48 protein-coding genes and 3 pseudogenes (1 of these 51 running past the window's edge) are annotated in these 51,473 nt (G+C 72.6%); 27 read left to right on the plus strand and 24 right to left on the minus strand.

Features of this window, described 5'->3' with window-relative positions:
- Positions 1-206 carry the beginning of a hydrolase gene (locus ACGFZQ_RS31875; RefSeq protein WP_393843221.1) on the minus strand. The gene continues 1,243 nt to the left of window position 1, outside the view, so the window shows 206 of its 1,449 coding nt (coding positions 1-206); its start codon is at positions 204-206; its stop codon lies off the left edge, out of view.
- A gap of 115 nt (positions 207-321) precedes the next feature.
- A complete protein-coding gene (locus tag ACGFZQ_RS31880) occupies positions 322-2,418 on the minus strand; it encodes a DUF4157 domain-containing protein (RefSeq protein ID WP_393843222.1) in 2,097 nt (698 codons plus the stop codon).
- A gap of 255 nt (positions 2,419-2,673) precedes the next feature.
- On the opposite strand from ACGFZQ_RS31880, the gene ACGFZQ_RS31885 reads away from it, so the two are divergent.
- The 4 genes from ACGFZQ_RS31885 to ACGFZQ_RS31900 all read left to right on the plus strand — a co-directional run bounded on the left by ACGFZQ_RS31885 (position 2,674) and on the right by ACGFZQ_RS31900 (position 5,397).
- A complete protein-coding gene (locus ACGFZQ_RS31885; protein ID WP_351738436.1) occupies positions 2,674-4,257 on the plus strand; it encodes a phage tail sheath subtilisin-like domain-containing protein in 1,584 nt (527 codons plus the stop codon).
- 62 nt (positions 4,258-4,319) lie between these two features.
- Positions 4,320-4,763, plus strand: coding sequence for a phage tail protein (locus ACGFZQ_RS31890; protein ID WP_351494137.1), 444 nt, complete (start codon positions 4,320-4,322; stop codon positions 4,761-4,763).
- Entirely contained in the window at positions 4,763-5,233 is a 471-nt protein-coding gene (locus tag ACGFZQ_RS31895; RefSeq protein ID WP_393843223.1) for a hypothetical protein, read from the plus strand. The genes ACGFZQ_RS31890 and ACGFZQ_RS31895 overlap by 1 nt, the downstream gene beginning before the upstream one ends.
- Positions 5,230-5,397, plus strand: a complete 168-nt coding sequence (locus ACGFZQ_RS31900) for a DUF6760 family protein (protein ID WP_351316879.1) — start codon at positions 5,230-5,232, stop codon at positions 5,395-5,397. Before ACGFZQ_RS31895 ends, ACGFZQ_RS31900 begins: the two co-directional genes overlap by 4 nt.
- A gap of 140 nt (positions 5,398-5,537) precedes the next feature.
- Here ACGFZQ_RS31900 and ACGFZQ_RS31905 read toward each other — a convergent pair whose 3' ends face one another.
- Positions 5,538-6,641: a hypothetical protein gene (locus ACGFZQ_RS31905; RefSeq protein WP_393843224.1), complete on the minus strand. Its 1,104-nt coding sequence runs from the start codon at positions 6,639-6,641 to the stop codon at positions 5,538-5,540.
- Positions 6,642-8,298: 1,657 nt separating this feature from the next.
- Between ACGFZQ_RS31905 and ACGFZQ_RS31910 the strand changes: the two genes are divergently transcribed.
- The 9 genes from ACGFZQ_RS31910 to ACGFZQ_RS31950 are packed head-to-tail and all read left to right on the plus strand — an operon-like array spanning position 8,299 to position 16,604.
- Complete coding sequence (locus ACGFZQ_RS31910; RefSeq protein ID WP_393843225.1) at positions 8,299-8,781, plus strand: hypothetical protein; 483 nt, start codon at positions 8,299-8,301, stop codon at positions 8,779-8,781.
- A 48-nt stretch (positions 8,782-8,829) separates the two neighbouring features.
- Positions 8,830-9,252, plus strand: coding sequence for a phage tail protein (locus tag ACGFZQ_RS31915; RefSeq protein WP_093500599.1), 423 nt, complete (start codon positions 8,830-8,832; stop codon positions 9,250-9,252).
- 22 nt (positions 9,253-9,274) lie between these two features.
- The gene (locus ACGFZQ_RS31920; protein ID WP_382534505.1) at positions 9,275-9,997 is read left to right on the plus strand and encodes a LysM peptidoglycan-binding domain-containing protein; all 723 of its coding nucleotides are present in this window, start codon (positions 9,275-9,277) and stop codon (positions 9,995-9,997) included.
- Positions 9,997-11,907 carry a VgrG-related protein gene (locus ACGFZQ_RS31925; protein WP_393843226.1) on the plus strand — a complete coding sequence of 637 codons (1,911 nt, stop codon included), beginning with the start codon at positions 9,997-9,999 and terminating at the stop codon, positions 11,905-11,907. Before ACGFZQ_RS31920 ends, ACGFZQ_RS31925 begins: the two co-directional genes overlap by 1 nt.
- Before the next feature lie 40 nt (positions 11,908-11,947).
- Positions 11,948-12,391: a GPW/gp25 family protein gene (locus ACGFZQ_RS31930; protein WP_351738448.1), complete on the plus strand. Its 444-nt coding sequence runs from the start codon at positions 11,948-11,950 to the stop codon at positions 12,389-12,391.
- A 5-nt stretch (positions 12,392-12,396) separates the two neighbouring features.
- The gene (locus tag ACGFZQ_RS31935) at positions 12,397-14,358 is read left to right on the plus strand and encodes a putative baseplate assembly protein (protein ID WP_382534510.1); all 1,962 of its coding nucleotides are present in this window, start codon (positions 12,397-12,399) and stop codon (positions 14,356-14,358) included.
- A gap of 28 nt (positions 14,359-14,386) precedes the next feature.
- Positions 14,387-14,956, plus strand: a complete 570-nt coding sequence (locus ACGFZQ_RS31940) for a phage tail protein (RefSeq protein WP_351738454.1) — start codon at positions 14,387-14,389, stop codon at positions 14,954-14,956.
- Entirely contained in the window at positions 14,953-16,287 is a 1,335-nt protein-coding gene (locus ACGFZQ_RS31945) for a zinc ribbon domain-containing protein (protein WP_393843227.1), read from the plus strand. The genes ACGFZQ_RS31940 and ACGFZQ_RS31945 overlap by 4 nt, the downstream gene beginning before the upstream one ends.
- A 35-nt stretch (positions 16,288-16,322) precedes the next feature.
- Complete coding sequence (locus ACGFZQ_RS31950) at positions 16,323-16,604, plus strand: hypothetical protein (protein ID WP_393843228.1); 282 nt, start codon at positions 16,323-16,325, stop codon at positions 16,602-16,604.
- 6 nt (positions 16,605-16,610) lie between these two features.
- On the opposite strand, the gene ACGFZQ_RS31955 is transcribed toward ACGFZQ_RS31950, so the two are convergent.
- The gene (locus ACGFZQ_RS31955; RefSeq protein ID WP_393843229.1) at positions 16,611-17,561 is read right to left on the minus strand and encodes a glycoside hydrolase family 26 protein; all 951 of its coding nucleotides are present in this window, start codon (positions 17,559-17,561) and stop codon (positions 16,611-16,613) included.
- 94 nt (positions 17,562-17,655) lie between these two features.
- Positions 17,656-17,913 (minus strand): hypothetical protein, encoded by a 258-nt coding sequence (locus ACGFZQ_RS31960; protein ID WP_393843230.1) that lies wholly within the window; start codon positions 17,911-17,913, stop codon positions 17,656-17,658.
- 213 nt (positions 17,914-18,126) lie between these two features.
- Here ACGFZQ_RS31960 and gndA point away from each other — a divergent pair, with 213 nt between their 5' ends.
- Positions 18,127-19,566, plus strand: a complete 1,440-nt coding sequence (gene gndA / locus ACGFZQ_RS31965) for an NADP-dependent phosphogluconate dehydrogenase (protein ID WP_393843231.1) — start codon at positions 18,127-18,129, stop codon at positions 19,564-19,566.
- A gap of 137 nt (positions 19,567-19,703) precedes the next feature.
- Here gndA and ACGFZQ_RS31970 read toward each other — a convergent pair whose 3' ends face one another.
- The 3 genes from ACGFZQ_RS31970 to ACGFZQ_RS31980 are packed head-to-tail and all read right to left on the minus strand — an operon-like array spanning position 19,704 to position 23,202.
- The gene (locus tag ACGFZQ_RS31970; protein WP_393843232.1) at positions 19,704-22,220 is read right to left on the minus strand and encodes an FtsX-like permease family protein; all 2,517 of its coding nucleotides are present in this window, start codon (positions 22,218-22,220) and stop codon (positions 19,704-19,706) included.
- 5 nt (positions 22,221-22,225) lie between these two features.
- Positions 22,226-22,975: an ABC transporter ATP-binding protein gene (locus tag ACGFZQ_RS31975; protein ID WP_393843233.1), complete on the minus strand. Its 750-nt coding sequence runs from the start codon at positions 22,973-22,975 to the stop codon at positions 22,226-22,228.
- The gene (locus ACGFZQ_RS31980; RefSeq protein WP_351696194.1) at positions 22,972-23,202 is read right to left on the minus strand and encodes a hypothetical protein; all 231 of its coding nucleotides are present in this window, start codon (positions 23,200-23,202) and stop codon (positions 22,972-22,974) included. Before ACGFZQ_RS31980 ends, ACGFZQ_RS31975 begins: the two co-directional genes overlap by 4 nt.
- Before the next feature lie 183 nt (positions 23,203-23,385).
- Here ACGFZQ_RS31980 and ACGFZQ_RS31985 point away from each other — a divergent pair, with 183 nt between their 5' ends.
- The gene (locus tag ACGFZQ_RS31985) at positions 23,386-24,645 is read left to right on the plus strand and encodes a sensor domain-containing protein (protein WP_393843234.1); all 1,260 of its coding nucleotides are present in this window, start codon (positions 23,386-23,388) and stop codon (positions 24,643-24,645) included.
- A 7-nt stretch (positions 24,646-24,652) separates the two neighbouring features.
- Complete coding sequence (locus ACGFZQ_RS31990) at positions 24,653-25,315, plus strand: response regulator transcription factor (protein ID WP_351696295.1); 663 nt, start codon at positions 24,653-24,655, stop codon at positions 25,313-25,315.
- Positions 25,316-25,339: 24 nt separating this feature from the next.
- Here ACGFZQ_RS31990 and ACGFZQ_RS31995 read toward each other — a convergent pair whose 3' ends face one another.
- Positions 25,340-26,380: an NlpC/P60 family protein gene (locus ACGFZQ_RS31995; RefSeq protein ID WP_393843235.1), complete on the minus strand. Its 1,041-nt coding sequence runs from the start codon at positions 26,378-26,380 to the stop codon at positions 25,340-25,342.
- A gap of 245 nt (positions 26,381-26,625) precedes the next feature.
- On the opposite strand from ACGFZQ_RS31995, the gene ACGFZQ_RS32000 reads away from it, so the two are divergent.
- The gene (locus ACGFZQ_RS32000) at positions 26,626-27,687 is read left to right on the plus strand and encodes a chitinase (protein ID WP_393843236.1); all 1,062 of its coding nucleotides are present in this window, start codon (positions 26,626-26,628) and stop codon (positions 27,685-27,687) included.
- Between the two features lie 78 nt (positions 27,688-27,765).
- Here the strand turns inward: ACGFZQ_RS32000 and ACGFZQ_RS32005 are convergent.
- Positions 27,766-27,884: pseudogene (locus ACGFZQ_RS32005) on the minus strand (right-handed parallel beta-helix repeat-containing protein); the annotation flags it as partial.
- A 109-nt stretch (positions 27,885-27,993) separates the two neighbouring features.
- On the opposite strand from ACGFZQ_RS32005, the gene ACGFZQ_RS32010 reads away from it, so the two are divergent.
- Both ACGFZQ_RS32010 and ACGFZQ_RS32015 read left to right on the plus strand, forming a co-directional pair.
- Positions 27,994-28,854, plus strand: a complete 861-nt coding sequence (locus ACGFZQ_RS32010; RefSeq protein ID WP_393843237.1) for an LLM class F420-dependent oxidoreductase — start codon at positions 27,994-27,996, stop codon at positions 28,852-28,854.
- A 260-nt stretch (positions 28,855-29,114) separates the two neighbouring features.
- Positions 29,115-29,858, plus strand: coding sequence for an alpha/beta hydrolase (locus ACGFZQ_RS32015; RefSeq protein ID WP_393843238.1), 744 nt, complete (start codon positions 29,115-29,117; stop codon positions 29,856-29,858).
- A 220-nt stretch (positions 29,859-30,078) separates the two neighbouring features.
- On the opposite strand, the gene ACGFZQ_RS32020 is transcribed toward ACGFZQ_RS32015, so the two are convergent.
- Both ACGFZQ_RS32020 and ACGFZQ_RS32025 read right to left on the minus strand, forming a co-directional pair.
- On the minus strand, positions 30,079-30,252 hold the full coding sequence (locus tag ACGFZQ_RS32020; RefSeq protein ID WP_393843239.1) for a hypothetical protein: 174 nt from the start codon (positions 30,250-30,252) through the stop codon (positions 30,079-30,081).
- Positions 30,253-30,766: 514 nt separating this feature from the next.
- Positions 30,767-31,342 carry a TetR/AcrR family transcriptional regulator gene (locus ACGFZQ_RS32025; RefSeq protein WP_351738487.1) on the minus strand — a complete coding sequence of 192 codons (576 nt, stop codon included), beginning with the start codon at positions 31,340-31,342 and terminating at the stop codon, positions 30,767-30,769.
- A gap of 147 nt (positions 31,343-31,489) precedes the next feature.
- Between ACGFZQ_RS32025 and ACGFZQ_RS32030 the strand changes: the two genes are divergently transcribed.
- Positions 31,490-32,509: an aldo/keto reductase gene (locus ACGFZQ_RS32030; RefSeq protein ID WP_393843240.1), complete on the plus strand. Its 1,020-nt coding sequence runs from the start codon at positions 31,490-31,492 to the stop codon at positions 32,507-32,509.
- Positions 32,510-32,546: 37 nt separating this feature from the next.
- On the opposite strand, the pseudogene ACGFZQ_RS32035 reads toward ACGFZQ_RS32030, so the two are convergent.
- Positions 32,547-33,931 (minus strand): annotated as a pseudogene (locus tag ACGFZQ_RS32035) (transposase).
- A 117-nt stretch (positions 33,932-34,048) separates the two neighbouring features.
- Between ACGFZQ_RS32035 and ACGFZQ_RS32040 the strand changes: the two are divergent.
- Positions 34,049-34,975 (plus strand): LLM class flavin-dependent oxidoreductase, encoded by a 927-nt coding sequence (locus ACGFZQ_RS32040; protein ID WP_393843262.1) that lies wholly within the window; start codon positions 34,049-34,051, stop codon positions 34,973-34,975.
- Between the two features lie 44 nt (positions 34,976-35,019).
- Here ACGFZQ_RS32040 and pip read toward each other — a convergent pair whose 3' ends face one another.
- The 6 genes from pip to ACGFZQ_RS32070 form a co-directional block, all read right to left on the minus strand.
- Positions 35,020-35,985, minus strand: a complete 966-nt coding sequence (gene pip / locus ACGFZQ_RS32045) for a prolyl aminopeptidase (protein ID WP_393843241.1) — start codon at positions 35,983-35,985, stop codon at positions 35,020-35,022.
- A gap of 456 nt (positions 35,986-36,441) precedes the next feature.
- A complete protein-coding gene (locus tag ACGFZQ_RS32050) occupies positions 36,442-36,729 on the minus strand; it encodes an SCO5918 family protein (RefSeq protein ID WP_351738498.1) in 288 nt (95 codons plus the stop codon).
- A 221-nt stretch (positions 36,730-36,950) separates the two neighbouring features.
- Entirely contained in the window at positions 36,951-38,477 is a 1,527-nt protein-coding gene (locus ACGFZQ_RS32055) for a DEAD/DEAH box helicase (RefSeq protein ID WP_393843242.1), read from the minus strand.
- Positions 38,478-38,657: 180 nt separating this feature from the next.
- A complete protein-coding gene (locus ACGFZQ_RS32060) occupies positions 38,658-38,861 on the minus strand; it encodes a cold-shock protein (RefSeq protein ID WP_031482971.1) in 204 nt (67 codons plus the stop codon).
- A gap of 232 nt (positions 38,862-39,093) precedes the next feature.
- Positions 39,094-39,432, minus strand: coding sequence for a helix-turn-helix domain-containing protein (locus ACGFZQ_RS32065; RefSeq protein ID WP_393843243.1), 339 nt, complete (start codon positions 39,430-39,432; stop codon positions 39,094-39,096).
- A 268-nt stretch (positions 39,433-39,700) separates the two neighbouring features.
- Entirely contained in the window at positions 39,701-40,558 is an 858-nt protein-coding gene (locus tag ACGFZQ_RS32070) for an MBL fold metallo-hydrolase (RefSeq protein ID WP_393843244.1), read from the minus strand.
- Positions 40,559-40,828: 270 nt separating this feature from the next.
- Here ACGFZQ_RS32070 and ACGFZQ_RS32075 point away from each other — a divergent pair, with 270 nt between their 5' ends.
- Together ACGFZQ_RS32075 and ACGFZQ_RS32080 are read left to right on the plus strand one after the other, a co-directional pair.
- Positions 40,829-41,179 carry an aldo/keto reductase gene (locus tag ACGFZQ_RS32075; protein ID WP_393843245.1) on the plus strand — a complete coding sequence of 117 codons (351 nt, stop codon included), beginning with the start codon at positions 40,829-40,831 and terminating at the stop codon, positions 41,177-41,179.
- Positions 41,176-41,613, plus strand: a complete 438-nt coding sequence (locus ACGFZQ_RS32080; protein ID WP_393843246.1) for a hypothetical protein — start codon at positions 41,176-41,178, stop codon at positions 41,611-41,613. The genes ACGFZQ_RS32075 and ACGFZQ_RS32080 overlap by 4 nt, the downstream gene beginning before the upstream one ends.
- 18 nt (positions 41,614-41,631) lie before the next feature.
- Here the strand turns inward: ACGFZQ_RS32080 and ACGFZQ_RS32085 are convergent, their stop codons facing one another.
- Both ACGFZQ_RS32085 and ACGFZQ_RS32090 read right to left on the minus strand, forming a co-directional pair.
- On the minus strand, positions 41,632-42,270 hold the full coding sequence (locus ACGFZQ_RS32085; RefSeq protein ID WP_393843247.1) for an alpha/beta hydrolase: 639 nt from the start codon (positions 42,268-42,270) through the stop codon (positions 41,632-41,634).
- A complete protein-coding gene (locus tag ACGFZQ_RS32090; RefSeq protein ID WP_393843248.1) occupies positions 42,267-43,139 on the minus strand; it encodes an alpha/beta fold hydrolase in 873 nt (290 codons plus the stop codon). The genes ACGFZQ_RS32085 and ACGFZQ_RS32090 overlap by 4 nt, the downstream gene beginning before the upstream one ends.
- A gap of 272 nt (positions 43,140-43,411) precedes the next feature.
- Between ACGFZQ_RS32090 and ACGFZQ_RS32095 the strand changes: the two genes are divergently transcribed.
- Entirely contained in the window at positions 43,412-46,192 is a 2,781-nt protein-coding gene (locus ACGFZQ_RS32095; protein ID WP_393843249.1) for an AAA family ATPase, read from the plus strand.
- Positions 46,193-46,231: 39 nt separating this feature from the next.
- On the opposite strand, the pseudogene ACGFZQ_RS32100 reads toward ACGFZQ_RS32095, so the two are convergent.
- A pseudogene (locus ACGFZQ_RS32100) lies at positions 46,232-46,468 on the minus strand (TetR-like C-terminal domain-containing protein); the annotation flags it as partial.
- Between ACGFZQ_RS32100 and ACGFZQ_RS32105 the strand changes: the two are divergent.
- On the plus strand, positions 46,439-48,292 hold the full coding sequence (locus tag ACGFZQ_RS32105) for an MMPL family transporter (RefSeq protein WP_393843263.1): 1,854 nt from the start codon (positions 46,439-46,441) through the stop codon (positions 48,290-48,292). The pseudogene ACGFZQ_RS32100 and the gene ACGFZQ_RS32105 sit on opposite strands and share 30 nt — an antisense overlap.
- Before the next feature lie 46 nt (positions 48,293-48,338).
- Here the strand turns inward: ACGFZQ_RS32105 and ACGFZQ_RS32110 are convergent, their stop codons facing one another.
- Together ACGFZQ_RS32110 and ACGFZQ_RS32115 are read right to left on the minus strand one after the other, a co-directional pair.
- Positions 48,339-49,370 carry a 2-dehydropantoate 2-reductase gene (locus ACGFZQ_RS32110; protein WP_393843250.1) on the minus strand — a complete coding sequence of 344 codons (1,032 nt, stop codon included), beginning with the start codon at positions 49,368-49,370 and terminating at the stop codon, positions 48,339-48,341.
- Positions 49,371-49,555: 185 nt separating this feature from the next.
- A complete protein-coding gene (locus ACGFZQ_RS32115) occupies positions 49,556-50,197 on the minus strand; it encodes a TetR/AcrR family transcriptional regulator (RefSeq protein WP_393843251.1) in 642 nt (213 codons plus the stop codon).
- Positions 50,198-50,268: 71 nt separating this feature from the next.
- On the opposite strand from ACGFZQ_RS32115, the gene ACGFZQ_RS32120 reads away from it, so the two are divergent.
- Both ACGFZQ_RS32120 and ACGFZQ_RS32125 read left to right on the plus strand, forming a co-directional pair.
- Positions 50,269-50,883, plus strand: a complete 615-nt coding sequence (locus ACGFZQ_RS32120; protein WP_393843252.1) for a peroxiredoxin-like family protein — start codon at positions 50,269-50,271, stop codon at positions 50,881-50,883.
- 102 nt (positions 50,884-50,985) lie between these two features.
- Entirely contained in the window at positions 50,986-51,384 is a 399-nt protein-coding gene (locus tag ACGFZQ_RS32125; RefSeq protein ID WP_393843253.1) for a hypothetical protein, read from the plus strand.
- Positions 51,385-51,473: the final 89 nt, after the last annotated feature.

Below are 51,473 nucleotides of genomic sequence, written 5' to 3' on the forward strand. Positions count from 1 at the left end.
AAAGTCAGCTCGACCGTGCCCGTGGTGCCCGGGTAGAGGCGGAGCGTCTGCGGTTCGACGGTCGTCCAGGGGGCGACGGGGCCTACCGGTTCGAAGCGGTACTCGTCGACGACGTCACCCGTGTTCCGCAATCGCAGACGGACGCGGGTGGAGGACCCGGGGTCCACGGTCGCGGAGGCGGGTTCCAGGGAAGTCCACAGGCTCACGCGTCGACGCTATGCGGAGCACGAAGCCGGCGCAGCGGACAGCGGGGCAGACCGCGGTGCCGCAGGGGCCGGACTCGTTGCCCCTGCGGACGGTGCCGTGGGCGGCGCGGACGGCCTACGAATCGGAGCGCTTGCCGATCAGGTCCCGGTACAGGGCCGCCTTCTCCTCATGGGTCGTCGCCTTGGCGAGTTCGGTCTTCCAGTCCGCTTCCAGATCCTTCAGCTTCTTCAGCCAGTCGCCGAACTGCCCCAGGTCGACATAGCGTTGGCTGGCGGCGAGGGGAGCGTCGCCGCCGATCTTGTCGTCCTTGTGGCCGCCGAAGTTGCTGAAGGGGTTGGCGGTCTTCTCGCTGCTCTTCCAGTTGTGTTCGTAGCCCTCGGGGGTCCTGCCGCCCGGTCCGGCGGTCTCGATGCCGACCTGAAGTGCCCCGTCGCGCTTGCCGGTCGGCGGCTTGTACCCCATGAACAGGTGCCCGTGCGACTCGTCCGGGAGGATGGTCCCGCCGTGGTAGCCCTTGTTTCCCGCGCCTCCGATGCCCACCCCCATGCCGTAGAGGTGGCTGTGGGGGTCGATGAGGTTCTGGGCGGTGGCCTTCAGCCCGCCCTTCTCCACGAAGCGGCCCGGCTGTCCGGGCTTGTTGTCGCTGATGTCCATGTGGTGGGTGGCGTACGTGCGCTTGTACACCGGGGCCTCGGGCTTGGCGTTGGGCTCGTAGAACTTCGGGTTCTCCCTGGTGATGTGGAGCCACCGGGGGAGTTCGTAGCCGTGCTGGCCGTCGGCCAGCTGCGGGATGCGGATGTTGACGCGGCCGCCGTAGGCCAGGGCGTGCGCGACGTCGTCCTTGAAGTCCTCGTGGAGACCGGTCTTCGGGTTGAAGACCTGCAGACCCTCCTTCAGGATCAGGAAGATCTTGGTCAGGATCTCGGTGCCGCGCGCCACGCGCTTGCGGTGCTCGACGGCGTTCGGAACGTCGTCGGAGATATCGGGCGGGAGCAGGGTCGCGACGAAGGTCTGGAAGATCTGCTCGTTGCGCTCCCCGGTGAGCTGTTCCCGCTCCTCCTCGGGGTTCGACTTGTCGCGCATGGCGTGGTGGCGGCCGAGCTGGTAGTCCGGCCGGGGGCCCGTACCGGCCGGTGCCTTCCCCTGGCCCTCGGTGTGCTGCTGCCACCGCAGGGTGGCGATCAGCAGGCGCTTGCCCTTGGGCTGCGCCAGCCAGCTGTGGAAGTCGTCCTTCTTGATGTAGTCCTGCGCCTCGTCATGGGTGCACAGGCCGACCGTCCGCAGCCAGCCGGGATCCTCGGCCTCGGCGCTCTTGATCATCTGGAGTTCCTCGGCCGTGAACTTCGGGCCGTTGCGCTCCCGCTTGTCGAGGACGGACCGCACCTGCTTGTTCCGGATCTCGGCGGTGCCGCCGACGATGAGCCGCGCGAGGCGGGCGGTGGCCGGGAGCGCGGACACGGGGGTGGCGGCGCCGACCGCGGGCGAGGCCGGGGGCGAGGGCTCGGCCGCGGGTGTGATCTCCGGTTCGGCCGTGGCATCCGTCGTGGGTCCGTCCCCGGGCGCCCGCTGGACGGGGATGTCCTCGTCCGGGCTGCGCTGCACCGCGTCGGCGGGCGGTGCGGAGGATCCGGGCAGGGCGAGGTCGGGCGCGGCGCCACGGGCCAGCTTGCGGGCGTTGGAGCCGGCGCTCCGCTCGAACGGGTCGTCCGGGTGGGAGACCTTCTCGCCCCTGCCGTTGGCGGTGCCGGGCACGGGGCCCAGGGCCTGCTGACGGACGTGGTCGACCTCTTCGTACATCACCTCGTCGGTGACGCGGTTCCCGCCGAGCACGATGTGCGGGCCGGTGGTGTAGGCCCGGGCGCCGAGTTCCTCGGCCGAGCGCTGGGCGACCGGGCCGCTGTGCACGCGCACATGGCCGAAGTCCATGCCGTAGGCGTTCTCCGCCCGCCGCAGGATGCGGGGCTCCAACGGCACAGCGGGCGTGCCGACGGCGTCGGCGACCGACGTCCGCGGCTCCACCGGCACGGCCTCCTCGGCCTGCTGCCCCTCCGCCTCGTCCTCCTGCCGGGCCCGCTGGATCGCCTGGGTCACCGCGGCGTTCCCCGCGGACCGCTGGAGGGCGGCCAAGGGGGGAGGCGCGGAGGCTTTCCGGGGTGTCGGGCGGTCGCCGTCACGGTCCGCGGTGGAGCGGTTCTCTGCTTGAGTGCGCATAGCCGGTTCCCGTTCGGTCGACAAGGGCCTCGGCAGGGGCCTCCCTCCTCCGTACCCGGTGGGTGCCGGACCCCGGGAGGTCCGCGGGGGCAGGATCACGGGCAGACTTTCCGGCCGAACGTGTGCGGGGCGGCCCGGACTGCCCTTGCGGGCAAGGGAACTGCCCCCGGTGAGGCACCGGAGGACGTTTCCGAATGCGCGCTTCGCGCGTGAGGGTGGGAATGTTCCTGTCTCGTACCCCGAGGAGAGCAGAGCATGCCGTCCTACCTGTCGCCCGGCGTCTACGTCGAGGAGGTGGCCAGCGGCTCGCGCCCCATCGAGGGGGTGGGCACGTCGGTGGCGGCCTTCGTGGGCCTGGCCCCGACCGGTCCGCTGAACGAGCCGACGCTGGTGACCAACTGGACGCAGTACGTCGCGTCCTTCGGTGAGTTCACCGACGGGTACTACCTCGCGCACTCCGTCTACGGCTTCTTCAACAACGGCGGCACGGCGGCCTACGTCGTCCGTGTCGGCGGCACCCGGGAAGGCGCCGACACCGCCGTCAACGCGCCCGCCGCCGTCGGGAGTCCGGCCGCGCCGGCCGCGCTGCCGCCCGGCGAGGCCAAGCAGCTCGGCACCTTCACCGTGAGCGCGCTGGCCTCGGGTGACCTGAGCGTCGAGGTCGCCGACCCGGAGGGCGAGGGCCCGGCCGAGCGCTTCAAGCTGGTCGTCAAGGACGGCGGCAAGGCCGTCGAGACCTTCGACGTGACCGCGAAGAAGGGCGGCCGCAACTACGTCGTCACGCAGGTCAAGGAACGCTCCAAACTCATCACCGTGACCGAGGCCGCGCCCGCCGCGCAGCTGGCCCGTCCGGAGAACCAGACGGTGGCCCTCGTGGCCCCGACCCCCGCCCCGGCGTCCGCGTCCCCCGTCGCGGACGCCGGCTCCCACCCCGGCCCCGCCGAGTACCTCGGCGACTCGGCCGACCGCACCGGCTTCGGCGGCCTGGAGGCCGTCGACGAGGTGTCCATGGTGGCCGTGCCCGACCTGATGGCCGCCTACCAGCGCGGTGCGATCGACCTGGAGGCCGTCAAGGCCGTCCAGCTCGGCCTGATCGCGCACTGCGAGCTGATGGGCGACCGGGTCGCGGTCATCGACCCGCCGCCCAGTCTCAACGCCCGCCAGATCCGCGTCTGGCGCCAGGAGACGGCCGGCTACGACTCCAAGTACGCGGCCCTGTACTACCCCTGGATCAAGACCTTCGACCCGGCCTCCGGCCAGTCCCGGCTGATCCCGCCGTCCGGCCACGTGGCCGGCGTCTGGGCCCGCAACGACGCCGAGCGCGGTGTCCACAAGGCCCCCGCGAACGAGGTCATCCGGGGCGCGGTCGACCTGGAGCTCCAGATCACCCGCGGCGAGCAGGACCTGCTGAACCCCATCGGCGTGAACTGCATCCGGGCGTTCCCCGGCCGCGGCATCCGCATCTGGGGCGCGCGCACCCTGTCCTCCGACCCGGCCTGGCGCTACCTCAACATCCGCCGGTACTTCAACTACCTGGAGGAGTCGATCCTGATCGGCACCCAGTGGGTGGTCTTCGAGCCCAACGACCACAACCTCTGGGCCCGGATCCGGCGCAACATCTCCGCGTTCCTGGTCAACGAGTGGCGCAGCGGCGCCCTGTTCGGGCAGCGGCCCGAGGAGGCGTACTACGTCAAGTGCGACGAGGAGACCAACCCGCCGGAGTCGGTCGACGTCGGCCGCGTGATCTGCGAGATCGGCATCGCGCCGGTCAAGCCCGCCGAGTTCGTGATCTTCCGTCTTGCCCAGTTCTCCAGCGGCAGCGGCGAGCTCCAGGAGTAGCGGACCCCCGGGTCCCAACCCCCTTGTTTCCCAGGCATCTTGAGAAGAACGGGCAGTAACACATGAGTCTCCAGCCGGGTGACGCCCTCACATCGCACAATTTCGGCCTGCAGATCGACGGCGTGATGGTCGAGTACCTCGCCGAGGTCAGCGGCATGACGATGGAGCAGGACGTCATCACCTACCAGCAGAACACGCCGGACGGGAAGAACCACGTCCGCAACCTGCCGGGCGTGAAGAAGAACGGCACCTGCACGGTCGTCCGCGGTATGACCCAGTCCTCGTCGTTCACCCAGTGGATCAACGAGTCGATCAACGGCCAGATGGCCACGGCCCGCAAGAACGCCTCCATCATCATGATGGACTTCGAGAACAACCCGGTGAAGCGCTACAACCTGCGCAACGCCTGGTGCAGCAAGATCGACACCAGCACGGTCAAGGCGGGCGAGGCATCCGCGCTGACCGAGTCGGTGACCATCACGTTCGAAGAACTGGTCATCGAGTAATGAGGCGTTCGGCTGTCAGGGCCGGGGGAGTGGGGGCGCCACTCGGACCGGAGGAGCCGGCGCCCCAGGCCCCTCAGCAACCGGAGACGCCCGTCGAGGTGCTGCGCACGGAGTTCCCGTTCCAGCTGCCCCGCGGGTACGTCGACGAGCAGGGCACCGTCCACCGCGACGGCGTGATGCGCCTGTCGACGGCGCGGGACGAACTGATCCCGCTGCGGGACGTGCGCGTCCAGGAGAACCCCGCGTTCCTGTCGGTGGTGCTGCTCGGGCGGGTCATCACCCGGCTGGGCACGCTCGCCTTCGTCCACGACGGGGTCGTGGAGAACATGTTCGCCTCCGACCTGGCGTTCCTCCAGGACTTCTACCGCCAGATCAACGCGGAGGGCCACACCCGGGCCGCGGTCAACTGCCCGCACTGCTCGGAGCCCTTCGAGGTGGAACTCGGCGGGAGCCGCCTGGGGGAATCGTGACGTACGCGACCGACCGGTTGCACGAGGAGATCGCGTACGTCGCCTACCACTTCCACTGGAGCCTGGAGGACATCCTGGACCTGGAGCACGCCGACCGCCGCCGCTACACGGCGGAGATCGCGTCCCTGGTGACCCGGGCGGCCTCCGCAGGGGCGGAGGGCTGAGCGGTGGGGTTGTGGGATCGGATACGGGGGCGCGGGGCGGCGGCGACCGAGGCCGAGGTCGGTGTCGGTGTCGAGGCGCCGCGTCCTGTCGAGGCACCGCGTCCCGTGGTGGCGGCGGCCTGGTCCGGGCTGCCGCCGATTCAGCGTGCGCTGGGGACGGCGGGCGGGCCGGTCGCGGACCCGGGGTTCGGCGGCCGGCTGCCGACCTGGCAGAACCCGTCGTTCATGGGCATGCGCTCGCACGCGGTCCTGGACGGCGAGTCGAGCGCGGCCCTGTCCGGCGGCGGCCACACGGGGCCGACGCGCGCGGGGGCCGTGTCCGGCCTGGAACGCCCGGTGCAGAGGCTGCCGTTGTCGGGGCCGGTCGACGCGGCCGGTCCGACGGGAGCGGCGGGGCTGACGGGTTCGGCCGGTGGCCGGAGACCGGCGGTTCCGGCGGTGCCGCTGCGGGCGATACCGATGACACGGACGGCACGGACGGCCGGGGGCGGTGGGTCGGCTTCGGCTGCGGGGCCGGATGCGCCTGCGGGTGCGGGCGGGCCTCGGCACTCGGGTGGGCCTGCGAGGGCCGCACGGTCCGTGGGGGCCGCTGGACGTGCGGGGTCGGCCGGGTCTGTGGGATCCGCACCGTCGGCAGGGTCTGCGGGGTCCGCGCCGTCTGTGGTGTCGGCTGGGCCTGCGGGTTCGGCAGGCTCGGTGGGTTCGGCCGGTTCCGCCGGTTCGGGGCGAGTGACCGGTTCGGCGGCGCCGGCGGTGCAGCGGGTGCCGTTGGCGGGGCGGCGCGGTGGTGGTGCGGCCGTGCGGACGGCGGGGGCAGGAGCGGGAGCGGGAGCGGTACGGAGCGGGGGGAGTGCGCCGATACCGGCGACCCCGTCGGCCTCCTCGCCCCCGTCCACTGCGCCGAGGTCCTCGACCCCTTCGACCTCCTCGACTCCGTCCACTTCGCTGCTGTCCTCGACTCCGTCGGTCTCTTCGACCTCGTCCGCCCCGTCGACTTCCTCGGCTGCGGCGGCCCCGTCGATTTCGTCTGTCCCGTCGGCCGCGCCGACCTCCTCGGCCTCCGCAACCCCGTCGGCTTCCTCGGCTTCCTCCCTCAAGAGGGCCTCCGGGGACGGGCGGCCGGCGGTGCCCGCCGTGCAGCGGGCGGTTGCCTCGGTGGCCGTCGTTCCGGCGGCGGTGCCGGTGGCCTGGGCGCCGCAGTCGGCTCCGGTTGCGCCGGCTCCGGCCACCGGTCCGCGGGTCACGGCCGCACCTCCCGTCCCGCCTCGCCGCAGCGCGCTGACGCATGCGCCGGCGGGCACGTCGGTGACGGCCGTACAACGGCGGACGTTGCCGTCGGCGCCCAGGACGCTGGCGAGCGAGAGTGCGGTGCCGGCGTCGGGCGAGGGTGACCTAGCCGGGGGCGAGACGGCGGCGGACGGTGGCGTACAGCGAACGGTCGGGGCCGGGGATCCGGTGCCGGTGAGCGGCGGCTGGTCGTCGCCGCCGCGCGCTGGTGGCCGTACCTCCCCCGATACCGCCCCGCACGCCCCTGGGGCTGCGTCCGGAACGGCACCGGCCCCGGCACCCGCCGTCGTACAGCGGTCCGCGTCCGGTGGCCGTGGGACGGCATCGGCTCCCGCGTCTCCCAGGGCTACGGCACGTACGACACCACTGCATCCCCCTTCCACGCCTCCCGCGACACCCCCGGTATCCCCGACGCCCGCGCCGTCCGTCGGGTCCCCGGACCGCGGCGGGCCTTCCGGCATGTCCGGCGCCGGGGGGCAGACCCCGGTACAGCGACGGACGGCGAGCGGTGCCCCGGGCGGCCGCCCCGCGACACCCCCCGTACAGCGCCGTACGGCCACCGGCTCGGCCGCCCCGCACACCCCCGCTCCGGAAAGCGGTCGTACGGCGGAGAGCCCGGCACCTCGGCCCATGACCGGCACCACCACCGAAGCCGCCGCCGCTGCTCCGCCCACCGCCGGAACCGCGCCCTCTGCCGTGCCGCAGAGTGGGCGACCGTCGGCCTCCCCGGCCGCGGGCGGTGGCCGCGAGGCGCCCGTGCAGCGCCGGGTCACGGAGAGCGCGGCCGCCACCGACGCGGTGCCGATGCCCGAGCTCAACAGGGCCGTCCCGGAAGGTACGTCGACAGCGTCCCGGCCCTCGGCGCCGGCTCCCGGCTCCCCTCGCCCGGGCCTCGGCGCCCCCCTTACGGGTACCGCCGGAGCAGCTCCGGCGGGCGGCGGCAAGGCGGGCGAGGTGGGCGAGGCGGCTGTGCAACGTCGGCGGACGACGGAGGGGGCCTCGGTCCCCTCCTCCCCCGACGGACAGACACCGCCGCGTCCGCGTGAGCCGGGAGACGCCCAGTCCACCGGCCCGGCTACGACGGCCCGGCCTGCTTCGGCATCGGCATCAGCACCGGCACCGGCTCCCGCTCCCGTGCAGCGTGCCGCGACGACCACCCCCCGCGCACCCCGCCTCGGTCTCGGCGCCCCCATGACCGGCCCGGCCGCGAGTGCGGCTCCCGCGAGGCGCGCCGGTCGCGGGGCGCCCGTGCCGTCCGTGCAGCGGCAGCAGGCGTCGAGCGGTCCGGCAGACCGATCGGCCGCCGTCTCCCGCCCGGCGCCCGAAGCGCCCCGGCAGGAACCGTCGGCCACCGCATCAGACCTGCCGACGACGTCGGCCGAGCACGTCCGGCCCGCCCCCGCCGTCCCGGCGACACCGCCTCCAGCAGCACCGCCCCTCCCCGCCGCGACGGGCCCTTCGCCGCTGCCCCCCTTCGTACAGCGTGCCGCCACTCCCGCCGCTCCCGGCCTCGGCGGCCACCCGGCATCCGACCGCCACCGGCCGCAGCCTCCCCTGCCCGCGCCCGCCACCCCGTCCCTCGTCGGTCCGGCGGCGGCGCACCAGCCTCCCTTCGTGCAGCGAGCGGCGACTCCCGCCGCCTTGCCCGTCAAACCGAGCACCACCGCCGTCCCCCTGCGCCCCACCACCCCGATCTCCGCCACCGCCCCTCTCCCCGTGGCGCCCCTCAACCGCCCCACCGTCCAGCGCGACGCTCTCCCCACGAGCACCGTGAAGGAGACGCCGGTCACCGGCACCCGCCCCGAGGTCCCCGTGACCCGGGCCGAGCGGCAGCCGCCGCCTACCAACGACCCGCCACCCTCGTACTCCGGCTCTGCCTCCGGCTCCGGCTCGGGCTCCGGCTCGGGCTCGTCCTCCGACGATCCGCCCCCGGGATACAAGGCGGTCGAGGACGGCGGCTTCGACCCCCGCGCGCTCACCGAGTTCCAGGTGGACGCCCTGGTCCACCGGATCATCGACCGGATCACCCGCCACGTCCGCACCGAACTCCGCCGCGACCGCGAACGCGTGGGAAAGCTCCGCGACTTCCGCCCCTGATCACGACTGATCACGACGACAGCGCACCACTCCACAGAAAGGCCCCCGATGGACCGCCAGGACCCGGGAACCACAGTCTGGTTCAGCCTCTCCATCGACGGCGAGGACCTCGGTTACTTCAACGGGTGCGAGGGGCTGTCGTCGCAGGTGGAGATCGAGCAGCGGCAGGAGGGCGGCAACAACGGGTTCGTGTGGCAGCTGCCGACCCGTGTCACCTTCTCCCACATCCGGCTGACCCGCCCGCTCACCCCGGACACCTCGAAGGTCGCGAAGTGGATCTCGTCCGTGCAGACGGGGATCGAGCGGCCCACCGGGCAGATCACGGCGCTGCGCGCGGACGGCTCGGAGGTGGCCCGGTGGGGGCTGCTTGACGTGCTGCCGGTGAGCTGGCAGGGGCCCTCCCTGGACGCGGGCAACCCGTCCGTGGCCACGGAGGTCCTGGAGATCGCCCACCACGGATTCACGGACTGACGGAGAGGCGGACGGAGAGATCATGGCCAGGAGCAGCCGGGGCGCCGGCAAGAGCCTCGTGCGGGCCACCCTCGCGATTCACGAGCCGCCCGTGGGCACCAGCACCAGCCCGGGCGGCATCATCAAGACGTTCGGCTTCGAGTTCAACCCGGCGGAGCTGTCGATCGCCCGCCGGGCGGACTGGAAGTCGTCGGCGGCGCCGATCGAACGGGACGGCGCGCTGCCGGAGTTCCTCGGCACCCACCCGCGCGAGATGAGCGTGGAGATCTTCCTGGACCGGTCCGACGACCCGGACAGCAACGACGTGATGAAGAAGGTGGAGTCGTTGCTGGCCTGCTGCGAGGTCACCGGCAAGAGCATCGCCGCCAAGCAGCCGTCGCCGCCCTGGGTGGTGTTCCAGTGGGGCTCGTTCTCGACGGCCCACTTCACGGCGTACGTCGCCTCCGTCGATGTCTCCTACTCCCTGTTCGGGACGAGCGGGATGCCGATCCGGGCCAGCTGCCGGCTCCAGCTGCACGAGATCCCGAGCAAGACCGCGGGACAGAACCCGACGTCCGGCGCGCTCACCGCGCAGCGCGTACACCGGGTCGTGGCCGGGGACTCGTTGCAGTCGCTGGCCTGGCGGGAGTACGGCAACGCGGCCGCCTGGCGGGCGATCGCGGACGCCAACGGGATCGACGACCCGGGGTGGCTGCCCGCGGGGACGGAACTGGTGTTGCCGGCCGCCGAGGAGGTCCGGTCCTGATGGTGAAGCACGCTTTCTCGAACGTCATCAAGGTCGTCATCGGCGGCAAGGAGCTGACCGCGACCTCGGAGTACGGGCGGTATCTCGTCGACGCCCACGTGGACCAGGGCGTCGGGGTGCCGGCCGCCTTCCAGCTGACCTTCCGCGACCCGTCCCGCAAGCTGCTGGGCAAGCTGGGCGTCCAGTTCGGCACCCCGGTGGTGATCACGCCGGTCTCCGACGGCCAGGGCACCGGCGACCCGCTGCTCACCGGTGAGGTCACGGGGATGGAGGCCGAGTACGACGGCACCGGCAGCTACGCGGTGGTCCGGGGCTACGACTACGGGTTCCGGCTGATGCGGCAGCGCCGCGTCGTCGCCTACCGCAACCAGACCGCCTCCGACATCGCCCGCAAGCTGGCCGCGCAGGACGGCGTGCCGGTCGGGCGGATCCAGGCCACCAAGACCGTCTACGAGTTCATCAGCCAGTCGAACGTCAGCGACTGGGACTTCCTGGCCCGGCTCGCCGACGAGAACGAGATGGTCATGTCGGTGGACGCGGACGGCAAGTTCCAGTTCGTGAAGCAGAAGAGCGCCTCGGGAGCGCCCTCGCCCCGGACCGACGGCGACAAGAGCCCGTTCGTGCTGGAGGCCGGGCACGACATCCTGCGGCTGCGCACCGCGGTCACCGCCTCCGACCAGGTGAACAAGGTCGAGTCGCGGGGCTGGGACGTACGGACGAAGAAGACGCTCACGGCGACCGTGACCCCCGCGAGCAACACCGGCTACAGCATCGGCACCACCCCGGGTGCCGCGGCCGGAGAGTTCAAGACGTCGAAGCTGGTCGAGACGCGTACGCCGTACGACAAGCAGTCCGAGGTGAAGTACGCGGCCGACGCCCTCTCCGACGACGTCACCTCGACGTTCGCCGAGGTGGAGGTGGTCGTGCGGGGCAATCCGAAGCTGCGGCCGGGGGTTCCGGTGGCGCTCGCGGACGTCGGGGACCCCTTCGAGGGCAAGTACACGGTCACCTCGGTACGGCACGTTTTCGGCGACGCCAAGCACTACGAGACCTGGGTGACGGTCAGCGGCCGCCAGTGGCGGTCCCTCTACGGCGTGGCCTCGGGCGGTGCCTCGGACGCCGCTGCCGACCGGCAGCCCAGCGTGGCGCAGGCCCTGGTCACCGACGTACAGGATCCGCTCCAGCAGGGGCGGGTGAAGATCAAGTTCCCGTGGCTGGACGACACCTACGTCAGCGACTGGACCCGGACCGTGCAGTGGGGCGGGGTGCGCGGCGGCGGGGTCTTCCCGATGGACGTCGGTGACGAGGTGCTCGTCGCCTTCGACCGGGGCGCCCTCGACCACGCGTACGTCATCGGCGGCCTCTACAACGGCAAGGACAAGCCGACCCGGGTCAAGGACGTGCCGCTGCACGACGGCATGCGCGGCCGGGCCACCCGGCACACCGTCTCGGACCGGGTCGGCAACCGGATGGACCTGCTCGACCAGCGGGGCCGTAAACAGGGCGTCCGGCTGGCCAGCGGCGACGGCAAACTCACCGTCTTCCTCGACCGGCAGCAGACCGAGATCACCGTGGACAGCAAGGGCAGCGTCTCCATCAAGGGCAGCAGGTCGGTGTCGGTCGAGGCCGGCGCCAACCTGTCCCTGAAGGCGGGGGGCGCGCTCAGCCTCCGGAGCGGGGGACCGCTGTCCATCCAGAGCGCGGAACTCGTCGACATCAAGGCGCCCGCCGGCGCGGTCTCCGTGAACGCCTCCGCCGTGAACGTGATGGCGAACGCTGCCCTGTCGCTGCGCGGCAACGCTGCCGTCGCGATCAGCTCCCTGGCCACGGTGGCGATCCAGGCCCCCGAGGTGCCGGTGCTGGGCAACCTGATGATGGGCGGCCTGACGGTGATGGTGATCCCGGCATGAGCGGGCGGCAGGACTTCCCGGACGGGCGGGTGCGGGGCTGATGGCAGAGCAGTTCGTCGGCTCCGGCTGGTCGTTCCCGTTGCGGATCGGGCCCACCGGCGGCATCGCGCTGGTCAGCGGCGAGAAGGAGGTGGAGGAGGCCATCCGCCTCATCCTCTCCACGGCCCCGGGTGAACGCCCGATGCGGCCGGAGTTCGGCTGCGCCATCCACGACCTCGTCTTCGCCCCGGTCAACGAGCAGACCGCCGGCCGTATCCAGCACGAGGTGTACGCCAGCCTCGACCGCTGGGAGCCCCGGATCGAGGTCGAGGACGTCGAGGTGACCACCGGCGCCGACCCGAGCGTGCTGATGATCGACGTCCGCTACTCGATCCGCGGCACCAACAACCCGCGCAGCCTGGTGTTCCCCTTCTACGTCATCCCCTCCCACGACGAGCCGGACCTGCCTCCCGCCTCCCCGGACTCCTCCGAAAGCGACCGCTGATCCCGATGGCCCTGCCCTCCCCGAACCTCGACGACCGCCGCTTCCAGCAGTTCGTCGACGACGCCAAGCGTTACATCCAGCAGCGCGCCCCGGAGTGGACCGACCACAACGTCTCCGACCCCGGCATCACGCTGGTGGAGACGGTCGCGCACATGGCCGACCAGATCGTGTACCGCCTCAACCGGGTTCCGGAGAAGAACCATCTGGCCTTCCTGGACCTGGTCGGCATCACGCTGTTCCCGCCGTCCGCCGCCCGTACGGACGTGACGTTCTGGCTGTCGGCGGCCCAGGAGGAGGCGGTGCCGGTACCGGTCGGCACCGAGGTGGCGACCCGCCGTACCGAGACGCAGGAGGCGGTGGTCTTCGCGACCGAGCGCGAACTGGCCATCGTGCCGAGCGAGTTGCGCCACCTGCTGCGGCAGCAGCAGGGTTCGGCCGTCGTCGACCTCACCCATGAACTCGCCGAGGGCAAGGACCTGTTGTGCTTCACCGAGTCCCCGAACCCCGGTGACTGCATGCTGCTCGGCCTCTCCGCCGCCGTCCCGCACTGCGCGGTCGCCCTGGACCTGGACAGCCGGGTCGACGGTGTCGGCGTGGACCCGCGGCAGCCACCGCTGGTGTGGGAGGCGTGGACGGAGGACGGCTGGCGGGAGTGCGAGGTCGACCGGGACGGCACGGGTGGCCTCAACCGCCCCGGCGAGGTCGTGCTGCACGTCCCCGGCGGTCACGTCCTGTCCCGCAACGGCGGCCTGGAGGCCAGCTGGCTGCGCTGCCGGGTCACCGAGCCGCGTGCCGACCAGCCCTTCTACACCACCTCCCCGACGGTCCGGTTCGTCGAGGCCTGCACGGTGGGCGGCACGACCGGCGCCGTGCACGCGGAGACCGTGGAGGACGAGGCCCTCGGCGAGTCGACGGGCCTGCCCGGCCAGCGCCTGCGGCTCGCCCATGCCCCCGTCGTCGGGGACACCCCGCCGCTGCTCCTGCAGACCGCCGAGCACGACGGCGAGGGCGGCTGGGTGGACTGGCAGGTCGTCCCGCACTTCGCGGCCTCGGGACCGGAGGACCGGCACCTCACCCTCGACGCGACGACCGGCGAGATCGCCTTCGGGCCCGCGGTCCGCGAACCGGACGGCTCGCTGCGCCAGTACGGCACGGTGGCCCCGAAGGGCGCGGTCATCCGGGCCCGCCGCTACCGTACGGGCGGCGGCCGGGACGGCAACGTGGCCCGGGGGGCCGTACAGATCCTGCGCTCCTCCATCCCGTACGTCGCGGAGGTCGTCAACCGGGAGGCCGCGCGCGGCGGAGTGGACGGCGAGACGGTCGCCGAGGCGAAGGTCCGCGCCCCGATCACGCTCCGCGCCCAGGAGCGGGCGGTGACCCTGCGCGACTACGAGGAGCTGGCCCGCCGCGCCGCCCCCGAGACGGCCCGGATCACCTGCCTGGAGGGCGAGGAGGGCGAACACGGGTCGTACGCGGTACGGGTGCTGGTGGTGCCGCAGGCGGTTCCGGACCCCGGCGGCCGGCTGCGCTTCGAGCAACTCGTCCCCGGCGACGCCCTGTTGGACCGCATCACCCGCTACCTGGACGAACGCCGGCTGATCGGGACCCGGTTGGCGGTCGGGCCGCCCTTCTACCAGGGCGTCACGGTCGTCGCCACCGTCCACGCCTTCCGCGGTGTGGACGTCGACCGGGTCCGCCGCCAGGCCCACGACGCCCTCTACCGCCACCTGGACCCGCTGACCGGCGGCGCGGACGGCAAGGGCTGGCCGTTCGGGCGCCCGGTGCAGTCGGGCGAGGTCTTCGCGGTGCTGCAGCGCGTCCCCGGGATCGAGCTGGTCGACGAGGTCGTGCTGCACCCCGCCGACCCGCTGACCGGCAAGCGCGGCGACCCGACCGACCGTATCGACCTGGACGCCCCGTCCCTGGTCTTCTCCTACGACCACCGGGTCCGGGTGATCGGCGAATGACCGTCAACGACTCCACAGGAGGCGTCCGTTGAGAGGCTCCATCGACGGCCTCGGCTCCTCCGTCCCCATCGGCGCGATGCTCCCGGCGGTCTTCGCCGACGACGACCTGGCGCTGCGCTTCGTCGCCGGCCTGGACGACGTGATCGCCCCGATCCCGAACGTCCTCGACTGCCTGCCCAGCTACTTCGACCCGGCCCTGGCCCCGCTGGACTTCGCGGAATGGCTCGGCACCTGGGTCGGCGCGGAGACCGACGGCACGGAAGCGGAACCCCTGCTCCGGGCGGCCGTGGCGGCGGCCGCCTACCTGCACCGCATCCGGGGCACCCGCCTCGGCCTGTCCGAGGCGGTCCGGCTGGCCTTCGGCGTGACACCGGAGATCACGGAGAGCGGCGGCGCCGACTGGAACGCCCGCCCACTGGGCCCCTTCCCGGGCGCACCCCGCCCCGGCCTGCACGTCCACCTCGCGCTGCCCTCCCCCACCCCGGCCGACGAGGTTCGCCTGGAACACCTCGTGGCGGCCGCCCGCCCCGCTCACATGCCCTACACGGTCCAGGTGACCGCTTCCTCTTCGTCCGCCGAAAGGACCCCGCAGCGATGACGACCAACCGGAACTGCACGGAGTGCGGCACGGTCGCCGAACCGGGCCAGTCCTTCTGCGACGCCTGCGGCTCGGTACTGAGCTGGGCGGCCAACGGCGCCGAGCCCCAACAACAGCAGGCGCCCACCCCCGACCCGACACCGGCTCCGGCCGCCCCGGGCTGGGACGCGTTCACCCGCAGAGACGGCGGCTCGGGCCTGCCCCAAACCCAACGCGGCGACCTACTGGGAACGACCACTGCAGCGCCCCCTCAGGGGCGCGGGGCTGAATCGGATGTGCGGCTACCGCCGCGTGAGCGCGCTCAGCCCCCACTGAGCGGCACCACACCCACGGCCGAAACCACCCCCCTTCCTGCCCCCACCCCCGCTCCACAAGCTGCCGCCGCCGACACCCCCGCCCCGCCCCCGCAGGGACCCGCCGAAGGCGACCACGACCGGGCCCGCCGCCTGCTCATCCCCGTGACGGACCCCAACCCGCCCACCCCGCCACCCCCTTCCGTCACCCCCGTCCTCCCCGGCCGCCCCACCCCGCAACGCCCCCAGTCCGTCCGCGCCCCCGGCGAGGACCTCGGCGCCCACGGCGGCACCCCCTGCCCCTGGTGCGCCACCCCCAACCGCCCCGACCGTCACTTCTGCACCCGCTGCGCCATGCCCATGGCCGGTCACGGCCACGCCGCGCCTTCGGCCTCCCGCCCCTGGTGGCGCCGTATCTTCGACTTCCGCAACCGGGAGACCCCCTGGGCCGGCGACCGCCCCCGGCTGCGCCGTGCCTTCGACCGCGTGCTGACCTGGATCGGCGCGGCCGTCGTCATCGCGCTCGTCACGGTCCTGGCGTTCAACATCCCGAACGCGGTGAGTGCCACCCGCGACCACTTCGCCAAGCGCTCGCTGGTCCCCCCGGACCGGATCAGCGCGTCCCGCTCGTACGCCGGCCACAAGCCGGACCTCCTCTTCGACGAGCTGAACAACACCTGGTGGGGCCCCGGTGTGGTCCAGGGCGGCGTGGGCGAGTGGATCGAGGCGCGCTTCGACGAACCGGCCTCCCTGCTGAACGTCGTCATCTCCTCCGGCGAGTCGAAACGCTTCGACCAGCTGAAGAAGTCGGCCCTGCCGCACCGGATGAAGGCGACCGTCAAGACGTCGGACGGCAAGACGGTGACCCGGGAGATCACCCTCGACCAGACGGCCGGCGGCCAGACCCGGGACTTCCGCGTGAAGAACGTCATCTCGGTCCGCTTCACGATCGAGTCGTCGTACCAGGCGTCGGGGGCCACCCAGGTGGCCATCGCCGAAATAGAGTTCTTCGGCCCGTCGAGCGCGAACTCCTCCTGAGCACGCCGGGTTCTCGGGGATGCGAGAATCCGGCCATGGCCGAAAAGGACGCAGGGGAGAGGCGCACCGCGCGCAGGAGACTGCGTGACGTTCCCCTGGCCCCCGTGGCCTTCAAGGTCGTGGCCGGCGTGCTGCTCAAGTTCCTCGCCGCCCTGCTCCTCCTCGCCTTCGCTTTCGTCTCCGGTTCCGGGTTCTCCGCCGGGAAGCTGCTGGACGCCGTGCTCGACCTGGTCGGGGGCCTGTTCTTCGTCTGCCTGTTCCTCTGGCTCTTCGCCCGCCTCCGATCGGGGAGGAGCCGGCCGAGACCGGGGAGCTGAGGACCCCTATTTCCGCATCAGGGACCGGTAGACGGCCGTGGACCTGGGGTTGCCCCGGCAGCCCCACACCCCGTGCGGGCAGTAGTCGGTGATGCTCTGGTACAGCGCGCGGTTGTCCGCGAACCACTTCACCATGCCCTTTATGTACGCCGGGTCGTCGCCGTTCTCGTACAGTCCCCACTCGGGATAGGAGACCGGCTTCCCGTGCGCGCGGGCGAACCTGACCTGATCCCGCAGTCCGTACGGCTCCGTGACCTGTTCCGCGAAGGACATCCCGCGGGGGGAGTCGTAGGCGTCCATGCCGATGATGTCCACGAACCGGTCCCCCGGATAGCACCGGGTCCAGGGGACCGCGTCCCGCCCCCGGTTGGGCGTGAAGTCGAACCGGAGACGCTGGCCCGGCACCGACCGCATCGCGGTGACGATCCGCACCCAGTACGCCTTCCAGGCGGCCGGGTCCGGTCCGCAGCGGTGGGTGTACGTCACCCCGTTCATCTCCCAGCCGAGCACCACGACGGTGTCCGGTGCGCCGACCGTCACCAGCCGCCGGGCCAGCGCCCGGAAGTGTCCGTCGTACCGTCCGGCTGCCCCGAACCGGAGCCGGCGGCGTACCTCGGCGTCGGGCAGATGCGCCTCCGTCCGTTCCAGCATGGGCACGTTGAGCACGAGGAGCCGGTCGGGCTCGGCCCGCCGCCAGTTCGCCCACAGCCGTACGAAGTCGGGGGCGCCCTCGATGTTCCGCCACACGTCACCGGGGAGGTAGGTGTGCCCGACCCGGGGTTCGTCGTCCCCCAGCCAGCTGCCGAGCGCGCTCACCCGGCGTACGCCTTCGGCGCCGTAACCGACGTACGCCCCGAAGGGGCCGGGGGCGGCGGGCCGGGCGGTCTCCGGGCGGGAGACGGGGAGGAGGAACAGGGCGACCAGCGTGGCGACCAGGAGGAACCTCAGACGTGCCATGGGGTGCAGTCTGGTCGTTCCGGGAGGGCAACTTGCCCGTTGTGGGCATCTTGGACTGCTGTGCGAAGCCGCCGGCCGCCGACGCCCGGCGCGGTCACGGCGGTACGAGCACCCCCTGCCGGCGCAGCCGGGGCGGCGGGGGCACCGCGGGGCCGGTGCGGACCTCGAAGTGCAGGTGGCGGACCGTCGGCGCGGTCCAGCGGTCGGTGGGGCTCCCGGACGGCGGGGCGCTGGGGGTGCCGGAGGCGCGGTGCTCGTCCCGGGGGGCGGCCTTGGCGGGCGGGATGAGGAACGCGCCCGTCAGGAGGAGGACGACCGCGGCCGTGAGGAGTCGTGGATCATCCGTTCGCATTGTCGGATCCTCGGACGAACGGCCGGGCCCGGGGCGGCCTCACACGCCGGATGCCGCGACTTTCGCCCGTTCGGGTCCGGCGCTCGGATCGGGGTGTGCCGGCCGACCAGGGCGCTCGCGAGGATCGTCCTCACCATGTCCGGAGACTGAACGCCCGGCCGTCGTCCGCCCGTACTTGCGGGGACAGCGTTCGTCCGCAGATCGGAGTCCCCCGTGCACGCATCCGCAGCCATCGGCGTGACCGGCCTCGGAGTGATGGGCCGCAACCTGGCCCGGAACTTCGCCCGGCACGGCTACCCGGTCGCCGTCCACAACCGCACCCCCGCCCGCACCCGCGCCCTGGTCGAGGAGTACGGACACGAGGGCACGTTCGTCGGCGCCGAGACCGCCGCGGACTTCGTCGCCGCCCTCGAACGCCCCCGGCGGCTCATGATCATGGTGCAGGCCGGTGCCGCCACCGACGCCGTCATCGACGAGTTCGCGCCGCTCCTCGAACCCGGTGACATCGTCATCGACGGCGGCAACGCCCACTTCGCCGACACCCGCCGCCGCGAGGCCGCCCTGCGCGAGCGGGGGCTGCACTTCGTCGGGGTCGGGGTGTCCGGCGGCGAGGAGGGCGCGCTCAACGGGCCGTCCATCATGCCGGGCGGCTCCGCGGAGTCCTACGCCGTCCTCGGGCCCATGTTCGAGGACATCAGCGCGAAGGTCGGCGGCGAGCCGTGTGCCACGCACGTCGGCGCGGACGGCGCCGGGCACTTCGTGAAGATGGTCCACAACGGCATCGAGTACGCCGACATGCAGCTCATCGCCGAGGCCTACGACCTGCTCCGCCAGGTCGGCGGGTACGCGCCGGCCGAGATCGCGGACGTCTTCCGGGAGTGGAACGGCGGCCGGCTCGGGTCGTATCTCATCGAGATCACCGCCGACGTGCTCGCCCACGTGGACGCCGCCACCGGCGCGCCCTTCGTCGACGTCGTCGCCGACGCGGCCGGACAGAAGGGCACCGGGCGCTGGACCGTCCAGACCGCGCTGGACCTGGCCTCGCCGGTCACCGCGATCGCCCAGGCGACCTTCGCCCGTGCCGCGTCCGGCCGCCGCGAACTGCGCTCCGCGTACGCCGGGTTGCCCGGCGGCACCACGCCCCCGCTGAGCGCCACCGAGGCCGACCGCTTCGCCTCCCGGGTCGAACACGCCCTGTACGCGTCGAAGGTCATCGCCTACGACCAGGGCTGGACGATGATCCAGGACGCGGCCGCCGAGTACGGCTGGAAGATCGACCTGGGCGCGGTGGCCCGGATCTGGCGGGGCGGCTGCATCATCCGTGCGTCCTTCCTGGACCGGATCCGCGCGGCCTACCGGGCCGACCCGGACCTCGTCAGCCTGCTGGCCGAGCGGGAGTTCGCGAAGGAGATCGCCGACGCGCAGGTGCCGTGGCGGGAGACGGTGGCCTCGGCGGCCCGCCGTGGCATCCCCGTCCCGGCGTTCTCGGCGGCCCTGTCCCACTACGACACGCTGCGGTCCGACCGACTCCCCGCGGCCCTCCTCCAGGGCCAGCGCGACTACTTCGGCGCGCACACGTACGGCAGGGTCGACCGGGAGGGATCGTTCCACACCCACTGGGCAACAGAGGGCCGCCCTGAAACCCAGGGCTGAGCAGCGCCCCGTCTTTTAGGGGCGCGGGGCTGTATTTGATGTGCGGCTACCGCCGCGTGGGCGCGACAAGCCACGACGGACCGGCAGACGACGACGTGCGGCATCGTCGTGGCTGAGCGCGCAGTTCCCCGCGCCCCTCACGGGGCTCGGACAGCCTCCGCCGGAGGCACCCGCAGGGCTCGTCGCGTCGGCAGTTCGATCGTGACGTACGACGTGAGGATCACCGTCACCGTTGCCGCCGGCAGCAGCCACACCGGGCCCGCCGGCCACGGGCGGTGCAGGAAGGCCTGGCCCAGCAGCGCCAGCGGCACCGCGGACAGGGCGAGGCCGGCCGCCAGTGCCGTCACCGCGATCACACCGGCCTCCCGGCGCATCATCGCCAGGATCTGCCTCGGCGTCGTACCGACCAGCCGCAGCGCGGCGATCTCCGTGCGGCGCTGGGCGGTCGCCGCGACCAGCCGGTTGGCGATGCTGAGCAGCAGATAGCCGAGCAGGACGACGATGACGGCCAGGTTCACCCACACCTCGGGCGGGGTGTCCGCACCCGCCCGCGGGGCCGTGTCCGACAGGGCGAGGCCGGGACGGGCGGCGGCGAGGGCGGTCAGCGCGCGGTCGGCCCCGGCGGAGCCGTCCGTGCGGACCAGCGCGCTCTGGTCGAGGCCGTTCGTGGTGTGCCCGGCGGCCAGGTCGTGGGAGAGGACGATCGGGCCGAAGCCGAGCCCGCGGTCGTACACGGCCACCACCTTCGCCTCGACGGGCGCGCCGTCCCCGAGGAACAGCTTGATACGGGCGCCCGGTTCGGCGCCGCGCGGGCCCGCCACCTCGCTGCTGACGGCCACCGTCGCACCGGTCAGACCGCTCAGGCTGCCCCGCGTCACCCCCAGGTCGAGGACGTCCTTCGCGGCCGGGGCCAGGATCAGCGCCGAGGCGGACTCGGTCTGGGGGTCGTCGAACTGACGGTACGGCCAGACCACGGTGGTCGTGCCGACGGGTGCCGCGGCCTCGACGCCCGGGAGCCGTCGTACGGCGGCGAGCGTGTCGGCCGGCAGCCCGCCCAGCGCGGGGGCGCCGAGGCGGTACTGGCCCAGCGTCCCGGTACGGGTGTCGTCCGAGGTCGCGGCCAGCACCGTGGTCTGCGCGAGCGTGTACGTCAGCACGAACACGACCGCCATGGCCAGCGGGCTGATCACCCCGGTGACCCGCTGCGCGTACGCCCGTACGTTGGACAGGGCCAGCCAGGTCGGCGCGGACACCCCGGGACGCAGTCGTCGTACGACCGCCTCGCCCGCCGTCCGGACCAGCGCGGGGCCCGCCAGCGCCAGGCCGATCGCGGCGACGATGCCCGCGATGGAGGTCGCGGAGGCACCGATCGGGGTGCGTTGCAGCAGCGGGGTGACGGACAGGACGCAGGAGACGGCCATCAGCGACAGGCCCGTGACCGTACGGGACCTGGACGGGGTGCGGGGCTCGCTGCGGGACTCGGCAACCGCCTCGGTGGCCGGCATCTTCGAGGTCCGCCAGGCCGCGCAGCGGGCGGCGACCCGGACGACCGTGACGAGGAGGACGACCGCCGCCAGGGCCGGGAACGGGCTGAACGTGAGGGGGAGTCCGGCCGGCAGCACGTCCCGGTGGACGAGGAGCGTGCGGAAGCGGGCGGCGAGGAGATAGCCGAGGGCGATGCCGGGGACCAGGGCCACGGCCGTCACCGTCGTCGACTGGGCGGCGGCCAGCCGGCGGATCTGCCGCGGCGTCGCCCCGACGGCCCGCATCAGCGCCAGGTCCCGGCGCTGGCCGGCGATCGCCACGCCCAGCGCGCCCGCGGTGACGAACCCGGTGATCAGCAGGACGATCCCGCCGAGGGAGCCGGACAGGAGGATCAGCAGGGAGCGGGCGGAGCCGATGCCGGGGGCCGCGGCCGTCCCGCGGTCGGCTCCGGTGAGGACCTTCAGGCCGGTGCCGGAGACGGCTTCGCGCGCCGCCGAGGCGACCTGCTCCGCGGTCCCGGGGCGGGTGCGGAGGCCGATCAGGTCGACGGTGTCCCGCCGGGCGCGGTCGGCCAGTTGTGCCGCCCTGCCGTCCGTGAAGTAGAGGCCCGCGTCCGGGGCGTGGACCAGGGCCGAGACGCGGTAGGCGGTCGCGGTGGCGCCGCCGGCGGTGACGCGGACCTCGTCGCCGACGGCCAGGCCGGTGGAGGCCGCCACCGCCACCTCGGCGGGGGTCGCCGGGGCACGGCCCTCGACGCGCGGCCCGGCGAGCAGCTTCGTCGAGGACCAGCCGTGGCCCGCCGTCGCCGGGTCCTCGCCGGCGACCGGGACGAGACGGCCGTGCGGGTCCGTCACGGCGGCCGGGAAGCCGAGGTCGCCGACCGCGGCCGTCACGCCGGGCAGCTTCGCCAGGCGGTCGGTGAGTGCGGCCGGGACCGTGGCGCGTTCCGGCAGGGCGATCGGGAGGTCGCCGGGGACGTGGTACTCCTGGTCGGCGGCGACCACGACGTCCGCGCCGCCGAGCCGGCCGGGCGGCAGCTGGGAGCGCAGGCCGGACTCCGCCAGCACACCCGTGGCGGTGATCAGGGCCGCGCCGCCCAGGACCGCGCAGGCCACGGCGAGCAGCGAGGCGAACCGGTGGGCGGCCATCCGCAGGGCGAAGTGCAGCACGGCGCTCACCTCTCGCCCAACGCGGCCAGTTGGATCGCCAGTTGGGAGGCCGTCGGATTGTCCATGGCCTCGACCACCCGGCCGTCGGCCATCACCAGCGCCGTGTGCGCGCGGGCGGCGGCGGCCGGGTCGTGGGTGACCATGACGACGGTCTGGCCGAGGTCGTCGACGAGGGTCCGGAGCAGGTCGAGCACCTGGTGGGCGCTGCGCAGGTCGAGCGCGCCGGTCGGCTCGTCGGCGAACACCACCGCGGGGCGCGCGGCCAACGCCCGTACCAGTGCGGCCCGTTGCTGCTGGCCGCCGGAGAGTTCGGCGGGGCGGTGGTGGAGCCGGTCGGCGAGCCCGACCCGTTCGGTCAAGGTGCGGATCCAGTCCCGGTCGGGACGGCGGCCGGCCAGCCGCAGCGGCAGCGTGATGTTGTCCTCGACGGAGAGGGACGGGATCAGGTTGTAGGCCTGGAAGACGAAACCGACGCGCTCCCGGCGCAGTTCGGTGCGCTTGGTCTCGTTCAGCCCGGAGATCTCCCGGCCGTCGATACGGACGCTGCCCGAGGTCGGCGAGTCCAGTCCGGCCGCGCAGTGCATCAGCGTGCTCTTGCCGGACCCGGAGGGGCCCATCACGGCCAGGAAGGTGCCGTGCTCCACGATGAGCGACACCTCGTCCAGGGCCCGCACCCCGCCCGGGTACGTCTTGCCCACGCCCGTCAGTGCGATGGCGGGGGCCCGGCGGGCGGTCTCCACGGTGGCCGTGTTCATCGACGCCCCCGCAGCCGGCGCGCCACCAGGATGCCCGCGCTGAGCAGGGTCACCACACCGCAGGCCACGTGCGACCAGACGGGCACACCGCCGTACGAGGTGGCCATGTTGGCGCCCGCGCTGAGGACGAGGAGGGACCACAGCAGCACGCGGACGAGGTCCGCGCCGCCGCCCGGCCGGTCGACAGGGGGCGGGCTGGTGAGGCGATAGGGGTCGGTGCTGGCCACGGGAACCTCCGGCTGGGGGCTGACGTCCTGCGTTACGGGTACCGACGCTACGGACCGTGACCACCCTCGGCCGATCCCGTGGACCGCCTGGTTCGAGGTACAGCAGGCGCTACTTTCCGGTCCGCACGGGCCCGGCCAACCGCCGTACGCCCTAGGGTTCCTGACGTCGGAGGAAGGAGCGCGATGGCTGTCACCAGTGTGCGGGCGGAGGGTGTCAGGGTCCTCGCCGGGCGGACGCTGCGCGCGGCGGGCGGTGCGGTCGCCGAACTCGCCGGCGGACTCGGCACGGCCGCCCCGGCGTTCGGCCTGCTGCTCCTGCTCGCGGTGACGGCCGTGACCGCGCCGCTGGGTGTGGGCATGCTCCTGGCCCCGCTCGCGCTGCGCGCGCTGCACGCCCTGGCCGGCCGGGAGCGGGCGCGGCTCGGCCGGCGCGGGCCCGAGGTCATCGCCCCCGGACCGCCGCCCACCCGGCTGCGGCTCGCGCTCACCGACCCCACCACCCGGCGCGAACTGCGCTGGCTGCTGCGGCACGGCACGCTCGGCCTGCTGCTGGGGCTGCTCGGTGTCCTGCTGCCGCTCTCCGCCGTACGGGACACGCTGTTTCCGCTGTACTGGCGGTTCATGCCCGAGAACCTGACCGCCACCTCCTTCGGCTACGGCGTCGCGCACTCCTGGGCGGACGCCTTCGCCGTCTGCATGCTCGGCATCGGGTCGGCCGCCGTCATCCTGGGCCTGACCCCCGGCACGGCGCGCCTCCAGGCGGACCCCGGGCGGCGCCTGCTCGCCGCCGGTCCCGACACGGACCTCTCCCTCCGGGTCGCCGAACTCACCGCCACCCGCGCCGCCGCCCTCGACGCGCACGCCACCGAACTGCGCCGGATCGAGCGGGCGTTGCACGACGGCACGCAGAACCGGCTGGTCTCGGTCACCGTGCTGCTCGGCGCCGCCCGCCGCCAGGTGGCCCGGGACCCGTCCCGCGCCGACGAGATCCTGGAGCGCGCCCAGTCCGCCGCCGAACAGGCGCTGGCCGAACTGCGCACGGTCTCGCGGAGCATCCTGCCGCCGGTGCTGGACGACCGGGGCCTTGCGGGCGCCCTGTCCGGCCTGGCCGCCGAGTCGCCGGTGCCGTGCCGGATCGACGTCGACGCGCCCGAGCGCTGTGCCGCCTCCGTGGAGGCGACCGCCTACTTCGTCGTCGCCGAGGCCCTCACCAACGTCGCCAAGCACAGCGGCGCCGACCGGGCCACGGTCGCCGTCCGGGCCCGCGGCGGCCGGCTCACCCTGACCGTCACCGACGACGGCCGGGGCGGCGCCGACTCGGCCGGCGGCTCCGGGCTGACCGGCATCCGCCGCCGGGTCGCGGCGCACGACGGCACCCTCCGCCTGACCAGCCCGGCAGGCGGCCCGACCACCCTGGAAGTGGAACTGCCCTGTGGAACCTGACCGAGTGCTGCGGATCGTGATGGCCGAGGACGACCCGCTGTTGCGGGAGGGCCTGGCCCTGCTGCTGCGGGCCGAGGGCGTCGAGGTGGCCGCCACCGCCGGGACGCCGGACGAGGCGCTGGACGCCATCGACGCGCACCGGCCGGACGTGGCCATCCTGGACGTCCGGATGCCGCCCACCCACACCGACGAAGGCATCCGCGCCGCCGTCGAGGCCCGGCGCCGCCACCCCGGCCTCGCCGTGCTCGTCCTGTCGGCGTACGTCGAGCAGAGCTTCGCCACCCAGCTGCTCACCGGAGGGGTCGGCGGCCTCGGCTATCTGCTCAAGGAACGGGTGGGCCGGGTCGAGGAGTTCCTCGACGCCCTGCACCGGGTGGCGGACGGCGGCACCGCGATCGACCCCGAGGTCGTCGCCCAGCTCTTCACCCGCTCCCGCCAGGACACCCGCCTGGAACGGCTGAGCCCGCGCGAACGCGACGTACTCGCCCTGATGGCCGAGGGCCTCGGCAACTCCGCGATCGCCGAACGCCTCGTCGTCACCGACGGCGCCGTCCACAAGCACATCCGGTCCATCTTCGCCAAGCTCGACCTGTCCCCGGCCGACCGGGTGGACCGCCGGGTCGCGGCGGTCCTGCACTACCTGGAGGACGCCCGGGTCAGATCCCGCTGAGGCTTCTGGTGCCTTTGAGGCAGGTCAGACGCGGACGCCGAACATGAACGGGCCGCCGATGGTGGACATCGACTCGTAGCGGACGACCGTGCCGGTGCGCGGGGCGTGCAGGATCTGCCCGTTGCCCGCGTACAGGCCCACGTGGTGCAGGTCGTTGAAGAAGAAGACCAGGTCGCCGACCTGGAGGTCGGACGTCGAGTAGATCCTGGTGCCGATCCCCGTCTGGGACTCGGAGGTACGCGGGATGGAGACCCCGGCCTGCGCGTAGGCCCAGGAGGTCAGGCCCGAGCAGTCGAAGGAGGACGGGCCGGTGGCGCCGTAGACGTACGGCGTGCCGAGCTTGGTCTTGGCGGCGGCGAAGGCGGCCGCGGCCCGGCCGGTGGCGGAGGTGTCGTTGCCGAGGTCCACCCGCTCGCTGGAGGAACGGCTGGCGCGGTCCTGCTCGGCGGTCAGCGCGGCCTTCTCGGCGGCGGTGAGGCTGTTGAGCAGCTTCTGCGCCTCGGCCAGCTTGGCCTGGACTTCCTTCTTCTTGGTGCCGAGTTCGGTGCGGGTGGCGGCCAGGTCCTTGAGCTTGCCGGTGGCCTCCGCCCGCTCCTGCGCCAGCTCGCGCTGCTTGGCCTGGATCTTCTTCAGCGTCTCGACCTGCTGGCCGCTCAGCTGGTCAAGGGTGGAGGCCTTGTCCAGGTAGTCGTCCGGGTCGGCGGAGAGGAACAGCTGGAGGGACGGGTCGAGGCCGCCGCTGCGGTACTGGGCGGTGGCCATGGAGCCGATGCCGTCCCGCAGTTCGTTCAGCTCGTCCTGACCGCGCGCGACCGAGTCCTGCAGCGCGGATATCTGCTTCTGGAGCTTCTCCTGCTTCTCCTTGGCCCCGTTGAACTTCTCGGTGGCCTGCTCGGCCTCCTCGTACAGCTTGTCGACCCTGGACTTGACCTCGCTCTTGCTCGGCTTCGCGCCGGGCGCGGCGTCGGCCGCCTGTGCGGAGAGGACCACGGCGGCAGCGGCGGCGGTGGTGAGCACGGTGACCCGAGCACGGCTCGGCTGCTTGGGACGACGGTGGAACGCCACGGGGGCGATCTCCTTCCGAGCGAGGAGTCGAGCTACGGATCAAGTAAGGAGCAAGCGATGGATCAACTAGTAGTACGAGTCCCAGACATTAATGACTCTCTTATGTTCAGTTCAAATCTCCGCATGGAAAAAATCCGGCCACCGGTTGCCAACTGGCCTTCTGTGCCAGCCGGGTCACGGAGCGTCGGGCCGTTGATTGTAAAGAACCTTGACAGTTAATTGGTCTAGTCCAAATATGGGCGCCCATGAGACGCACTCGTGCCCTGCAGGCCGCCCTGACCGCAACCGCCCTGTCCACCGCCCTCGTTGCCTTCGGATCAGGCGCCGCGCAGGCCTCCCCGCACCACGCCGCGAAGCCCATGCCCGCGCGGGTCGCGGCGCCCTACTTCGAGGCCTGGACCGGCCAGAGCCCGGCCGCGCTCGCCGCCGAGTCCGGCAACAAGTACCTCACCCTGGCCTTCCTCCAGACGCCCGCCGCGGGCTCCTGCACCGCCGACTGGAATGGCGACTCCACCCAGCCGATCTCCCCGGCGTCCTTCGGCGCCGACATCGCCACCCTCCAGGCCCGCGGCGGCAACGCCATCCCCTCCTTCGGCGGCTACGCAGCCGACACCACCGGCACCGAACTCGCCGACAGCTGCACCGACGTGGACGCCATCGCCGGCGTCTACGAGAAGCTCGTCACGACGTACGGCATCTCCCGCATCGACCTCGACATCGAGGCCGACTCCCTCGCCGACACCGCGGGGATCGACCGCCGCAACCAGGCGATCGCCAAGGCCGAGCGCTGGGCCGACCGCACCGGCCACCCGCTCCAGTTCTCCTACACCCTGCCGACCACCACCAAGGGCCTGGAGACCAACGGCCTGGCCGTCCTCCAGAACGCCGTCGCCCACCACGCGCGCGTGGACGTCGTCAACATCATGACCTTCGACTACTACGACGGCGCCCCCCACGACATGGCCGCCGACACCAGGACCGCGGCCGACGGCCTGCACGCCCAACTCGCCGCCCTCTACCCGCACAAGAACTCCAGGGAGCTGTGGGGCATGGTCGGCGTCACCGAGATGCCCGGCATCGACGACTACGGCCCCGAGGAGACCTTCACCACCCAGAACGCCGTGGACGTCGAGCGCTGGGCCGCCGCCCGGGGCATCGACACCCTCTCCTTCTGGGCCCTCCAGCGCGACAACGGCGACTGCGTCGGCACCGGCGGCGCCAACGCCTGCTCCGGAATCGCCCAGGACCCCTGGTACTTCAGCCACACCTTCGCCCGCTTCGCGCGCTTCGCCGGTCTGGGGCGGTAGGCCCCGTCCGGTCGATTCCTCCGACCGTGCCGACCGGGCGTCCACACCCTGTGGACGCCCGGTCGGCCGCGGTGGGGCCTACGGGTTGACGACGCTGCCGCCGAAGGTGACGTTCAGCTTGCCGCTCGACGCGAAGGACAGCCGAGGGCGCCCGCGTAGGAGGAGCACCGGGAGCCGTTCGTACCGGTCCAGAACTGGGGGCCATGTATGCAAGGGGAGTCCAGAGATGTGATCACTGAGGGGTCTGGTGGGGGTTATTTCGATGGCGATCGGAATGGCGGCCGCCGCCCGCCGGTTGAGCCTGGTATGAACGAGACTGTGGACAAGACGGACAAGATCCAGCTCGGCGCCATCGGCGTGTGGCGCCATGAGGACACCGGGCCCGGCCTGGCGGTCGAGCTGGAACGCCTGGGCTACGGCACGCTCTGGCTCGGCAACGTGACCGATCCGGACCTGGCCGAGGTCGAGCGGCTGCTCGACGCCACCGAGACACTGGTCCTCGCCACCGGCATCGTGAACATCTGGTCCAACCCGGCCGACCGGGTGGCCCGTTCCTACCGCCGTATCGCCGAGCGTCACACGGACCGCTTCCTGCTGGGCATCGGCGCGGGTCACCCGGAGGCGACCAAGGAGTTCGTACGGCCGTACCAGGCCCTGAACGACTACCTGGACGTCCTCGACGAGGCCGGCGTCCCGGTGGCGCGCCGCGCCCTGGCGGCCCTCGGCCCCCGGGTACTGCGCCTGGCCGCCGACCGCACGGCGGCCGCGCACCCTTACCTCGTCACCCCGGACCACACCCGCCAGGCACGCGAGACCCTCGGCACCGGACCGATCCTGGCCCCCGAGCAGAAGGTGGTCCTGGAGACGGACCACACCCGGGCCCGAGCCGTCGGCGACGGCACCCTCGGCGCCTACCTGAACCTGTCCAACTACCTGGCCAACCTCCGCCGCCTGGGCTTCGACGACACCGACTTCGCGGACGGCGGCAGCGACCGCCTCTTCGACGCGCTGATCCTGAACGGCGACGCGGCCCGGGTGGCGGAGGGCGTCCGCGCCCACCAGAAGGCGGGCGCCGACCACGTGGCGCTCCAGCTGCTGCACCCCGCGGACACCGACCCGTTGCCGGGGTACCGGGCACTGGCGGAGGCGCTGGGGCTGGCAGGCTGAGGGACGAGGAAGCGGCGGAGCCGTCGCTGCGGGGTGCCGCGTTCCGGCCGTGCCGATGGAGTCGTGGCATCCGGCCGCGGCGTCGCGAAAACCCGTTGGCGGACCACGGCGACCACTGCTACTTTTCCGGTGGCCGTGCGAGAGAACGAGGAGGTGGTACCCGTGAACACACTGTTGACATGGGTGCTCTCCTCCGGAGTCACGGTCGGGCGATAGGTCGTCCGGGAGCGCCGTTCTGCGTACTCCCGAAAGGCACGACCATGCACTTCACTTCCGAACAACGCCTCGACGACGGCGTCCTCGAACGCGAATTCACCCTCGGCGGCGAGATCCCCGGCATCCTGTGGACGCCCGCATCGGCATCCGCATCCGCACCGGCGCCGCTGATCCTGCTCGGCCACCCTCCGCTCGGCCTGCGCAAGATGTACCCCCGGCTGGCGGGGCGCGCCCGGCAAGCCGCGGCGGACGGCTTCGCCGCGGCCACCATCGAGCTCCCCGGGAGCGGTGACCGTCCCCGTTGGGCCGCCGCCGAGCAGGCCCGCGCCGACCTGCGGCGGGCCATGGAGGCCGGCGAGCCGGTCGGCGACGAGATCATCGACGCCGTCGTACTCCCGCTCGTCGAAAAGTCGGTCCCGGAATGGCAGGCCGCACTGGACGCCCTCCTGTCGCTGCCCGAGATCGGCGGCCCGGTCGGGTATTCGGGGGGAGTGATTTCCGTCGGCATCCGGCTTGCGGTGGTCGAGCCGCGCATCTCGGCCGCCGTTCTGTTCGCCGGGAGTCTCGTGCCCGCCGCCATGTTCGAGGAGGCCCGCCGGATCACCATTCCGCTGCACGTCCTGCTGCAGTGGGACGACGAAGGGAACGACCGGCAGGCGTCCCTGGAGCTGTTCGACGCCTTCGGCTCCGAGGAGAAGACACTGCACGCCAACATGGGCGGACACACCGGCGTCCCGCAGTTCGCGGGGGACCCCGCGGCCCGGTTCTTCGCCCGGCACCTGAAGTGAGGCCAGGCCTCCTCGATCATCAGGACTCCGTGATGGCCGGACAGTCGGCAGACAGCAGGCCGACGGGAAGTCCCTGGCCGGTGCCGCCGTTCAGGTCCTGACGAACCTGACGATCCTGACGATCCGTCCCCGACGTCGCACTGCCGTCGACGTCGGGGACGGTGCTGCCCAGCCCGGACGAACCTTGCCGACGGGACCACGTCCACCCCTGGTGCCGGCGTCAGCTGGGGAACATCCCGGCAGTCGCGTTGACCCAGGTGCCCGTGAGGGCGACCCCGGCGTCCGAGGCGAGGAACGTCGCCGGCGCCGCGATGTCCGCGATCCGCGGGGAACGCTTCGTCATCCGCAGCGAGTCCAGATGGGCGCGGCCACCGGCCACCGCCGCCTCGTCCATCGCCGGGGCGCCCGCCGCGCTCAGCTTCTCCGGGGTGAGGGTGTCGGTGACCTCGGCGGTCAGTGCACGCGCAGTTCGCGCCGGTGGCCTTCGACGAGGGCGGTGAAGGAGTCGTCACCCGAGCCCGACCCGGCTTCGGCTTCGGCTTCGGCTTCGGCTTCGAAAAGCGTCACGGCGACGGGCGTGACGTTTTCCGGAGGGGTGTGGCGTTCTCCGGCGCCGGGCCCGGCGCCCGCCCGCCTCCCGGGCTAGGCGTCGTAGCTGTGCGAAGCGGGTGTTGAGGCTCTCCATGTCCGCGTGGAACGCGGTTCCGGGTGCCAGCCGTACCCGCCCCAGCCGGTCTCCGAGGTCCGAGAGCAGTTCCCTGGCCGGTGGCACGCCGCCCGTCCGCCGCCGTTCCCGGTAGGCCCGCTGGCGGCAGGCCTGGGAGCAGTAGGACGCGGTCCGGCCGGTGCCGCCGCCGCTCTCGATCCGCCGGCCGCAGACGCCGCAACTGCCTGTCATGCCCGGCACCTTATGTCCGGCCCAGCCCCGTGACGAGAAGGGCGACGAGACGGCGGGCGTCGTAGCCGGGGTCGTTCTCCGCGCCGATGCAGAGGTTGCCGACGCCGCGCATCAGCTCGATCGCGGCCAGGTCGGTGTGGATCTCGCCGGACTCGGTCGCCGCGTCGAGGAGCCGGGTGCAGACCGGGACCAGGCGGTCCAGGAAGTAGGCGTGGAGGGCGTCGAAGCCCGTCTGGTCGGAGCGCAGGGCCGCGGCGAGGCCGTGCTTGGTGACCAGGAAGTCCACGAAGAGGTCGATCCACCGGCGCAGCGCCTCGTACGGGCTCGGCGCGTCGGCCAGCAGGGCCGGGCCGGCCTCGGCGCAGGCCTCCACCTGGTGCCGGTAGACGGCGATGATCAGGTCCGCGCGGGTCGGGAAGTGCCGGTAGATCGTCGCCGTGCCGACCCCGGCCCGGGCCGCGATGTCGCGTACCGGTGCCTCCACGCCCGACGCGACGAACGCCGCAGCGGCCGCTTCCAGCAGGGTCATCTCGTTGCGCCGGGCGTCCGCCCGGCGGGGCCGGACCGCCTGCTCCTCGTCCTTCATCGTGCGTTCCTCATCGTGTGCTCCCTCCGCCGTCACCCTATCGGGGCGTTGCTAAACGGGACGGCGTTCCGTATCGTCGAAGACATGAAACGGGACATCGTCCCGTTTGTCTGCAGGTCATGTTGCTTCATGTGAGGAGACTCCGTCATGCAGTACCGCACCTTGGGCCGTACCGGTGTGCAGGTCAGCGCGCTCGCGCTCGGCGCGATGAACTTCGGCGCGATCGGGCGCACCACGCAGGAGGAGGCGACGGCGCTCGTCGACGCCGCCCTGGATGCCGGGATCAACCTGATCGACACCGCCGACATGTACGGGCAGGGCGAGTCGGAGGAGATGGTCGGCAAGGCGATCGCCGGCCGCCGCGACGACCTCGTGCTGGCCACGAAGGCGGGCATGCCGATGGGCGACGAGCGCAATCACCGCGGCGGTTCACGGCGGTGGCTGGTCACCGAGCTGGAGAACAGCCTGGTCCGGCTCGGCGTCGACCATGTGGACCTCTATCAGATACACCGCTGGGACCCGGCCACGAGTGACGAGGAGACCCTGTCGGCGCTGACCGATCTGCAACGCGCGGGGAAGATCCGCTACTTCGGCTCCTCGACCTTCCCGGCCTACCGGATCGTGCAGGGCCAGTGGGCGGCGCGCGAGCACCACGTGAGCCGGTACGTCACCGAACAGCCCAGCTACTCCCTCCTCCAGCGCGGCATCGAGGCCCATGTGCTGCCGGTGACGCAGGAGTACGGGATGGGTGTGCTGGCGTGGAGCCCGCTGGCCTCGGGCTGGCTGTCGGGCGCCGTGCGCAGGGGCAGGGACATCACCACCAGCCGGTCCAGGATCCTTCCCGACCGCTTCGACCTCACCCTGCCCGCCAACCAGGCCCGGCTCGACGCCGTGGAACGGCTCGCCGCCGTCGCCGAGGAGGCCGGACTGACCCTGGTCCAGCTCGCGCTCGGCTTCGTCACCGCGCACCCCGCCGTCACCAGCGCCCTCATCGGCCCCCGTACCCAGGACCACCTGAAATCTCAGCTCGCCGCCGCCGACACCGTGCTCTCCGCCGACGTCCTCGACGCGATCGACGCGATCGTCGCCCCCGGCACCGACCTGGCCGCCCACGAGAAGTACGACACCCCGCCCGCCCTGCTCGACCCGGCTCTGCGTCGCCGCTGACTCTCCCAGGAGCACCACGATGACCACGGAACCGTTCCTAGAAACTGAGCGGGAGTGAGTCCTGTTGCCAGGATTCGTGCTCAGCCGAACGCCCCGTACGGTGTTGGGCGTTCTGGTCGACCGCTTTCGCTGCGCGTCCGGCGCCGGCGGATCGTGTCCGTGGTCCGGGGATGCGGGGGCGGTGTCCCTCACGCCCCGGGGCCACCGATACGGCCTGGACGGTCCGATGCCCGCACCCATCGCTCTGGTGGGTGCGGGGCGGTGCCGTCCGACGCCGGATCGGGTGCCCCAGGGCGCGCCTTCCGATCGCCACGGCGGCTGCGTCGTGGCGGGTGGTCTTCCTGGTGTTGCTGGTGAGGGGTTTCTGCCAGTGCTGGGCGCCCCACCGGGAGGTGTAGGCGGGGTCGACGGCGATGACGGGGATGCCGAGTTCGGCCGCCATACTCACCAGCCGGGCCCGCAGCCCTGACGGGCATACCGGAGATCAGCTTCCGGAACCGCTTCTTGCGGCCGTGTTTCTCCCGGGTGGTCTCGGCGGTGAAGTCGAGGTCCTCGATGGCGACCGCGAGACGATGGCGTTTGGCCCAGTGCAGCGCCGGATCAGCGCGTGCCTCGCCTGCGCGTCGCGGTGCTGAGCGGTGCCGGTGAGGTCGTAGCCGAAGCGGAGTGGTTCGCCGACCGGGTTCCCGTGTTCGTCCAGGCGCCAGGCGCCAGGCGGCCAGGTGGTCGACGTCGGTGTCCACACCGACCAGACCGTTCGCGCGGGCCGTCGCCAGCGGGGATCGTCTGGACGGGGGGGAGGGTCCAGGAGGCGGTCAGATACCAGCGGCCCCGGCCGGTGTCTTCGTGGACGCGGTAGGCCACGGCCCGGTTGCCGGTGATCCGGTCGGCCCACTGTTCGCCCCGGTGCGCGAACGACACCTTCGCGGCCAGGACGTACCGGCCGTGCGGGGCGTTGGCCAGGTGCGCCAGTGGCGCGGGGAGCTTGAGGGAGACCTCGCCGCCGGGAGTGACGCGGAGGGTCTCGTTGCCGTACCGCTTGCCAGACTCGCCGTCGGCCTGGAGAAAGCGGCGCCCGGCCCGCCACCGTGTGCGCCACTCCTTCTCGCTCAACTGCGCCTGCTTCAGGTGGTGGCGGGTGGTCAGCAGCCGCTTCCCGCCGCGCACCACGTGCACGACACCGGCCTGCCAGTGGGCCCGCCCCGCCTGGAGCCGGCCTTCGAGGACGTGCAGACGGGTCGTGGTCCAGTCCGGCCGCGCACCTGGCCTTCAGATCACGGGAGGCGAGTGACCGAGGTGGTCACCGACCAGGCCCAGCACCTTCTCGTCCTCGCCGGTCAGACCCTTGAGCCGGGTACGGATCGTAACGCCCGCCGGACCGGGCGCCACGAACGGCGCCGCCACCTCCCGCAGCCCACCCACCGCCCACACCCCCGCCTCGGTGTTACCGAAATCCGTCACCCCACCCAACGACCACCACTGACGAAGGGCACGCATTCGATGCAAGAACTCTCGTTCCCTGCCCGGAGCACGCCTGCCATCGCCCGGCACGCTCACTCATACGCGCCAGAACGCGTTCAATCGACGCCGGTCACCAGCTGTTCACAACCCCGCTTCGGGATCATGACCGCCCCCATGCAGGTGTCGTACGACGATGTCCTGCGGGTCTGGCGGGAGGCGGACGAGATCCCCGAGATCGAGCACGCCTGGCTGTTCGACCACCTCATGCCGATCGGCGGCGATCCCGACGGGCCGATCTACGAGGGCTGGACGCTGCTGTCCGCCCTGGCCGCCCGGACGCGACGCCTGCGCCTCGGTCTCCTGGTGACCAGCAACCGTTTCCGGCCGCCAGCGATACTCGCGAAGATCGCCACGACCGTCGACGTCGTCTCCGGCGGCCGGCTCGACTTCGGCATCGGTGTCGGCTCACGGCCGCATCCGCCCGAGGCCCGCCGCGAGTATCCGGCGTACGGCCTGCCCTTCACGCCTCCCGCGCAGGCCGTCGAGAGCCTCGCCGAGGCCTGCGCCCTGATCCGCCGTCTGTGGACGGCCGCCGAACCCTTCGACTTCCACGGCAGCCACCACCAGCTCACCGGGGCCTTCGCCAATCCCAAACCCGTCCAGCGCCCCCATCCCCCGATCCTGATCGGCGGCCGCTCGGCGGCGACCCTCCGGGTGGCCGCCGAACACGCCGACCTCTGGAACATCCCGGGCGGCGACATCGAGGACTGCGTCAGCCGCAGCGCCCTCCTCGACCGCTACTGCGCGGAGATCGGCCGCGACCCCGCCGAGATCACCCGCTCCATCCATCTCCCCGTCTCCTACGACCACCCGGAGACGACCCGTACCGCGATCGCCGAGGCGCTGGGCGCCGGCTTCCGGCACATCGTCCTGGGCCTGCCGGCCCCGTATCCGGAGGGAGTCGCGCGCTGGGTGGCGGACGAACTCATCAGCAAGGAGGCCTGACACCTCCGGGCAGGAGACGCAGCCCCGTCACCCTCTTCTCACCCTCACCCTCTCCCCTCACCGAACCGCGCGATCGCCGTCAGGACCGCCTCGCGCATCGCGGGACTGCCGGTGTGGCCGGAGTCGTCGATCACCTTCAGTTCCGCGTCCGGCCAGGCTCTGGCCAGCTCCCACGCGGTCTTGAGCGGGCTGCCCAGGTCGAGCCGGCCGTGGATCAGCACCCCCGGGATCCCCGCCAACCGGTGGGCGTCCCGGAGTAGTTGGCCGTCCTCCAGCCAGGCGTCATGGGCGAAGTAGTGTGCGCAGATCCGGACGAAGGCCATCAGCGAGTCGTCGGGCCGGTCGCTGTAGGCGCCGGGACTGCCCAGTACCTCGTGGGCGATGACGGCGTCCTCCCAGGCGCACCAGTCACGGGCCGCCTTGACCCGGATCGCGTCGTCGGGACTGTTCAGCAGCCTGTCGTAGGCGGTGACGAGGTTGCCGGCGCGGTCCGCGGCGGGCAGGGCGTCGCGGAAGGCCTCCCAGGGGCCGGGCAGCAGGCGGCCGACGCCGTGGTAGAGCCAGTCGGTCTCCTCCGGGCGGGTCATGGTGACACCGGCGATGACGATCCCGGAGACCCGCTCCGGGTGGCGTTCGGCGTAGGCGAGGATGAGCGTGGAGCCCCAGGAGCCGCCGTAGAGGAGCCAGCGCTCGACACCGAGGTGCTCGCGCAGCCGCTCCATGTCGGCGACGAGATGGTCGGTGGTGTTGTGGGCGAGGCTGACGGCGGGGTCGGAGGCGTGCGGCCGGCTCTCACCGCAGCCGCGCTGATCGAAGAGGACGATCCGGTAGACCTCGGGGTCGAACAGCCTGCGGTTGCGGCGGCCCCCGCCGCTGCCGGGACCGCCGTGCACGCACAGGGCGGGCATTCCCTCCGGGTTGCCGGCGGTCTCCCAGCAGATCCGCTGGCCGTCACCGACGTCGAGGAGCCCATGGGCATACGGCTCGATGGGCGGGAACTGCTCGGACATGATGATCTCCCCTGAAAGGCTGCGTGGGAACAGCCTTATTCCACACCGGAGTTGGCCGGGGGGACATCGCGCGGGGCTGGGGCACCGGTCCGGGCCCTGGTCGCCACGGATGGGAGAAGACACGGACGGGAGAAGAGGAGACAGACACCAGGCCGGAGGCCCGAGGCTACGTTCGGCGCCGTCACCCAGGCCATACCGACCGCTCACCGACGGGCCGCACCTGCCGTTCGCCGGGAAGGTGTCACCGGCCGTTCGCCGGGCGTGTCGTACCGGTTGTCGCCGGGCAGCTCCGCGGCGACAACCGGCCGAGCGGGCCGTGCCGGGCTTGTGCGGTGTGCGGCTCGCTGCTGAACCGGTGGCCGCTTCTACCGCAGTCCGGTCCGCTCAACAACCGGGTGCCACATCTGAGGCTTTCCAACCCGCGAACCGCGCAGTACTCGCGGTCGCCGGAGGGTGTCACCAGCCGAGGGCGTCCTCGTCGGCTCGCGCCTCCCGGGGCGGCGTGACCGGGCGGGGGTCATGGCAGGTGAAGCCGAGGCGGGTCAGTGCGCGGCGCATTTCGAGCGACGTGAAGTCACGGCGGTTCTGCCGGGTGATCACTTCGCCGACCTGCATCACGGGGTAGACGCGGCCGTCGATGGTCACGCCCACGCCGGTGACGGGTTCGGGCGTGTGGCTGCTCATCGAGTGCTCGACCTCGCTCTTCGTCAGGTCGAAGGGGAAACGGGCGATGACAACACGCATGGATGCCTCCTCAGGGGGCGACCGCGGGGAGCGGCGGGACGGGGGTTCGGACGGCGGTCAGGGGTGAGGGCGAGAACGCCCGGGGTGTATCCGTGTTCGTCGATCACGGGGGACACGTCCGGGGTGCGGTCCAGCGTCGGGGCGGACGGGCCGGGAGTCGGCTCGGCCTGTCCGCCGGAAGCGCAACCCCGTGCTCCGGCTGCGAGCTGGTCCTCCTCCGGCTACTGGTCGGCCCTTGAGGTGGTACGGCGGGTCCGGGCGGCGGACGACCGGCCTCCGCGGCCACGGCCCCGGCCGCGGCCGCCGGACCGCGTGCCCTCGCGTGGCGTGTCGGCGGTCGGTGCGGCCAGGGTGACGGGCACACCCGAGGGGGTGCGGGCGCCGGTGATGCGATGCAGTTCGGCCTCACCGGGACGGACCTGGACGGCTTGCGCGGTGATCCCGGCGTCCGTCATCAGGCGGTCCACGGCGCGCCGTTGGTGCGGCAGGACGAGGGTGACGACGGTGCCGGTCTCGCCGGCGCGGGCGGTACGGCCGCCGCGGTGCAGGTAGTCCTTGTGGTCGGCGGGCGGGTCGACGTTGACGACGAGGTCGAGGCCGTCGACGTGGATACCGCGGGCGGCGACGTTGGTGGCGACGAGGACCGAGACGTGGCCGTCCTTGAACTGGGCGAGGGTCCGGGTGCGCTGCGACTGGGACTTGCCGCCGTGCAGGGCCGAGGCCCGCACACCGACGGCGAGCAGCCGCTTGGCGAGCCGGTCCACCGCGTGCTTGGTGTCCAGGAACATCAGCACGCGTCCGTCCCGGGCGGCGATCTCGGTGGCGGCGGTCTCCTTGTCGACGTCGCGCACATGCAGCAGGTGGTGCTCCATGGTGGTGACCGCGCCCGCGGACGGGTCGACCGAGTGCACGACGGGGTCGTGGAGGTAGCGGCGCACCAGGAGGTCGATGTTCCGGTCCAGGGTGGCCGAGAACAGCAACCGCTGGCCGCGGTCGGGGACTTGGTCGAGCAGGGCGGTCACCTGCGGCATGAAGCCCATGTCGGCCATCTGGTCGGCCTCGTCGAGGACGGTGATGTTGACCTGGTCCACCCGGCAGGCGTCTCGCTCGATGAGGTCCCGGAGGCGGCCGGGCGTCGCGACGACGACCTCGGCACCGGCCCGCAGATCGCTGATCTGGCGGCCGATCGACATGCCGCCGACCACGGTGGCGAGCCGCAGCCGCAGGGCGCGTGCGTAGGGGGTGAGCGCGTCGGTGACCTGTTGGGCCAGCTCGCGCGTGGGCACGAGGATGAGGGCGAGCGGCTGCTTCGGCTGGGCGCGCTGTCCGTCCAGGCGGGCCAGCAGCGGCAGGCCGAAGGCGAGCGTCTTGCCCGAGCCGGTGCGGCCCCGGCCCAGGACGTCCCGGCCGGCCAGCGCGTTCGGCAGGGTGGCCGCCTGGATCGGGAAGGGGACGGTCACGCCTTCGGTGCGGAGGGCGGACAGCAGCCGTTCGGGCATGTCCAGTTCGGCGAACGTCTCGACGGCGGGCAGCGGCTCGGTGAGCGTGACCGGCAGCGCGAACTCCTGGCGGCCGGGAGCGGAGCGCTGGCCGTTCTTGCGTCCGGTGCCCTGCCGGGAACCCTGGTGGCCCGATCCCTGTGAACGGAAGCGACTGCCGGGGGTGGAGCCTGTCGAGCGGGTGGTGGTGGTGGTGCGGTCCGTGCGGTGGCGGCCGGAGCTGCCGCCCGTGCGACGGGTGCGGTTCAAGAAGGAACCTTCCTCGATGCGGCGTATCGAGGAATTCCGGCCGGCGGACGGGTTAACCGCGCGAGGAATCACAAGAATGAGCCGGAGAAAAACAGAGAAAAGCTGGGGCCCGCACCCCAAGAGCGCGGGCCCCAGCCTCAAATCGTGCGAGCTAGTGGCTCGCCACGGTTCGCGTCAGCTTCAGGCGGGAACGATGTTCTCGGCCTGCGGGCCCTTCTGGCCCTGCGTGACGTCGAAGGTCACCTTCTGGCCTTCCTGAAGCTCGCGGAAGCCCTGGGTGGCGATGTTCGAGTAGTGGGCGAAGACGTCGGGGCCGCCACCCTCCTGCTCGATGAAGCCGAAGCCCTTTTCCGCGTTGAACCACTTCACGGTGCCAGATGCCATATTGAATCTCCCTTGAGGGGCAGTGCCGGACTCCGCACTTTACGAAGCCGAGTCGCCGCGATGATCACCCCTCCGGAATGATCCGGAAAGCTTTACAAAGAAAAAATTTCTCTGGCAACCAAAACTGCAACTGCTATCACGCTAACACAGGTGGGCTGTAAGCGGCCATGTGTTTTCGGGTCCGCACGGCAATTCTAGTGCCGCTGTCACCCATATTTCTGCACTGGCGGGACTAGGTATCCGTGCCGCATCCGTCGAGCTTCCGGCTTGTTTCCCGGTTCAGCCGGAGGGCGTCCGCCAGCTGGTTCTCCAGGGAGACGATCCGGCACGCGGCCTCGACGGGGGTGCCCTGGTCGACCAGCTCCCGGGCGCGCGCGGCGATGCGCAGCTGACGGCGGGAGTACCGGCGGTGACCTCCTTCCGAACGCCGGGGGGCGATCAGTCCGGTCTCGCCGATGGACCGGAGGAAGGCGGGCGTTGTACCGAGAACGGCGGCGGCCCGTCCCATGGTGTAGGCGGGGTAGTCGTCATCGTCGAGGTTGCCGGCGACAGGGGCGTTCTCAGCGGGCATGACACCTTCGTTTCGGGGACGCGGCGGGGGACCCGGGCAGGCCTGGCACCGGTCTCCGAAGGATCCGGCACCATCCGCGTCACACGGCAACCCTAACTCCGGCAGCCCTGGAGATGTGGATCCGCCGTGACAGATTTCCGTTTGCCGCCGAGCCTTTGCACCGCGTGGGTGGTCAGCCCCCGCCTGGCGCATGATCAGTCCGTTCGGCGTACCGCCCGGGCCGCGACGGTGGGGCCGCGCGGCGGGCGGGATGCCGACGTCGGCCGGGTCAGGCTCCGGTGCCGAGCAGGTCGTGGGCGGCGACCCACAGGGTGTAGGGGTTGGCGAGGTCCGGGTAGGCGGCCGTCAGCCGGTCGATCAGCTCGGCAGGTGCGGAGCTGCGTGCCAGCGCCGTCTCGAAGTCGGCCAGGTAGCGGCGGCTCTCGTCGAGCTGGCGGCGGGCCTCGTCGTCGGGGGCCGAGGGATCGCGGTGGCCGGCGATCAGGGTGTCGGCCGCCAGCGCCGCCACGGTGTCCAGCGCCCGCGCCCAGTCGGCCCGGGACTCGGGGGTGGAGCCCGCCAGCCACATGTGGGTCCGGTTGTAGACGACGTCACCGGAGACGACCAGGCTCAGCTCGGGGACGTGGACGACGCTGGAGTGCCCGGTGTCGGTGGTGCCGACCGGGATCACCGTGGCCGTCGCGGCTCCGACCGGGATCGTGGTGCCCGCCAGCGGTCCGGGCGCGACGGGAGCGCCGGTCAGCCCGTCGGGGAAGAAACCGCCCCAGACCTTCAGATAGCCCGGCGAGATCTGCTCCCGCATCGCGGGGACGGAGTCCGCCAGGGCCACCGGCCTGGCCCGCGGGAACGCCGTGAGGATCTCCGGCAGCCCGAGGAAGTGGTCGGCGTGCGGATGGGTGATGTAGAGGTGGTCGGGCTCGACGTCGTGGGACCTCACCCACTCGGCCAGCTCTCGCCCCTCCCGCATGGTGATCAGGCAGTCGACCAGCAGGGCGCCCTCGTCGTCACTGATCAGGGTCGAGGTGCTCGGCGGCCAGGTCGCCGGCCCCACCGCCTCCTCGAATCCCGGCGCCGCGCTCGGGATCGGCTTGGGACCCACTACGAACACGTCGAAGTCAAGGCTCATCACCACATGATCGCCCCCGGACCGGCCGCACCGTATCCGCATGTTGACTGCACCCCGCCTGCCGCTTGCCGCCGCCCGATCCAACCGGCTGCGTGCCCCGCTCCCACCGGCCCCCTGCCCGGCTCCGCCGGTGGTGTGCCCGTCCGCCGCGTTCGGCGTGTCGCCCGCGGCGTCCGGCTGGTCGCCGGCCGCGCTCGGTGGGTCGGACGCCGGCAAGTGCAGTCATGTTGCTGATACCACCCCGCGCTGCGCTGCCCGACGCTGGTGGTCATGAACCCGAACGCGGACGTATCCGGCAGTGGCTCGCGCCCGCTGGCGGACGGGAACCGGCTGCCGGTGCCCGGTCACGGCGTCTGGCAGGTGCCCGACGGACGCGCCTGTGTCGACGCCGTGTGCTCGGCCCTGGACGCCGGTTACCGGCACATCGACACGGCCCAGGCCTACGGCAACGAGGCAGGCGTCGGCCGTGCCCTCCGCGACAGCGGCGTACCGGTACCGCGCGGCGAGGTGTTCGCCACCACGAAGTTCCAGCGGCGGGGCAACGATCCGGTCGGGCAACTGGAGAACAGCCTGCGGCGCCTCGGCGTGGAGCAGGACAGAAGGAGCACGCCATGCCGATGATCGATGTATATGCCACGACCGGCACGTTCACGGACAAGCATCAGCTTGCCCGGGACCTCGCCGCGACGCTGATGGCCATCGAGAAGGTCCCGGACATCCCGATGTTCCGCCAGAACACCGCCGCGTTCGTCCATGAGCTGTCGGCCGGTGACCTGTCGGACGTCGACGGCGCCTCGGACCACGTCCGCGTGCAGGTGCTGACCAACGCGGGCGCTCTCGACCGTGACAAGCAGCTCGCGGTGGTGCGCCGGTTCACCGGCATGATCGCGGAGGCCGCCGCCGATCCGGCCCTCGCGGACCGCACCTGGGTGCTGCTGACCGAGGCCGTGCCCGGCGGATGGGGGCTGGCCGGCCACGCCCACACCAACGACGAGCTCGTCGCCGCGGCCCGTAAGCAGATCGCGGAGTTGCGGGCGGCGGCCGGGGACCGCTGACGCGGTAGGACCCGGCACTCACGCCTGTTCGTGGATCCAGGCCTCGGCCAGCGTGGTCCAGATGGCGGCCTCCCCGGCGTTCCGGGCGAGGCCGAGGCTGTGTGGGCCGTGGGCGAACACGTGCACGGTGTGCGGGACCTGGTTGGCCGCGAGCGCCGAGGCGAGGCGGTAGGCGTGGTCGGCGGGGACGTAGGGGTCCTCGGCGGTGTGCCAGACGAAGAACGGCGGCGCGTCGGGCGTGACCAGCGCGTCCAGCGAGGTCGACCGGCGCAGGGCTGCGTTCGCGTCCTCGCCGAGGAGGATCAGCCGGGCGGGGCGGTAGGTCTCCGTCTCCATCGAGGTGATGGCGTACCCGAGCACCGCGAAGTCCACCGTCTCCTCCACGGCGGCGCCCGGCGCGAGGGCGGCCAGCCCGGCCAGATGGCCTCCCGCGGAGAACCCGATGAGCCCGACGCGCTGTGCGCCGGCCGCCCGCAGCCGGCGGATCTCGGCGCGCAGCGCGTTCAGCGGTCGCGGATGGCGGGCGTGCAGCGGATAGCGGAACACGCTCGCCCGTACGCCGATCCCGCCGAGCCATGCGACGACCGGCTCGGCCTCGTGCGCGGCGTGCTCGGCGTATCCGCCGCCGGGCAGGACGACCATGTGCGTGCGGGTCATCGGGGGCCGCCGAGGAAGGCGTCGACGTCCGCGGCGAACTCGGTGTGGTGCTGGAAGAGGAAGCCGTGTGCCGCGTCGGGGTAGATCTTCACGCGGGCCCGCGGGATCAGACCGGCGAGCAGGTGGGAGTAGTGCGGCAGGATCATCGGGTCGCTGTCGCCGTTCGCCACGAACACGGGCATGGTCAGAGCGCCGAGCCGCTGGAGCTTCGTGTGATCGGGGATGCCCCAGGTGCACACCGCGTCGTACTGCGCCTGGCGGGTCGCCCAGCTGGTCGGCGCGTCCCGGTCCGCGCTGCGGGCGCCGTGGATCCGCCGTGCGGCCTGGCCGCCGGCCTGCAGGCCGGCCGGGGACGGGGTGAAGAAGACGCTCAGGTAGTCCTCCGGGCTGGTCTCGGGTTCGCCGATCGCGCCGATGACCTCGGGCGCCCAGCCGTGCATGCCGGCGGCGCCCTGTGGTGCCGACGAGGCGAGGACCAGCCTTCTGACGAGCGCCGGCCTGGTCAGGGCGATCTGCTGGGCGACGAAGCTGCCGAGGGAGAAGCCCAGGACGTCGACCTGGCCACCGAGGTCCAGGGCCCCGACGAAGGCGATGGCGTCGTAGGCCATCTGCTCCACGGTGTTCGGCGTCATACCCGAGGATCCGCCGACGCCGGTGTTGTCGAAGGTGATGACACGCCGGGCGGGTGTCAGCGCGTCGATCAGCGCGGGGTCCCAGTTGTCGAGGTTGCCGCGGAAGTGCTGGAGAAGGACCAGCGGCACACCGGTGTCGTCGCCGTCCGCGGGGCCGCTGTCGCGGTAGGCGTAGGCGATGCCGTTCGCGGCCGTGACCCGCTGGTTGGGCAGGGCTGAGTACGAGCTGGGCGTCATGACCCGAGCGAATCAGCCGTGCCGAAGCGGCGGAATCCGCATGTTGACTGCACCGGGCCCGGCCCGCCGGGAAGGTGCGGTCAGCTTGCCGGCACCGCCGTGCCCGCGGGCCCGCCGCACAGTTCCGGCACCCGCGTTCCCGCGCACGGGAGGGGGATCGTCGCTGGCCCCCCGGGTGTCCGCGCAGCGGCCCCGCACCCTGCTTTCCGCGCACCGGATCACCTCGGCCGTGTGCGGCCTATATTGGGCCGGGTGAGGGTGGCGTTTCCGCGATGACCGGCGAGGACACGACCGTGGTCGGGCGGCGTGCGGAGTTGTCCCGGCTGCGGGGGCTGGTCGCCCCGCCCCACCAGGAGAGCCGCGTTCTGCTGCTCGTGGGTGATCCGGGCCTGGGCAAGACCGCCCTCCTGGCCGAAGCCGCGCGGGCGGCCCGGGCGGCCGGGATGCGGGTCCTTGCGACCACCGGCCGGGAGTCGGAGCGGGACCTGGCGTTCGCCGGACTGCACCAGCTGCTGCGCCCGGTGCTGGACCGGGTGGCCGGGCTGCCGTCCCGGCAGGCGGAGGCGCTGCGCGGTGCGTTCGGGCTCTCCGCCGATCCCGCGCCGCCCGACCCGCTGCTCACCGGGATCGCCGTACTCACCCTGCTGTCCGGGCTGTCCGACGAGCGGCCGCTGCTGGTCGTCGTCGACGACACGCAGTGGCTGGACCGTGCCTCGCTTGACGCGCTCGCCTTCACCGCCCGCCGGCTGGAGTCGGAGCGGCTCGTGCTGCTCGCCGGTGTGCGCGGGCCCGTACCCCCCGCCGGTTTCGAACGGGACCTGCCCCAGCTGCTGCTACGGCCGCTGTCCCGGGCGGACGCGGGCCTGCTCCTGGACGCCCAGCCGTGTCCGCCGTACGGCCGGCTGCGCGAACAGGTGCTCGCGCAGGCGGCCGGCAATCCGCTGGCGCTGATCGAGCTGGCCAGGATGATCGCCGCGGATCCCGACGCGGCGCACCGCTGGACCGCCGAGCCGCTGCCGCTGACCGGGCAGCTGACCGCGATCATGGCCGCCCAGTACGCCACTCTGCCCCCGGCGGCCCGGTCCGCGCTGCTGCTCGCGGCCGCCGCCGACAGCCCGGACCTCACCACGGCGATACCGGGGCTGTCCGCCGACGCGCTCGCCCCGGCGGAGGCGGTGGGCCTGATCCGGCTGGACACCCCGGGCCCGCGGTTCGCCCATCCGCTGACCCGGTCGGCCGTCTACCACGCCGCGGCCTTCGCCGAGCGGGCCGCCGCGCATCGGCTGGTCGCCGACGCGCTCCGCGACCAGCCCGACCGGCACGCCTGGCACCTGGCCGCCGCGGCCCTGGAACCCGACGAGGAACTGGCCACGCTCCTGGAGGACAGCGCGGCCCAGGCGCAACGCCGTGGCGGTGCCGCCGCTGCCGCCCGCGCCCTGGAACGCGCCGCCGAACTGAGCCCCGCCGACTCCGACCGGGCCCGGCGGCTGCTGGCCGCGGCCGACCTGGCCCTGCCCGCCGGACAGGCCGACTGGGTACGGGAGTTGGCGGGCCGGGTGCTCACCCTGACCGCCGACCCGGAGCTGCGGATCGCCGCCCGGCTGGACATCGGCTGGTCGCTGCTGTGGTCCAACCGCGACGCCGACGCGATCGACACCCTGCTGTCCGTCGCCGCCGAGGCCGCCCCGAAATCGCCGGCCATCGCCTGGCAGGCGACCTGGATGGCGGCCACGGTCGTCCACCAGACCGGACTTCCGGAGGTCTGCGCCAAGGCACGCGCGGCCCTTGACGCTCTGGACGCCCTCGACTTCGGGGACGGGTCCGAGGACTGGCCCGCCGCCCGTGCCGACGAGTACCGCCTCTGGATTAGGGCCTGCACGGACCCGTTCGGCGAAAGAGCCGACATCGTGCCCCGGCTGCGGCGGCTGACGGACGGATCCCACGGACCCCTTTTCGACCCGGGCACGGTCGGCGCCGCGGCCTGGGTCCTGGACGAGACGGAACTCGCGGTCAGGGTGCTGCGCGAGGCGCTGAGCCGGCTGCGCGCCCCCGGCGTGCGGGGTGCGAGCGGCGGGGTGCTGTCGGCCCTGGAGTGGGCGTACGTCGACAGCGGGCGCTGGGACGACGCGCTCGCCGCCGCCCGTGAGGCGGGTGACATCGCCGCCGCCTACAAGATGGAGACCGTCGCGGGCTCGGCCGACCTCACCACGGCCGTCGTGGCGGCCCTGCGCGGCGACCACGAGCAGGTGGCACCGCTGCTGGCCCGGGTGCGCGCCGCCGTGGACACCTCCGAGTACCGCGGGTTCGCCGCCAGGATCTGGCAGGCGGCCGGACTCGCCGCACTGGCCCAGGGCGACCACGTCACCGCCTACGCCCAGTTCAGCCAGCTCTTCGCGGCCGACGGCACCCCCCTGCACCACCACTTCTCGTATCTCGCCGTCGCCGATCTCGCCGCCGCCGGGGCGCGCTGCGAACGGCACCTCGAAGCACGGACGCTGCTGGAGCGCGCGCTGGCCCTGCTGAAGCCCGCGCCCGGACCGCGCCTCGAACAACTCACCGCCCGCGCCTGCGGGTTGCTCGCCGAACCCGACGAGGCCGAGGCCCACTTCGCCGCGCCGCTGGCCGATCCCGCCGGGGACGCCTGGCCGTTCGAACGGGCCCAGCTCCAGCTGGACTACGGGGAGTGGCTGCGCCGGCGCCGCCGCATCAACGACGCGAAGCCCGTCCTCGCCACCGCCCTGGAGACGTTCCGCCGCCTGGGCGCCGCGCCCTGGACCCGCCGCGCGGAGTCCGAACTGCGGGCCTGCGGCGTCCCCGTGCAGGCCCCGCCGGCCGCCCCGGGTGCGCTGGACGGACTCACCGCCCAGCAGCGCGAGATCGTCGTCCTCGCCGGACACGGCCTGACCAACGGCGAGATCGCCGACCGGCTGTTCCTGTCCCCGCGCACGGTCGCCTCACACCTGTACCGCTCCTATCCCAAGCTGGGCATCGCGGGCCGCCGCCAACTCCGCGCCCTCATCGACGGGCAGAGCACGCCACAGGCCGGCGGCTAGCGTCCCGGGCCCCTGCGAACAGCCGTCTCCGCTCCCGGTTCAGCCGGTGGGGATCCGGCCGCGGATGTCGTCCAGCATGTTCCGCATCGCCATCCGGAAGATCTCGGCCTGGTGGTCCCCGAGGTGCGAGGTGTGTCCGAAGACCTCCAGGACGACCAGGCCGTGCATCTGGCCCCAGGCGCACATGAGCAGAGCGTTCGCGGCGGGCGGCAGGTAGCCCATGTCGCCGAACGGCAGCCGGTCCAGGTGCGCGAGCAGCGCGGGCGACAGCTCCGGGAGACCCAGCAGGAGAAGAACGCCAAGAGCGTCATCGCGAAGTACACCGGCACCGACCGGGGCGGGCTCACCGTCGAGGCCGGGGGCGGCGCCGGCGTCAGCAACGACATGTCGAACCAGGTGCCCAAGGACCTGGTCCTCGCCGAGACCCTCGCCGTCCCCCTGACCCTCGTCCTGCTGCTGTTCGTCTTCGGCAGCGTGGTCGCGGCCCTGCTGCCGCTGGCCGTCGCGACCATCGCCATCGCGGGTACGTTCGCCGAACTCGCCCTGCTGGGCAGCGCCACCGACGTCTCCGTCAACGCCACCAACCTGACCACCGCCCTGGGGCTCGGCCTGGGCATCGACTACGCCCTGCTGATGATCAGCCGGTTCCGGGAGCAGCTCGGGACGGGGGCGAGCGTGCCGGACGCCGTACGGCACACCGTGCGCACCGCCGGCCGTACCGTCGCCTTCTCCGCCGCGACCGTCGCCGTCGCGCTAGCCGCGCTGCTGGTGTTCCCGCAGTACTTCCTGCGCTCCTTCGGCTACGCCGGCGTCGGGGTGGTCGCCATCGCGGCCGTCAGCACCCTGTTCGTGATGCCCGCGCTGTTCGTCGTGCTGGGGCACCGGGTCAACAGCGGCCGGCTGCCGTGGACGAAGAAGCCCCGTCCGAACCGGACGTCGATGTGGGGACGCCTCGCCGGCACGGTCATGCGGCGGCCCGCCCTCACCACGCTGCCCGTCCTCGCGGTGCTGCTGGTCGCGGCGAGCCCGCTGCTGGGCATCACCCTCGGCAGCCCGGACGAACGCGTCCTGCCCGAGGACGCGCAGAGCCGGCAGGTCTCCACGGTGCTGCGGGAGAAGTTCGACGGCGACGACAGCGGCGCCATCCACGTCGTCATCGACCAGGCGGTGAACAAGACCGCGCTGGACTCCTACGCCACCGAACTCTCGTCCCTCGACGGCGTCGTCCGCGTCGAGACCGGCGCCGGCACCTACACCGACGGCCGGTCCACGGCGGCCGGCCCCGGCAGCGCCGCCCTCGGCCGCCCCGACGCGCAGCGGCTCAACGTGGTGAGCGATCTGGTGCCGAGGTCGAGTGCGGCCCAGGACCTGGTCGAGGACGTGCGCGCGGTCGTACCGCCCGCCGGTTCACAGCCCCTGGTGGGCGGTATGGACGCCGCCCTCGTCGACTCCAAGGCCTCCGTCGGCGGCCGGATCCCGCTCGCCCTGGCCCTGGTCGCCCTCACCACCTTCGTCCTGCTCTTCCTCTTCACCGGCAGCGTGGTCCAGCCGCTGCGCGCCCTGCTCCTCAACATGGTCAGCCTGGGCGCCACCCTCGGCGCGATGACCTGGATCTTCCAGGACGGCCACCTCGCCTCCCTGCTCGGCGTCACCGCGATGCCGATGGAGACGTCGATGACCGTGCTGATGTTCTGCATCGCCTTCGGACTCTCCATGGACTACGAGGTGTTCGTCACCAGCCGGATCAAGGAACTCCACGACCACGGCGAGAGCACCGAGTCCGCCGTCGTGCACGGCCTCGGCCACACCGGCCGGATCGTCACCGCGGCGGCCTGCCTGCTCGCGGTGAGCTTCTTCGCCTTCGTCACCTCGCAGATCAGCTTCATGAAGATGTTCGGGCTGGGCAGCGGGATCGCGATCCTCATCGACGCGGTCGCCGTGCGAGGCGTGCTCGTGCCCGCGGCGATGCGGCTGCTGGGCCGCTCGGCCTGGTACGCGCCCGGCTTCCTGCGCAGGTTCCACGCACGGTACGGCCTGAGCGAGGGCGGCCCGGTGCCCGCGCCCGTGGCCGCCGGCGAGCTGGAGTCGACGGAGGCCTGACACCGCGCCGAGCCGAGGGGCCACGACCCTTGCCGTTACCGCCCGTTCAGCGTGCGGCGCGCAGTTCGGCGTACAGCTCCGGGCCCGGCCAGGTGCGCGGCTCGGACTCCGCCGCACGCACCAGGTCGACCAGCCGCGCGTTCGCGGGCGCGCTCCGTCCCTGGGCGGCGGCGAGGGCGACGATCTCACCCTGGAGGGAGCCGATCTCCGTGGGGCGGCCGCGTTGCAGGTCCTCCCACATCGAGGAGCGTGCCTGGGCGTCGATCCGCAGGGTCGCCCCCGCCAGCCGCCGGAAGAGGCCGTCGGGCAGCCCCAGGACGTACGGGGTGACGGCGGGTGCGGTGGGGCCGAGGCGGGCCGGGGCCATTCCGGCGGCGCGGTAGACGGCGAGGGCCTCCCGCTGGCACAGGGCGAGGCAACGGCGGTAGTCCCGCCCGCCGAGCTGGTCGCGCAACGGCAGCCCGGACAGGGCGTTGATCGCGTTGTTGAGGTTCAGCAGCAGCTTGCCGTGCTGCACCTCGGCCATGTCGGTACGCGCCTCGACGGCCAGATGTGCCTCTCGGAAGGCGGCGACGAGCCGGTCGTCCGGCTCCGTCATGAGCCTGCCGGGCATGCCCTGGTGCACCGTGCCCGGCTCGGACTGCACCACGTTGTACGGCACCATCCCGGCCAGCACGGTGTGACCGGGGAGCGCGGCGCGCAGGACGGCGGGGTTGTGCAGCCCGTTCTGGAAGCTGACCACGACCGCGCCGGGGGCGAGATGAGCGGCGAGGCCCTCGGCGGCGGCCCGGGTACCGGCGCTCTTCACGGTGACCAGCACGTAGTCGGCGCCGGCCGCGGCCTCCGGGCCGGTGGCCGGCGTCAGCCGCTCCGGCGGGAGATGGACGGGCGGCCGGACGGAGTCGCTGAGGGTGAGCCCCCGTTCGCGCAGCACGTCCATGGCGGCGGGCCGGCCGATGAGCGTCACGTCGTACCCGGCGGCGCACAGACGGCCGCCGAGATGACAGCCGATGGTGCCCGCACCTAGAACGGCGAAGCGCGGCTTGGTCATCGGGGACACGGGGGGTACGGAGGACATGGGGGCTCCTGCGGAAGGCTGGCGATCAACCGTACTCACGTTCATCCCCACTTGGCGATCGTGCCCCTGCGCGATCCGTCGCACGGCATTTCTCCTCGCGGCCCCGCCGCTCTCACGCTCTGAGACAGACCCCGTCCCTGATCCGACGTCAGTTTCCGTCGGGAGCCTCGTCGTGGACCGTGTGATCAACGGCTGACGCCGCCGGGGCCGCCGGGTCCTCCGAGACCGTCGAGCAGCATGCCGAGCCCGCCCAGGAACTCCCGGTCGGCGTCGACGTTCCGGGCGGTCCGGGCGGTCTCGGCCATGTGCGGGAAGTCGTCGGGCGACAACTCGGCGATGGCCACCGTCCCCGGCCCGGCCAGGGGGCCGAGGTGTTCCAGCTGGATCGCCCCGATGACGTAACTGAGCAGGGCGCGCAGGGCGACGACCCGCCGCTCGCCCGCCACCCCCGCCTCGCCGAGGACCACGAGCACGGTCTCCGACCAGCGCAGCACCTCGAGGGAGTGGTGCCGGTGGGCGATGGTCAGCGGGACGACCGCGGGATGGGCGCCCACGGCGTCGCGCATGCGCCGCACCAGGACCGTGATCCGGTCGCGCCATGCGGCGGCGGGATCCGGCGGCTCGGTGTCCACGGCGCCCAGGACGAGCTCCACGACGAGCCTCTCCAGTTCCCCGCGGTCACGCACGTACCGGTAGAGCCCCATGGTGCTCATGCCGAGTTCCTGGGCGACGGCACGCATCGACAGCCCGGCGAGCCCCTCGCGGTCGATGACGGCGAGAGCGGCCGAGGCGAGCTGGTCGGGGGCGAGAGAACGCGGTCGTGGCATGGCGGTTGACAGCGTACGACATACGCTTACGCTGGTAGGCGTATCCAGTACGCTTACGGAGGGGAGCAGTCATGCGTACACCCCGTAGTCCGATGGCCCTCGGTTCCGCCGTGCCTCAGCGCGGTCTCACCACGGTCTCCGGCGACCCCGTCGCCGTCCCCGATCCCGACCGCCCGGTCCACCTCCAGTTCCGGCGCTTCGCCGGATGCCCGGTCTGCAACCTGCATCTGCGCTCGGTGGTTCGGCGGCACCACGAGATAGCGGCCGCCGGTGTACGCGAGGTCGTGGTCTTCCACTCGTCCGCCGAGGAACTGCGCCCCCACACCGCCGACCTCCCGTTCGCCGTCGTCGCGGACCCGGACAAACGGCTGTACCGGGAGTTCGGTGTGGAACAGTCGCCCCGCGCCCTGCTCGACCCGCGCGCCTGGGGGCCGATCGTCCGAGCGGTGGTGAGCGGCGCGTGGCACGTCGTCCGCGGACGCGAACACCTGCCCTCCACCAGCCCGCACGGCGGCCGGCTCGGCCTTCCCGCCGACTTCCTCATCGCCCCCGGCGGCCAGGTCATCGCCGCCAAGCACGGCGAGCACGCCTACGACCAGTGGTCGGTCGACGAACTCCTGGAACTGGCCGCCCGCGTGGCGCCTACACCGCGCCCCGCGCATCCCCCGGCCGCCGAACGGCCGTGACCCCGGCGGTGCCCCGCACCCAGGCCTGCCCGGGCAGGTACTCGGGTCGGTCTGAGTATCCGCACTCTGTCCGCTGCCCGGACCGGCCGCGACGCTGAGGGTATGAGACTTCACAAGCCGGTTCTTCGGATGGTGCTGCCGGCGCTCGTGTCGGCCGCGGTGTCGGCGGCGGCCTGGGCCGCCTGGCTGGGCTGGGACCAGCAGTACGACGTACGGGCCGACGGGTCGACGAGCGGGCCGTACGAGGCCTGGCAGGTCGGCGGGCTCGTGCTCACCCTGCTCGTGGCCGTCGGCTGGGCGGCCGCCCGGGGGCACAGCGCGGCCGCCGTGGGCGGTACGACCGCGGGGCTGACGCTCGCCGCCTACGTCGACTGGTCGGGCGACGCCAGCGGGCTGTTCGTGGTGGGGGTGGGGCTGGTCATGGTGGGGACCTTCGTCGCCTCCGCGGTCGTCTCCGCCGTGGTCGACGTGCTGCGCCGGGACGTTCCGCTCGCTCACTAGTAGTGCTTCGTTAGGTTCTGGTTCTGCTGGTCGGTAGGGGTCGGCCGCAGGTGGTGCAGGTGCCGGCCCAGCACCTGAGCAGGTCCTGA

It is taken from the genome of Streptomyces sp. NPDC048254 (assembly GCF_043201895.1).
In the GTDB taxonomy this organism is placed as follows: Bacteria; Actinomycetota; Actinomycetes; order Streptomycetales; family Streptomycetaceae; genus Streptomyces.

Bases quoted from the DNA above. Each gene is read 5' to 3' on its own strand.
- ACGFZQ_RS32110 (WP_393843250.1), bottom strand. From the start codon at position 49,370: ATGTCCTCCGTACCCCCCGTGTCCCCGATGACCAAGCCGCGCTTCGCC.
- ACGFZQ_RS32015 (WP_393843238.1), top strand. From the start codon at position 29,115: ATGCACTTCACTTCCGAACAACGCCTCGACGACGGCGTCCTCGAACGC.
- ACGFZQ_RS31885 (WP_351738436.1), top strand. From the start codon at position 2,674: ATGCCGTCCTACCTGTCGCCCGGCGTCTACGTCGAGGAGGTGGCCAGC.
- ACGFZQ_RS32065 (WP_393843243.1), bottom strand. From the start codon at position 39,432: ATGCCCGCTGAGAACGCCCCTGTCGCCGGCAACCTCGACGATGACGAC.
- ACGFZQ_RS31950 (WP_393843228.1), top strand. From the start codon at position 16,323: ATGGCCGAAAAGGACGCAGGGGAGAGGCGCACCGCGCGCAGGAGACTG.
- ACGFZQ_RS31955 (WP_393843229.1), bottom strand. From the start codon at position 17,561: ATGGCACGTCTGAGGTTCCTCCTGGTCGCCACGCTGGTCGCCCTGTTC.
- ACGFZQ_RS32020 (WP_393843239.1), bottom strand. From the start codon at position 30,252: ATGGACGAGGCGGCGGTGGCCGGTGGCCGCGCCCATCTGGACTCGCTG.
- ACGFZQ_RS31915 (WP_093500599.1), top strand. From the start codon at position 8,830: ATGGACCGCCAGGACCCGGGAACCACAGTCTGGTTCAGCCTCTCCATC.
- ACGFZQ_RS31920 (WP_382534505.1), top strand. From the start codon at position 9,275: ATGGCCAGGAGCAGCCGGGGCGCCGGCAAGAGCCTCGTGCGGGCCACC.
- ACGFZQ_RS31985 (WP_393843234.1), top strand. From the start codon at position 23,386: ATGGCTGTCACCAGTGTGCGGGCGGAGGGTGTCAGGGTCCTCGCCGGG.
- ACGFZQ_RS31960 (WP_393843230.1), bottom strand. From the start codon at position 17,913: ATGCGAACGGATGATCCACGACTCCTCACGGCCGCGGTCGTCCTCCTC.
- ACGFZQ_RS31890 (WP_351494137.1), top strand. From the start codon at position 4,320: ATGAGTCTCCAGCCGGGTGACGCCCTCACATCGCACAATTTCGGCCTG.
- ACGFZQ_RS32060 (WP_031482971.1), bottom strand. From the start codon at position 38,861: ATGGCATCTGGCACCGTGAAGTGGTTCAACGCGGAAAAGGGCTTCGGC.
- ACGFZQ_RS32095 (WP_393843249.1), top strand. From the start codon at position 43,412: ATGACCGGCGAGGACACGACCGTGGTCGGGCGGCGTGCGGAGTTGTCC.
- ACGFZQ_RS31975 (WP_393843233.1), bottom strand. From the start codon at position 22,975: ATGAACACGGCCACCGTGGAGACCGCCCGCCGGGCCCCCGCCATCGCA.
- ACGFZQ_RS31935 (WP_382534510.1), top strand. From the start codon at position 12,397: ATGGCCCTGCCCTCCCCGAACCTCGACGACCGCCGCTTCCAGCAGTTC.
- ACGFZQ_RS32000 (WP_393843236.1), top strand. From the start codon at position 26,626: ATGAGACGCACTCGTGCCCTGCAGGCCGCCCTGACCGCAACCGCCCTG.
- ACGFZQ_RS31895 (WP_393843223.1), top strand. From the start codon at position 4,763: ATGAGGCGTTCGGCTGTCAGGGCCGGGGGAGTGGGGGCGCCACTCGGA.
- ACGFZQ_RS32050 (WP_351738498.1), bottom strand. From the start codon at position 36,729: ATGCGTGTTGTCATCGCCCGTTTCCCCTTCGACCTGACGAAGAGCGAG.
- ACGFZQ_RS32025 (WP_351738487.1), bottom strand. From the start codon at position 31,342: ATGAAGGACGAGGAGCAGGCGGTCCGGCCCCGCCGGGCGGACGCCCGG.
- ACGFZQ_RS32085 (WP_393843247.1), bottom strand. From the start codon at position 42,270: ATGACCCGCACGCACATGGTCGTCCTGCCCGGCGGCGGATACGCCGAG.
- ACGFZQ_RS31930 (WP_351738448.1), top strand. From the start codon at position 11,948: ATGGCAGAGCAGTTCGTCGGCTCCGGCTGGTCGTTCCCGTTGCGGATC.
- ACGFZQ_RS32075 (WP_393843245.1), top strand. From the start codon at position 40,829: ATGAACCCGAACGCGGACGTATCCGGCAGTGGCTCGCGCCCGCTGGCG.
- pip (WP_393843241.1), bottom strand. From the start codon at position 35,985: ATGTCCGAGCAGTTCCCGCCCATCGAGCCGTATGCCCATGGGCTCCTC.
- ACGFZQ_RS32115 (WP_393843251.1), bottom strand. From the start codon at position 50,197: ATGCCACGACCGCGTTCTCTCGCCCCCGACCAGCTCGCCTCGGCCGCT.
- ACGFZQ_RS32080 (WP_393843246.1), top strand. From the start codon at position 41,176: ATGATCGATGTATATGCCACGACCGGCACGTTCACGGACAAGCATCAG.
- ACGFZQ_RS31880 (WP_393843222.1), bottom strand. From the start codon at position 2,418: ATGCGCACTCAAGCAGAGAACCGCTCCACCGCGGACCGTGACGGCGAC.
- ACGFZQ_RS32090 (WP_393843248.1), bottom strand. From the start codon at position 43,139: ATGACGCCCAGCTCGTACTCAGCCCTGCCCAACCAGCGGGTCACGGCC.
- ACGFZQ_RS31925 (WP_393843226.1), top strand. From the start codon at position 9,997: ATGGTGAAGCACGCTTTCTCGAACGTCATCAAGGTCGTCATCGGCGGC.
- ACGFZQ_RS32070 (WP_393843244.1), bottom strand. From the start codon at position 40,558: ATGAGCCTTGACTTCGACGTGTTCGTAGTGGGTCCCAAGCCGATCCCG.
- ACGFZQ_RS32030 (WP_393843240.1), top strand. From the start codon at position 31,490: ATGCAGTACCGCACCTTGGGCCGTACCGGTGTGCAGGTCAGCGCGCTC.
- ACGFZQ_RS32010 (WP_393843237.1), top strand. From the start codon at position 27,994: ATGAACGAGACTGTGGACAAGACGGACAAGATCCAGCTCGGCGCCATC.
- ACGFZQ_RS32120 (WP_393843252.1), top strand. From the start codon at position 50,269: ATGCGTACACCCCGTAGTCCGATGGCCCTCGGTTCCGCCGTGCCTCAG.
- ACGFZQ_RS32125 (WP_393843253.1), top strand. From the start codon at position 50,986: ATGAGACTTCACAAGCCGGTTCTTCGGATGGTGCTGCCGGCGCTCGTG.
- ACGFZQ_RS31945 (WP_393843227.1), top strand. From the start codon at position 14,953: ATGACGACCAACCGGAACTGCACGGAGTGCGGCACGGTCGCCGAACCG.